The sequence below is a fragment of the Halobacillus litoralis genome (genome assembly GCF_004101865.1).
Classification (GTDB): Bacteria; Bacillota; Bacilli; order Bacillales; family Halobacillaceae; genus Halobacillus; species Halobacillus litoralis_A.
On the sequence record NZ_CP026118.1, the window covers coordinates 3963236 to 4019063 of the forward strand.

66 protein-coding genes, 2 pseudogenes and 1 other annotated feature (2 of these 69 cut by a window edge) are annotated in these 55828 nt (G+C 42.6%); of the genes and pseudogenes, 52 read left to right on the forward strand and 16 right to left on the reverse strand.

The window, feature by feature from the left end; translation table 11 throughout:
• Positions 1-436: the start of an LLM class flavin-dependent oxidoreductase gene (locus HLI_RS19635; protein WP_128526589.1), read on the reverse strand. 563 nt of this gene lie to the left of the window's left edge; only the first 436 of its 999 coding nucleotides appear in the window; its start codon is at positions 434-436; the stop codon falls past the left edge of the window.
• A gap of 142 nt (positions 437-578) precedes the next feature.
• Between HLI_RS19635 and HLI_RS19640 the strand changes: the two genes are divergently transcribed.
• The 5 genes from HLI_RS19640 (at position 579) to HLI_RS19660 (ending at position 4277) form a co-directional block, all read left to right on the forward strand.
• Positions 579-1097, forward strand: a complete 519-nt coding sequence (locus tag HLI_RS19640; RefSeq protein WP_128526590.1) for a hypothetical protein — start codon at positions 579-581, stop codon at positions 1095-1097.
• A 479-nt stretch (positions 1098-1576) separates the two neighbouring features.
• Positions 1577-2269, forward strand: coding sequence for a DUF1538 domain-containing protein (locus HLI_RS19645; RefSeq protein WP_128526591.1), 693 nt, complete (start codon positions 1577-1579; stop codon positions 2267-2269).
• Positions 2266-3036 carry a DUF1538 domain-containing protein gene (locus HLI_RS19650; RefSeq protein WP_128526592.1) on the forward strand — a complete coding sequence of 257 codons (771 nt, stop codon included), beginning with the start codon at positions 2266-2268 and terminating at the stop codon, positions 3034-3036. Before HLI_RS19645 ends, HLI_RS19650 begins: the two co-directional genes overlap by 4 nt.
• Positions 2990-3718, forward strand: coding sequence for a P-II family nitrogen regulator (locus tag HLI_RS19655; RefSeq protein WP_128526593.1), 729 nt, complete (start codon positions 2990-2992; stop codon positions 3716-3718). Before HLI_RS19650 ends, HLI_RS19655 begins: the two co-directional genes overlap by 47 nt.
• Positions 3719-3749: 31 nt before the next feature.
• On the forward strand, positions 3750-4277 hold the full coding sequence (locus HLI_RS19660; RefSeq protein WP_128526594.1) for a GNAT family N-acetyltransferase: 528 nt from the start codon (positions 3750-3752) through the stop codon (positions 4275-4277).
• Positions 4278-4388: 111 nt separating this feature from the next.
• On the opposite strand, the gene HLI_RS19665 is transcribed toward HLI_RS19660, so the two are convergent.
• Positions 4389-4574 carry a hypothetical protein gene (locus HLI_RS19665; RefSeq protein WP_128526595.1) on the reverse strand — a complete coding sequence of 62 codons (186 nt, stop codon included), beginning with the start codon at positions 4572-4574 and terminating at the stop codon, positions 4389-4391.
• A gap of 214 nt (positions 4575-4788) precedes the next feature.
• Here HLI_RS19665 and HLI_RS19670 point away from each other — a divergent pair, with 214 nt between their 5' ends.
• The 8 genes from HLI_RS19670 to HLI_RS19705 all read left to right on the forward strand — a co-directional run bounded on the left by HLI_RS19670 (position 4789) and on the right by HLI_RS19705 (position 11142).
• Positions 4789-5037 carry a hypothetical protein gene (locus HLI_RS19670; RefSeq protein WP_241655894.1) on the forward strand — a complete coding sequence of 83 codons (249 nt, stop codon included), beginning with the start codon at positions 4789-4791 and terminating at the stop codon, positions 5035-5037.
• Between the two features lie 214 nt (positions 5038-5251).
• Entirely contained in the window at positions 5252-6196 is a 945-nt protein-coding gene (locus HLI_RS19675; protein ID WP_128526597.1) for a ribose-phosphate diphosphokinase, read from the forward strand.
• A gap of 279 nt (positions 6197-6475) precedes the next feature.
• Positions 6476-6826, forward strand: coding sequence for a hypothetical protein (locus HLI_RS19680; protein ID WP_128526598.1), 351 nt, complete (start codon positions 6476-6478; stop codon positions 6824-6826).
• A 128-nt stretch (positions 6827-6954) separates the two neighbouring features.
• Positions 6955-7815, forward strand: a complete 861-nt coding sequence (locus HLI_RS19685; RefSeq protein ID WP_128526599.1) for an AraC family transcriptional regulator — start codon at positions 6955-6957, stop codon at positions 7813-7815.
• 287 nt (positions 7816-8102) lie between these two features.
• Positions 8103-8594 carry an NUDIX hydrolase gene (locus HLI_RS19690; protein WP_128526600.1) on the forward strand — a complete coding sequence of 164 codons (492 nt, stop codon included), beginning with the start codon at positions 8103-8105 and terminating at the stop codon, positions 8592-8594.
• Positions 8591-9031 (forward strand): NUDIX hydrolase, encoded by a 441-nt coding sequence (locus tag HLI_RS19695; protein ID WP_128526601.1) that lies wholly within the window; start codon positions 8591-8593, stop codon positions 9029-9031. Before HLI_RS19690 ends, HLI_RS19695 begins: the two co-directional genes overlap by 4 nt.
• 52 nt (positions 9032-9083) lie before the next feature.
• Positions 9084-9309 (forward strand) — a binding site (T-box leader).
• Positions 9310-9370: 61 nt separating this feature from the next.
• Positions 9371-10615 carry a tyrosine--tRNA ligase gene (tyrS, locus tag HLI_RS19700; protein ID WP_128526602.1) on the forward strand — a complete coding sequence of 415 codons (1245 nt, stop codon included), beginning with the start codon at positions 9371-9373 and terminating at the stop codon, positions 10613-10615.
• A 173-nt stretch (positions 10616-10788) separates the two neighbouring features.
• Positions 10789-11142, forward strand: coding sequence for a VOC family protein (locus HLI_RS19705; RefSeq protein WP_128526603.1), 354 nt, complete (start codon positions 10789-10791; stop codon positions 11140-11142).
• Between the two features lie 215 nt (positions 11143-11357).
• On the opposite strand, the gene HLI_RS19710 is transcribed toward HLI_RS19705, so the two are convergent.
• A complete protein-coding gene (locus tag HLI_RS19710; RefSeq protein WP_128526604.1) occupies positions 11358-12914 on the reverse strand; it encodes an ABC-F family ATP-binding cassette domain-containing protein in 1557 nt (518 codons plus the stop codon).
• Between the two features lie 231 nt (positions 12915-13145).
• On the opposite strand from HLI_RS19710, the gene HLI_RS19715 reads away from it, so the two are divergent.
• Positions 13146-14051: an NAD(P)/FAD-dependent oxidoreductase gene (locus tag HLI_RS19715; RefSeq protein WP_128526605.1), complete on the forward strand. Its 906-nt coding sequence runs from the start codon at positions 13146-13148 to the stop codon at positions 14049-14051.
• Between the two features lie 139 nt (positions 14052-14190).
• Complete coding sequence (locus HLI_RS19720) at positions 14191-15705, forward strand: potassium/proton antiporter (protein ID WP_128526606.1); 1515 nt, start codon at positions 14191-14193, stop codon at positions 15703-15705.
• 29 nt (positions 15706-15734) lie between these two features.
• Here the strand turns inward: HLI_RS19720 and HLI_RS19725 are convergent, their stop codons facing one another.
• The gene (locus HLI_RS19725; protein ID WP_128526607.1) at positions 15735-16025 is read right to left on the reverse strand and encodes a hypothetical protein; all 291 of its coding nucleotides are present in this window, start codon (positions 16023-16025) and stop codon (positions 15735-15737) included.
• Positions 16026-16235: 210 nt separating this feature from the next.
• On the opposite strand from HLI_RS19725, the gene HLI_RS19730 reads away from it, so the two are divergent.
• Genes HLI_RS19730 through HLI_RS19740 form a run of 3 tightly spaced genes read left to right on the forward strand, consistent with a single transcriptional unit; the run spans position 16236 to position 17845 of the window.
• A complete protein-coding gene (locus HLI_RS19730) occupies positions 16236-16661 on the forward strand; it encodes a DMT family transporter (RefSeq protein WP_128526608.1) in 426 nt (141 codons plus the stop codon).
• Between the two features lie 17 nt (positions 16662-16678).
• Positions 16679-17359, forward strand: a complete 681-nt coding sequence (locus HLI_RS19735) for a Crp/Fnr family transcriptional regulator (RefSeq protein ID WP_128526609.1) — start codon at positions 16679-16681, stop codon at positions 17357-17359.
• 12 nt (positions 17360-17371) lie between these two features.
• Complete coding sequence (locus HLI_RS19740) at positions 17372-17845, forward strand: DMT family transporter (protein WP_128526610.1); 474 nt, start codon at positions 17372-17374, stop codon at positions 17843-17845.
• Positions 17846-17966: 121 nt separating this feature from the next.
• Here the strand turns inward: HLI_RS19740 and HLI_RS19745 are convergent, their stop codons facing one another.
• From HLI_RS19745 to HLI_RS19750, 3 genes are all read right to left on the reverse strand, one after another.
• Entirely contained in the window at positions 17967-18188 is a 222-nt protein-coding gene (locus HLI_RS19745) for a YuzF family protein (RefSeq protein ID WP_128526611.1), read from the reverse strand.
• Between the two features lie 252 nt (positions 18189-18440).
• Positions 18441-18593 (reverse strand): hypothetical protein, encoded by a 153-nt coding sequence (locus HLI_RS21820; protein ID WP_164908432.1) that lies wholly within the window; start codon positions 18591-18593, stop codon positions 18441-18443.
• 754 nt (positions 18594-19347) lie between these two features.
• A complete protein-coding gene (locus HLI_RS19750; protein WP_128526612.1) occupies positions 19348-19854 on the reverse strand; it encodes a peroxiredoxin family protein in 507 nt (168 codons plus the stop codon).
• Positions 19855-19996: 142 nt separating this feature from the next.
• On the opposite strand from HLI_RS19750, the gene HLI_RS19755 reads away from it, so the two are divergent.
• The 5 genes from HLI_RS19755 to HLI_RS19775 all read left to right on the forward strand — a co-directional run bounded on the left by HLI_RS19755 (position 19997) and on the right by HLI_RS19775 (position 22808).
• The gene (locus HLI_RS19755) at positions 19997-20626 is read left to right on the forward strand and encodes a flavodoxin family protein (protein ID WP_128526613.1); all 630 of its coding nucleotides are present in this window, start codon (positions 19997-19999) and stop codon (positions 20624-20626) included.
• A 453-nt stretch (positions 20627-21079) separates the two neighbouring features.
• A complete protein-coding gene (locus HLI_RS19760) occupies positions 21080-21637 on the forward strand; it encodes a DUF7010 family protein (protein WP_128526614.1) in 558 nt (185 codons plus the stop codon).
• A gap of 10 nt (positions 21638-21647) precedes the next feature.
• Positions 21648-22073 carry a DUF4871 domain-containing protein gene (locus HLI_RS19765; protein WP_128526615.1) on the forward strand — a complete coding sequence of 142 codons (426 nt, stop codon included), beginning with the start codon at positions 21648-21650 and terminating at the stop codon, positions 22071-22073.
• 14 nt (positions 22074-22087) lie between these two features.
• Positions 22088-22267, forward strand: a complete 180-nt coding sequence (locus HLI_RS19770) for a hypothetical protein (protein ID WP_128526616.1) — start codon at positions 22088-22090, stop codon at positions 22265-22267.
• Positions 22268-22367: 100 nt separating this feature from the next.
• A complete protein-coding gene (locus HLI_RS19775; protein WP_241655895.1) occupies positions 22368-22808 on the forward strand; it encodes a GNAT family N-acetyltransferase in 441 nt (146 codons plus the stop codon).
• Between the two features lie 185 nt (positions 22809-22993).
• Here HLI_RS19775 and HLI_RS19780 read toward each other — a convergent pair whose 3' ends face one another.
• Complete coding sequence (locus HLI_RS19780) at positions 22994-23356, reverse strand: VOC family protein (RefSeq protein WP_128526617.1); 363 nt, start codon at positions 23354-23356, stop codon at positions 22994-22996.
• A gap of 345 nt (positions 23357-23701) precedes the next feature.
• Here HLI_RS19780 and HLI_RS19785 point away from each other — a divergent pair, with 345 nt between their 5' ends.
• From HLI_RS19785 to HLI_RS19795, 3 genes are all read left to right on the forward strand, one after another.
• The gene (locus tag HLI_RS19785) at positions 23702-24046 is read left to right on the forward strand and encodes a MerR family transcriptional regulator (RefSeq protein ID WP_128526618.1); all 345 of its coding nucleotides are present in this window, start codon (positions 23702-23704) and stop codon (positions 24044-24046) included.
• A complete protein-coding gene (locus tag HLI_RS19790; RefSeq protein WP_128526619.1) occupies positions 24043-24492 on the forward strand; it encodes an SRPBCC family protein in 450 nt (149 codons plus the stop codon). Before HLI_RS19785 ends, HLI_RS19790 begins: the two co-directional genes overlap by 4 nt.
• A gap of 270 nt (positions 24493-24762) precedes the next feature.
• Complete coding sequence (locus tag HLI_RS19795; protein WP_128526620.1) at positions 24763-24954, forward strand: hypothetical protein; 192 nt, start codon at positions 24763-24765, stop codon at positions 24952-24954.
• A gap of 193 nt (positions 24955-25147) precedes the next feature.
• On the opposite strand, the gene guaC is transcribed toward HLI_RS19795, so the two are convergent.
• Positions 25148-26131 carry a GMP reductase gene (guaC, locus tag HLI_RS19800; RefSeq protein WP_128526621.1) on the reverse strand — a complete coding sequence of 328 codons (984 nt, stop codon included), beginning with the start codon at positions 26129-26131 and terminating at the stop codon, positions 25148-25150.
• Positions 26132-26265: 134 nt separating this feature from the next.
• On the opposite strand from guaC, the gene HLI_RS19805 reads away from it, so the two are divergent.
• Positions 26266-26814: a GNAT family N-acetyltransferase gene (locus HLI_RS19805; RefSeq protein ID WP_128526622.1), complete on the forward strand. Its 549-nt coding sequence runs from the start codon at positions 26266-26268 to the stop codon at positions 26812-26814.
• 60 nt (positions 26815-26874) lie between these two features.
• On the opposite strand, the gene HLI_RS19810 is transcribed toward HLI_RS19805, so the two are convergent.
• Complete coding sequence (locus HLI_RS19810; protein WP_128526623.1) at positions 26875-27513, reverse strand: FusB/FusC family EF-G-binding protein; 639 nt, start codon at positions 27511-27513, stop codon at positions 26875-26877.
• A 316-nt stretch (positions 27514-27829) separates the two neighbouring features.
• On the opposite strand from HLI_RS19810, the pseudogene HLI_RS19815 reads away from it, so the two are divergent.
• The 7 genes and pseudogenes from HLI_RS19815 to HLI_RS19845 all read left to right on the forward strand — a co-directional run bounded on the left by HLI_RS19815 (position 27830) and on the right by HLI_RS19845 (position 32282).
• A pseudogene (locus HLI_RS19815) lies at positions 27830-28665 on the forward strand (alpha/beta fold hydrolase).
• Positions 28666-28730: 65 nt separating this feature from the next.
• Positions 28731-29021 (forward strand): hypothetical protein, encoded by a 291-nt coding sequence (locus HLI_RS19820; RefSeq protein WP_128526624.1) that lies wholly within the window; start codon positions 28731-28733, stop codon positions 29019-29021.
• A 137-nt stretch (positions 29022-29158) separates the two neighbouring features.
• Positions 29159-29617 carry an NUDIX hydrolase gene (locus HLI_RS19825; RefSeq protein WP_128526625.1) on the forward strand — a complete coding sequence of 153 codons (459 nt, stop codon included), beginning with the start codon at positions 29159-29161 and terminating at the stop codon, positions 29615-29617.
• A 118-nt stretch (positions 29618-29735) separates the two neighbouring features.
• Positions 29736-30005, forward strand: a complete 270-nt coding sequence (locus tag HLI_RS19830; RefSeq protein WP_128526626.1) for a hypothetical protein — start codon at positions 29736-29738, stop codon at positions 30003-30005.
• A 123-nt stretch (positions 30006-30128) separates the two neighbouring features.
• Positions 30129-30833, forward strand: coding sequence for a DUF421 domain-containing protein (locus HLI_RS19835; protein WP_128526627.1), 705 nt, complete (start codon positions 30129-30131; stop codon positions 30831-30833).
• A 75-nt stretch (positions 30834-30908) separates the two neighbouring features.
• A complete protein-coding gene (locus HLI_RS19840; RefSeq protein WP_128526948.1) occupies positions 30909-31757 on the forward strand; it encodes a manganese catalase in 849 nt (282 codons plus the stop codon).
• 18 nt (positions 31758-31775) lie between these two features.
• A complete protein-coding gene (locus HLI_RS19845) occupies positions 31776-32282 on the forward strand; it encodes a DUF3231 family protein (RefSeq protein ID WP_128526628.1) in 507 nt (168 codons plus the stop codon).
• A 65-nt stretch (positions 32283-32347) separates the two neighbouring features.
• Here HLI_RS19845 and HLI_RS19850 read toward each other — a convergent pair whose 3' ends face one another.
• Positions 32348-32656: a DUF3243 domain-containing protein gene (locus tag HLI_RS19850; RefSeq protein WP_128526629.1), complete on the reverse strand. Its 309-nt coding sequence runs from the start codon at positions 32654-32656 to the stop codon at positions 32348-32350.
• Positions 32657-32905: 249 nt separating this feature from the next.
• On the opposite strand from HLI_RS19850, the gene HLI_RS19855 reads away from it, so the two are divergent.
• Positions 32906-33643 (forward strand): DUF5694 domain-containing protein, encoded by a 738-nt coding sequence (locus HLI_RS19855; protein WP_128526949.1) that lies wholly within the window; start codon positions 32906-32908, stop codon positions 33641-33643.
• 107 nt (positions 33644-33750) lie between these two features.
• Positions 33751-34688, forward strand: a pseudogene (gene uvsE / locus HLI_RS19860) (UV DNA damage repair endonuclease UvsE).
• A 65-nt stretch (positions 34689-34753) separates the two neighbouring features.
• Here uvsE and HLI_RS21825 read toward each other — a convergent pair.
• The 3 genes from HLI_RS21825 to HLI_RS19870 form a co-directional block, all read right to left on the reverse strand.
• Positions 34754-34906 (reverse strand): hypothetical protein, encoded by a 153-nt coding sequence (locus HLI_RS21825; RefSeq protein ID WP_164908609.1) that lies wholly within the window; start codon positions 34904-34906, stop codon positions 34754-34756.
• 227 nt (positions 34907-35133) lie between these two features.
• Positions 35134-36327 (reverse strand): acyl-CoA dehydrogenase family protein, encoded by a 1194-nt coding sequence (locus HLI_RS19865; protein WP_128526630.1) that lies wholly within the window; start codon positions 36325-36327, stop codon positions 35134-35136.
• A gap of 11 nt (positions 36328-36338) precedes the next feature.
• Positions 36339-37526, reverse strand: a complete 1188-nt coding sequence (locus tag HLI_RS19870) for a CaiB/BaiF CoA transferase family protein (RefSeq protein ID WP_128526950.1) — start codon at positions 37524-37526, stop codon at positions 36339-36341.
• A gap of 257 nt (positions 37527-37783) precedes the next feature.
• Here HLI_RS19870 and HLI_RS19875 point away from each other — a divergent pair, with 257 nt between their 5' ends.
• The 14 genes from HLI_RS19875 (at position 37784) to HLI_RS19940 (ending at position 53123) form a co-directional block, all read left to right on the forward strand.
• Positions 37784-38959, forward strand: coding sequence for an aminotransferase class I/II-fold pyridoxal phosphate-dependent enzyme (locus tag HLI_RS19875; protein ID WP_128526631.1), 1176 nt, complete (start codon positions 37784-37786; stop codon positions 38957-38959).
• Positions 38959-40602: a thiamine pyrophosphate-dependent enzyme gene (locus HLI_RS19880; RefSeq protein WP_128526632.1), complete on the forward strand. Its 1644-nt coding sequence runs from the start codon at positions 38959-38961 to the stop codon at positions 40600-40602. The genes HLI_RS19875 and HLI_RS19880 overlap by 1 nt, the downstream gene beginning before the upstream one ends.
• Before the next feature lie 14 nt (positions 40603-40616).
• The gene (locus tag HLI_RS19885) at positions 40617-42113 is read left to right on the forward strand and encodes an aldehyde dehydrogenase family protein (RefSeq protein ID WP_128526633.1); all 1497 of its coding nucleotides are present in this window, start codon (positions 40617-40619) and stop codon (positions 42111-42113) included.
• A gap of 49 nt (positions 42114-42162) precedes the next feature.
• Complete coding sequence (locus HLI_RS19890; RefSeq protein WP_128526634.1) at positions 42163-43314, forward strand: saccharopine dehydrogenase family protein; 1152 nt, start codon at positions 42163-42165, stop codon at positions 43312-43314.
• A 272-nt stretch (positions 43315-43586) separates the two neighbouring features.
• Positions 43587-43871, forward strand: a complete 285-nt coding sequence (locus tag HLI_RS19895; protein ID WP_241655896.1) for a hypothetical protein — start codon at positions 43587-43589, stop codon at positions 43869-43871.
• Between the two features lie 611 nt (positions 43872-44482).
• A complete protein-coding gene (locus tag HLI_RS19900) occupies positions 44483-44965 on the forward strand; it encodes a DUF2975 domain-containing protein (protein ID WP_128526635.1) in 483 nt (160 codons plus the stop codon).
• Between the two features lie 9 nt (positions 44966-44974).
• Complete coding sequence (locus tag HLI_RS19905; protein WP_128526636.1) at positions 44975-45190, forward strand: helix-turn-helix domain-containing protein; 216 nt, start codon at positions 44975-44977, stop codon at positions 45188-45190.
• Positions 45191-45223: 33 nt separating this feature from the next.
• Entirely contained in the window at positions 45224-45994 is a 771-nt protein-coding gene (locus HLI_RS19910) for a DUF817 domain-containing protein (protein ID WP_128526952.1), read from the forward strand.
• A 154-nt stretch (positions 45995-46148) separates the two neighbouring features.
• A complete protein-coding gene (gene dcuS / locus HLI_RS19915; protein WP_128526637.1) occupies positions 46149-47753 on the forward strand; it encodes a DcuS/MalK family sensor histidine kinase in 1605 nt (534 codons plus the stop codon).
• Complete coding sequence (locus HLI_RS19920; protein WP_128526638.1) at positions 47750-48460, forward strand: response regulator; 711 nt, start codon at positions 47750-47752, stop codon at positions 48458-48460. Before dcuS ends, HLI_RS19920 begins: the two co-directional genes overlap by 4 nt.
• Positions 48461-48935: 475 nt before the next feature.
• Positions 48936-50117: an NAD(P)-dependent malic enzyme gene (locus HLI_RS19925; RefSeq protein ID WP_128526639.1), complete on the forward strand. Its 1182-nt coding sequence runs from the start codon at positions 48936-48938 to the stop codon at positions 50115-50117.
• 40 nt (positions 50118-50157) lie between these two features.
• Positions 50158-51486 (forward strand): 2-hydroxycarboxylate transporter family protein, encoded by a 1329-nt coding sequence (locus tag HLI_RS19930; protein WP_128526640.1) that lies wholly within the window; start codon positions 50158-50160, stop codon positions 51484-51486.
• Between the two features lie 211 nt (positions 51487-51697).
• Positions 51698-52135 carry a cell wall hydrolase gene (locus tag HLI_RS19935; protein ID WP_128526641.1) on the forward strand — a complete coding sequence of 146 codons (438 nt, stop codon included), beginning with the start codon at positions 51698-51700 and terminating at the stop codon, positions 52133-52135.
• Between the two features lie 283 nt (positions 52136-52418).
• The gene (locus HLI_RS19940; RefSeq protein WP_128526642.1) at positions 52419-53123 is read left to right on the forward strand and encodes a DUF459 domain-containing protein; all 705 of its coding nucleotides are present in this window, start codon (positions 52419-52421) and stop codon (positions 53121-53123) included.
• Positions 53124-53315: 192 nt separating this feature from the next.
• Here HLI_RS19940 and crcB (HLI_RS19945) read toward each other — a convergent pair whose 3' ends face one another.
• Together crcB (HLI_RS19945) and crcB (HLI_RS19950) are read right to left on the reverse strand one after the other, a co-directional pair.
• Entirely contained in the window at positions 53316-53687 is a 372-nt protein-coding gene (gene crcB, locus HLI_RS19945) for a fluoride efflux transporter CrcB (protein WP_128526643.1), read from the reverse strand.
• Complete coding sequence (crcB, locus tag HLI_RS19950) at positions 53681-54061, reverse strand: fluoride efflux transporter CrcB (protein ID WP_128526644.1); 381 nt, start codon at positions 54059-54061, stop codon at positions 53681-53683. The genes crcB (HLI_RS19945) and crcB (HLI_RS19950) overlap by 7 nt, the downstream gene beginning before the upstream one ends.
• 130 nt (positions 54062-54191) lie before the next feature.
• On the opposite strand from crcB (HLI_RS19950), the gene HLI_RS19955 reads away from it, so the two are divergent.
• On the forward strand, positions 54192-55331 hold the full coding sequence (locus tag HLI_RS19955; RefSeq protein WP_128526645.1) for an FtsW/RodA/SpoVE family cell cycle protein: 1140 nt from the start codon (positions 54192-54194) through the stop codon (positions 55329-55331).
• A gap of 490 nt (positions 55332-55821) precedes the next feature.
• A protein-coding gene (locus HLI_RS19960; protein WP_128526646.1) for a hypothetical protein crosses the window boundary here: on the forward strand, positions 55822-55828 show its start. 470 nt of this gene lie beyond the right edge of the window; only the first 7 of its 477 coding nucleotides appear in the window; it begins with the start codon at positions 55822-55824; its stop codon lies off the right edge, out of view.

Below are 55828 nucleotides of genomic sequence, written 5' to 3' on the forward strand. Positions count from 1 at the left end.
GCAGCTCATCAAGCTGTTCTGGAAAATCATCCGGATTGCTGTTTCCATTTCGTCTCAGTGCCTGCGCGGTCAGCTGGTCTGTCCCTGGGGCGCGTCCGAGTCCGAGATCGACCCGGTCGGGGAAAAGTGTTTCTAATGTGCCGAATTGTTCCGCAACTATCAGTGGTGCATGGTTTGGGAGCATCACTCCGCCTGAACCGACGCGAATAGTTGATGTATGATGTAACACGTGACTGATGGCAATCGATGTGGCGGAGCTTGCGATAAATGGCATGTTGTGATGTTCAGCCATCCAGTAGCGCGTAAAACCCCATTCCTCCACATGCTTTGCCAAGTCTATCGTATTACGAAAAGAATCCCCAGGCGTGCCTCCTTCAATGACCGGGGCAAGGTCCAAAACGGAAAACTTCGTATTCTTCAAAGGTATATCTGTCATGATTTCATCCTCATTTCTTTGCAAAATTCATATTTTGTCTATCTTATCAATTTTGTTTCGTGTCTCAAAATATTTTGTTCGTAATGATAGTTTGAAACTTCAGAGGTCTATTTACGTCTAATTTGGTGAGAGGAGCATATCTATGCGACAACTTTTTTCAGTCCTTGTATCTCTTGTATTCTTTTTATCTGCCTTTCTTCTATGGCCGAATGTCACACTGGCTACTTCCTGGGAGTATCCGTTCGTCGTCTGGGATGGGTATATTTATGTGATCACAGATGAGTATGTAGAAGAAGTAAATGAACCAGTCGGCAAAGTAACGCGATATTCAGATATGCACCAAGACACGGGAAACTTTTCAAATTTCTATAAAAAAGGAACCACCTATTTTTCTATCGTAAAAACGGACACGGATGAAGCCATTGCTATTGAAGAGGCAGAGGACCTTTATCGGAAGGCAGTTAGAGAAAAGCCTTATACATATGAAGGGGGAGGAGGGGATAACTCGAATTGGAATAACTTCCTGGGGGACACTCATGAGGAAACCAAGGAAGAAAGGCATCTAATTGGCGGGTCGATCCTGCTAGGCGTTCTTTTAGCAATTATGGGACTTGTTGGATACTACCTGTTCAGCAAAAGAAGGGGAAATTCAGCAAAGTAATCGAAGTGCAGATGCTTACCATGATAAATTGAAAAGAATCATCAAGATGAAAGGAGGAAACGGCCGATTTGTTGGATAAACTGAAATCTCTTTTTTCGAAAAGACAATGCACCATCTGCAGCCAACAAGCAAAAGCTCCTCAACCTTATTATAACGACAAAGGTGAACGGGTATTTGTATGTAAGAAATGTGTACCATATGCGGAGCGACGGGCGATGAGGAAAGAAAAAACATGAAAGGATAGCTTGTGTGAAATCTTCATCCTCATTATTCCATAAGTCAATGATATAATAATAGTATAGTTTCCTACTAAAGCTGTCGCTTATCACAGTCTTTATCATGCCAAAGAAAACCTTCTCTTAAAATCCATCCCGTTCCTTCAAAAATCCTTTGCTCTTGTGCAAACCATCCATTTTTCAGTAGAGGGCTGTTACAGGAAGTCTGGTTACTTATACTTTTCATTTCGAAGGAGGCATGCGATGGACAACATTAAAGAAACGGTCTTAGAGGTGATTTTGTCGATCCTGCCCATAACTGTTGTGATTACGATTTTGCAATTCACCCTGGTCTGGCTCCCTCTCGAGATGTTTCTCCAATTTTTAATTGGAGTACTGATGGTGGGAATCGGTCTGATTCTTTTTTTGTTAGGTGTGAACATCGGTTTACTCCCAGTTGGTGAGATGATCGGTTCGGCTTTATCCAAAACGAAAATGGTCTGGCTGATTGTATTCTTCGGATTTTTATTGGGTCTTGTGGTAACGATAGCAGAGCCGGATGTTAGAGTCCTCGCCTCGCAGGTAGACCAAGTTTCCGGTGGAGCGATCCCCCGTGATATTTTAATTATAGCTGTTGCTTTAGGGGTGGGGATTTTTGTAGCGATCGCTATGCTCAGAATCATTTTCAACATAAATATCATCTATATATTGGCTGTCGGTTACAGCCTTGTGTTTTTACTTGCTGCGTTCACACCTTCCCATTTTGTGCCGATCTCATTTGATTCAGGTGGGGTGACGACAGGTCCGTTGACCGTTCCTTTCATCTTATCTTTAGGAGTAGGGGTAGTCACAGTCATGAAGGGAAAAACCTCAACAAGCGATGGATTCGGTCTTGTCGCCCTTGCCTCCATCGGCCCGATTTTATCTGTGCTCATCTTAGGGGTGATTTACGGGTGAAGATTACAACATTTGAAGGTTTTGGACATGTGTTTCTGGATGTCGCCACCGCTTTGATTCCACTGCTATTTCTATTTCTCATTTTTCAGATCATCTTTCTTAAACTCCCGCTAAAAAAGCTGCAAGACATCGGAGTCGGTTTCCTTTTGACATTCCTTGGTCTTGCTTTTTTCTTACAAGGAGTACACATCGGCTTTCTTCCTATAGGGGAAATGATGGGGCAGAAGCTTGGAGCCATCGATCATATTTGGTTGTTAGTTCCTATTGGTTTCGTGCTCGGATTCGTAGCCATCTACGCAGAACCAGCAGTCAGCGTTTTGACCCATCAGGTTGAAAAAGTGTCCGGGGGTTACATTCCTCAAAAAGTGCTGCTTTACACACTGAGTATAGGAGTGGGGCTATCCATCGCTTTATCAATGGTACGGATCATTCTCGGAATCCCTATTTGGTATTTTGTGGTCCCAGGCTACATTATTGCACTGATTATAGTAAAATATTCTACGAAAACGTTTACTTCTATCGCCTTCGATTCGGGAGGGGTGGCCACAGGGCCGATGACCGCGACTTTCATATTAGCCTTGTTTGTAGGCATTGCATCAGTTACAGATGGACGTGATCCTCTTCTTGATGGCTTCGGTATGGTAGCTCTTGTCGCTTTGTCCCCCATTTTATCAGTCCTCACCTTAGGGATAATTTATAGACGGAAGGAGCAGGAGCAATATGAAAAAGACCAAATCCGGACAAAAGCTCATAGTAACGATCGTTAAAAAAGAAAAAGCGAAAAAAGTTGTTCATGCCTCTACATTAGCTGGCGCGCAAGGCGGAACCACTTTTTTTGGTAAAGGATTTCGCATCAATGAGAAGAAAAGGTTCTTGGGTATTCCAGTTGAACGGGAGAGGGAAGTCATATTGACTCTTGTCTCTGATTCCATCTACCACAAGGTGATGAATGCCATCATTGAATCTGTGAAGCTGAATAAACCACAGCATGGGATCGGGTTTGTCATAGATACGAAAAGAATCAGTGGTATATCTCATATGCTCGGCTTGGGGATTGAAAACGAAGAATATAGTAATGAGAGTGAGATGAAGCAAATGGACATCCAAAAGTTTTCCTATGATTTGATTGTAACGATTGTGAATAAAGGAGATTCTGATAAAGTTGTCGATGCTTCTAAGAGTGCAGGAGCGGAAGGTGGAACGATTATTTCGGGACGGGGGACAGGTATCCACGAGAAAGCTAAGCTGTTCAACATCCTCATTGAACCTGAAAAAGAGGTAATATTGACGCTGATTATAAAAGAAAAAACGGAAGCGGTTTTAAAAGCTATCGAAAGCGGAGCCGGGCTGGATCAACCTGGTAAAGGGATTGCGTTCGTGCTGGATGTCGACCAGACGGTGGGAATCAATCACCTGTTAAATTCACAAGTCAGTGACGAAATGAAATGACCGGAAAAGGGGAAGTTTGGAGTCAATGAAGATGAGGATACAAATCAGACGAGAAAGAATAAACGACTGCCATCAGACAGAATCAGTCATCAAGAGAGCTTTTGCAAATGCTGAAATGACCGATCATAAGGAACATGAGTTGGTGGCAAGGTTAAGATGTTCGGAAGCTTTTGTTCCCGAGCTTTCGTTAGTTGCTGAAAACAATGGTGATGAATTGATCGGACATGTCCTATTGACGAAAGTGACTATTGGCATAGGACATAAAACGGAATCTCTAGCCCTTGCGCCTGTTTCTGTTCTTCCTCAATACCAGAAGCAGGGAATCGGTAAGATCCTTATCGACAAAGCGATAGAAAAGGCGGGGGAGCTCGGCTATACTTCTGTCATCGTGCTTGGACACCCTGAATATTATCATAAGTTCGGTTTCAAGCAAGCTTCTAGTTTCGAAATACAGCCCCCATTTGAAGCACCACCAGAAGCTTTTATGGCCCTAGAGATTTATGAAGGTTCCCTGCATAATGTTTCGGGAATAGTCAAGTACCCACCCGAATTCATGTAGGTGGCGCACCCCGCTTATACTTAAGGTCTCTTCAGAAAAATCAAAAACAGTCACACCATTAGCAATAAAGAAAGATGGAAGTTTGTGAGCTACTTCCATCTTTTTTATGTTCTATAGATTTTTTGTGTGTTTCGGGTCTGCTGATTTAGTACCTGCACCTTCAGAATCATACATCTCCTTCAGAGCGGCCGGGTCTTCTTTCTCTATCTCACCATTTGATTTCCTTCTTCTCTTGCGTTCAAAGAAGATGGAAAGGACGATCAAGCCAGCTGCAATCAAAAGCAATAGCCATATCATGAGGAAGCCCTCCCTAAGATTTATTGGCTTACATTTATACTATTCCCGAAACTCTACCTTTTATCTCTATATGTCAAAAAAAAGACCTTTTGGACCACTTCGTGTAAAAATTGTCATGTCCCTGTTATGCTTGGTCGCTACAAAATAAGCGCCCATACACTCTTTTGGCAGTACACATACCCTATGAGGAATGCATTGAAAGGGGCGACCGATTTTGGATCGAGTTTATCATCACGGTCACGGTACTTACATTCCGGGCTACGGGTATCACCACGGTCACGGTACTTATGTTCCTGGCTATGGATACCATCATGGACAAGGGACATATTCCCCAGGCTACGGGGGATACCATCATGGTCAAAGTGGTTATTATCCAGGATATGGGGGATATCACCAGGGGCACAGTGGTTACTCTCCTGTGTATGGCGGTTTTCACCATGGACATGGGGGGTATTACGGTTAAGATTAACCGAAAAGGGAACTTCTATAATCGGGAGTTCTCTTTTCTGTTGACGCTACTTTCTCTGGAAAAGGCCTGAATATGTTACGATTATGATATCGAATCATACTAAAATAATTGCAATTTTAGAGTATGGGTCTAATAATAGATATAGATGGTACATAATAAAACAGAATTTTGATGAAACAAATAACTAATCAGTACAGGAGAGATACATATGGCTTCCCAATCAGAAATGAAACTTTTTACATTAAACTCCCATGAACCCCTTGCCCAGGAAATCTCTGATATTTTAGATGTTCCTCTAGGGGAAAGTTCTGTAGTCCGATTCAGTGATGGTGAAATACAAATCAATATTGAGGAAAGTGTGAGAGGTGATGACATTTACGTTGTTCAATCGACTTCCCAGCCTGTGAATGAACACGTGATGGAGTTGTTGATCATGGTGGATGCACTGAAAAGAGCATCTCCTAAAACCATCAATGTCGTCATTCCATATTATGGATACGCACGTCAAGATCGTAAAGCTCGTTCGCGAGAGCCAATCACTGCCAAATTGATCGCTAACTTACTTGAAAAGGCGGGGGCTGCCAGGGTGATCACTTTGGATTTACATGCACCGCAAATACAGGGCTTCTTTGACATTCCTGTCGATCAGTTGATGGGGATTCCTATTCTAGGTCAACATTATAAAGAGAAAAACATGGAAAACCTGGTCGTCGTAGCCCCTGATACCAGTGGTCTTACCCGTGTAAGGAAAATGGCCAACATTTTAAATGTTCCGATCGCGTTTATCGACAAACGCAGACCTGAACCGAATGTGCCTGAGGTTAAAAATGTAGTAGGGTCAGTTAAAGGTAAAAACGTCATAATCGTTGATGACATGATCGATACAGCAGAAACCGTAACCCAGGCAGCTGATATCCTTAAGGAAAACGGTGTGAATGATATCTATGCTTGCGGCACGCATGCAGTTTTATCCGACCCTGCTATCAACAAAATCGATCGTTCTCCTATTAAAGAGTTAGTGATAACAAACTCAATTTTCCAACCTGAAAATAAACAGCTGGATAAAATTACAACGCTTTCAGTTGCGCCTCTGCTGGCGGATGCTTTAGTTAGAGTTCAAAATGAGCATTCCGTAAGTGAATTGTTTGATTAAAATCCTCAGTTAATCATTCCGAAATTGATTAGCATGGGATGAAATATTGAAAAACCCATAGAAACAAACGTTTCTTACAGGGATAAGTAAGCATCTCTTTCTTAAGGGGTGCTTTTTTATTGTTAATAAAACTTTTGTCCAGTGGTCCCTTTGCTGTGACAAAAAGATGATCTGTTCAGTATTGGACGCCAAAATTGTTTAATTGGATACTTGTAGTGTTTTTAAAAAACGGCTATAGGGAAAAGGGTGGTAATAATGTTTTAAATGGAGGGAAAGACAATGAACAAAGAACCAAAGGTTAATTATCACATTACTGACTTTAAAGATTTTAATCGAGTTTGTTTGGAAAACAAGGGCCTTGCCTTTCCAGAGCTGGAGAAAGTCATGGAGGATTATATATTAAGTCAGCCAAGGGAAACGATGGAATTCAAGGAGTGCTGGATAGAGGATGAACAGGTGGAAGAAGGTGAGATAAGAAAAGTTCAAGTGAACTTCTTTGATCATAATATGGGAAGTTACATACGCCTCTGGGGATCCAAAAATAATGATAATGATCAAGTTTTAAATATGAAAGTGGATGCAATTGATTTAGAAACCAAGGAAATTGTATATGAACGTCAATTAACCTGACGTTTCAAAAGAGGAACCTCCCGATATGGGAGGTTCTTTTTTGGGGGATAACCTGACAGGGAATAGCAAACGAAGACAGGTTTTTATGGTAAAGTGTTGGTACAATGATAGGCAAGGGAGTGAACGAGATGAATTGGGTACAGACGATGCAGCAAGCGGTCGATTATATGGAAAATCATTTATTAGATGAGATTACTATTGATGAAATTGCTGCTTCAGGTTGTACTTCTCCTTTTCATTTCCAAAGGATATTCAGCCTTCTTACTGATACGACAGTTGCAGAATATCTCAGAAGAAGAAGACTGACACTTGCCGCCTCGGAGCTGAATACGACGAAATGTAAAATCATCGATCTTGCGTGCAAGTATGGATACGAGACTCCCGAGTCTTTTTCACGAGCGTTCAGGAACCAGCACGGAATTTCACCACGAGAAGCAAGAAACAACCAGGGAAAAGTGACAGCTTATAACAGACTGGTCATTCAGGTGAACTTGAAAGGAGCGGAACCGATGCAATATGAAATTATCGAGAGAGAAGCATTTGAAACGGTCGGAATAAAGAAAGAACTTTCATGTGTAAATGGAGAAAATTTAACAGCCATCCCTCAAATGTGGAAAGAAGTGAATACTGATGGTACAGATCAGGTTCTGATTGAACAAAACAATGGGCAGGTAAATGGCATCTTAGGTATTTGTATCGATAAAAGTCATCTTAAGCCCAATTACATTGATTATTGGATTGCAGTCGCCCACGAAGGAAAGTACCCGGTACAGCTGGAAAAATTAGAAATCCCTGCAGCAAAATGGGCGGTTTTTGCTGTCAATGGGGCAATGCCCGATGCCATTCAAAAGGTTTGGAAAGAAATCTATTCGGAATGGTTTCCATCCAGTGGCTATGAAAATGCAGGAGGGCCAGAGTTGGAAGTCTATAAGGAGGGTGATCCCGAAAGTGACGACTATTATTGTGAAATCTGGATCCCCGTTAAGTAAAGAGAATGATAGGTATGGCGTTTTTTTAGACAGAGGGGAAGCACAATTCAAAAAGGGTTGTGCTTTCCTTCTGAGTATTAACAATTTTCACGACATAAGTAAGATAATAGTAATCAATAAATGCTATTACGTATAAGTCTCCTATTTCATTTACAACAGTTCCCCAAGGGATTAGGCTTATCATGTAAACCTTAGACAGGGCAGACGGATAGCGCAAAGGACACTTTAAAAACTATTACAAGTCTATAAAGAAGAGAGTATTATCGATTATTTGCGGGGTAGTGGCAATGTACCAACAGACATTATGTTTTATAAAAAGAAATAATGAAATACTCATGCTGAATAGGAATTCCTCCCCTTTAAAAGGTCTTTGGAACGGAATAGGGGGTAAAGTGGAAAGGGATGAAACTCCGATACAATGTGTTCAGCGAGAAGTGAAAGAAGAAACAACTCTTGATATTCCAGCAGGGCAATTTCAGTATAAAGGAATAATATATTGGAAGGTCGATGATCTGTACGAAGGGGGATTACATGCATTTTTAGTTGATTTTCCAGAAGGCATTTCGTTTCCTACACCGAGGAGGGCAGAAGAAGGTATTCTAGAGTGGAAGAGAATTGAATGGTTGTTCGAAAAGGATAACCTGGGGGTAGGAGAGATGATTCCTTATTATTTGCCTGAACTATTATGGCAGGAAGAGCCATTAGTACATAAATGTTATATCCGTAACAAGGTACTTTTCAATTATACCTATTCCCTATTGAAAGGAGTGGAAGAATGAACAGGTGGTGTGGTGCTTCCGGTGTTTGTTTCAATGACCGAAATGAACTGTTGATGGTCCTTCAAGGGAAACCAAAAGAAGAAAAAAAGTGGACAATTCCTTCTGGTGGAATGGAGGGATTTGAATCCTTTGAAGAATGTTGTAAGCGTGAAGTTTCAGAAGAGACAGGGTATATCGTCGAAGTCATTGAGAAAATAAAAGTGAAAGAAGGTACATATGTAGAAGCAGGTATCGAATACGAGGTTCACTATTTTTCTGTGCGTGCAATAGGAGGGGAGATGAGAATCCAGGACCCTGATGAACTGATTCATGAAATTAAATGGGTTTCAAAAGATGAGTTAGAAGAGTTGAATTTATCTTTCCCTGAGGATCTGGATTTTTTGGCTTTACTGATGAGGGACAGGTTATCTGATTCGAAGGTTTTACAGAAGGAATAGAAATAAGGATTGACAGAACAATCTGATAGCAGTAATATATTCTTAATTTAATAAAAAGGCATGGATAGAAGCGAGTAGTGTGGATTTCCCTGTTTCAGAGAGTCGGTGGATGCTGTGAACCGATACAAAAATCCAGATGAATTACTTTCTTGAGCTTCTTCTGCGAAAACGGTCAGTGATTAGCAGAAGACGGTAAATCCGTTATCTTTTTGAGTGGAGAGTGAGCCTTGCTTACTTTTAACTTGGGTGGTAACGCGTGAGAAAGACACGTCCCAACGATGGGATGTGTCTTTTTTATTTGTTCAAAAGAAAACAGGAAAGTAATCAGGGGGTAGAAAAATGGTGGATTGGAATCAATTGAGCAAACAAGAGCAGACAGAAGTGGAACGTCAGTACAAAGTGTTATCATATGGAGTCGATACAATTCTTCCACAAGATGAATTCAAGAAAAAGCTTGCCACATCCATAAAGGAAAAACGCCCGTTGAAAGTGAAGCTTGGTCTTGACCCGACAGCACCGGATGTCCATATAGGTCATACGGTTGTTTTGAATAAATTAAAACAGTTCCAGGAGTTTGGGCACACCATCCAATTGATCATTGGAAACTTTACAGGAAAGATCGGGGATCCGACTGGAAAAGATGCAGCTAGAAAAGCATTGACAGATGAAGAAGTGAAGCATAATGCCCAAACCTACTTCGAGCAGTTCGGAAAAATCATCGACATGGATGCGGTTGAACTTCATTATAATGCTGAATGGCTCTCAAAAATCGATTTTGCAGAAGTCCTCCGACTTGCAAGTCATGTAACAGTTGCACGCATGCTTGAAAGGAATGATTTTCACAATCGATACACAGATAACAAACCAATCTACTTGCATGAGTTTTTTTACCCTGTCATGCAGGGATACGATTCTTACGCACTTGAGTCAGATATCGAGCTTGGGGGAACAGATCAAGAATTCAATGTGTTATTCGGCCGCCAAATACAAGAACAATTCGGGAAAGAGAAGCAGGTCGTGCTGCTTCTTCCATTGATTGAGGGGCTTGATGGAGTAGAGAAAATGTCCAAATCCAAAGGGAACTATATCGGTATTGATGAAAGTCCTGGTGATATCTTTGGAAAAACGATGTCTATCCCTGATGAGCTTATCGTCAAATATTTCCGTCTTGCCTCTAACTTGAAAATCGAAGAAGTGGCAAAGATTCAAGCAGACTTAGAAGAAGGGGGACTTCATCCGAAAGATGCCAAGATGCGTCTTGCTTATTCTTTTGTGGAGATGCTATACGACCAAGAGACAGCGGATTTAAGCAAGGAGAACTTTTTGAATGTTTTCCAGAAAAATAAGATGCCTGGTGAACTTCCTGAAGTATGGTGGGAGAAGCAAAAAGAAGTGCTAGTCATAGATTTGGTAAAAGATCTTGGCTTACTGCCATCCAAAGGTGAGGTCAGGAGGATGATCAAAAACGGAGGTATTCGTATCGATCAAGAGAAGATCGATGATCCTTCCCTTATAGTTTCGGTCGTGGATGGACTGGTCATTCAAGTAGGAAAAAGAAAGTTTGTGAAGCTGAGAATTCAATGAAATCAGCTGTTCACTTCCTCTTGAACTTAAATCTGTAAACTCAATAGGAGGAAATTGGACATCATCTATTTTCACATCCCTTATTCTCTTTCTCTTCTTCTAACCATTCAAACTTAAGAGGAGGAAATCAATGAAAAAAAGAGAAAAAAGTATGTGGAAGGGGGAGGATTTCAATGGAAGGTCCAATTTTGAATCAAGTCGGCGCTATTTTCATCCCAGTAAGCAATATTGAAAAAGCGCGGGATTGGTATGAGGAATTGCTCGGGGTATCGGTTAAAGGCGAAATCCAGTTCGGACATTTGTACGCTCTGCCTATGGAAGGGACGGGCGTTGTATTGGACAGCAAAATATATTCGGATGAAAAGGTTTTTCAAACACCAGCTTTTCATTTCAATACAGAAGACATTAGGGAAGCTCATCAATTTATGAAAGAAAAAGGGGTGGAACTGGTGTCAGAAATTCAACACAATCACTTTTTCAATTTCAAGGACCCTGATGGAAATCTGTTGATGATTTGTCAGTGTTAATAGATAGGTTGTGCTTTTTTAAGCAAGGAATTAAATATTAAAAAAAGATGAAGGGGCAAAACTATAATGGCCACAGGAAAAGACAAACAATAGTGTAGAATAAATCAAATGTTGTCGGAGCGGCCTAGCCTTTAATTTTTTTCATGAAGAAAACCCGAACATATATCGTTCGGGTTTTCTAGTGGGGAAATTCTTTTATCCAGCCTCTTCAACATTTAAAATACTTTCGTTGTCCAGTCCTCACAGTTCCAAACATCCGTAACAATCCCTTCGTAGAACTCAGGTTCGTGGGAAATGAGGAGGACGCTGCCTTTATATTCTTTCAATGCGCGTTTCAGCTCTGCTTTTGCATCAACATCCAAGTGGTTTGTCGGTTCATCCAATACGAGTAAGTTGGTTTCCCTGTTGATCAGCTTACATAGGCGTACCTTTGCTTTTTCTCCACCGCTCAGCACTTGTACTTTACTCTCGATGTGTTTACGGGTCAAACCACAGCGAGCAAGAGCTGCACGCACTTCATACTGAGTGAAATGCCGGAACTCTTCCCACACTTCCTCAATACAGGTGTGATTGCTGATTTCTTTCAATTCCTGCTCGAAATAACCGATATGAAGGTGATCACCTAGTTCGACGGAACCTGAAACAGGCTGGATTTCACCAAGGATACTCTTCAGTAATGTCGTTTTTCCGATTCCATTGGCACCTGATAAAGCAATCTTCTGTCCCCGTTCCATCGACAAATTGAGGGGTCTGGATAATGGTTCGTCATAACCGATGACTAAGTCCTTCGTCTCAAACAAATACTTCCCTGGGGTACGCGCCTGTTTGAAGTTGAATTGAGGTTTAGGTTTTTCAGCATCAAGCTCGATGACATCCATTTTGTCGAGTTTTTTCTGACGGCTCATCGCCATTTTGCTTGTTGCTGCGTTCGCTTTGTTACGGGCAACAAAATCTTTCAAATTAGCGATTTCTTTTTGCTGTTTTTTATAAGCGGCTTCCAGTTGTTGTTTCTTCATATCATAAACGCGCAGGAACTCGTCATAATCACCAGGGTAACGAGTCAGTTCCTGATTTTCCATATGATAAATCAAATTGACGACACTATTCAGGAACGGTATGTCGTGGGAGATGAGAATAAAAGCATTTTCATAATCAAGAAGGTAGGCTCTCAACCATTCAATATGCTCTACGTCAAGATAGTTAGTCGGCTCATCCAAAAGCAGAATATCCGGCTTTTCTAAGAGCAGTTTAGCAAGCAGTACTTTTGTACGCTGCCCGCCGCTTAAATCATGGACGTCGCGATCGAGACCGATTTCATCCAGTCCCAGGCCATTTGCGACTTCTTCGACTTTTGCATCTATGGTATAGAAGTCATTGTTTGTAAGAGCATCCTGCAGAACTCCTGTTTCTTCAAGCAATCTTTCCAACTCATCTGGCTCAACGCTTCCCATTGCAGCAAAAAGATCGTTCATTTCCTGCTCCATATCAAACAAATATTGAAAAGCGGTACGTAAAACATCGCGGATCGTCATGCCTTGTTTCAAATCTGCATGTTGATCCAAATATCCGATCCGGACACGTTTAGACCAAGTGAGACTGCCGGCATCGGGCTCCAATTTTCCTGTGATGATATTCATGAACGTCGACTTACCCTCGCCATTAGCTCCGATAAGTCCGATGTGTTCACCCTTTAACAAACGAAAAGACACGTCATCGAAAATCGCGCGATCTCCGAAACCGTGGCTCAAGTTCTTTACTGTAAGTAAGCTCATTTATTTAACACCTTTTCTTTCTGTATATTCATCTTCATTCATTATATAGGTCTTAAGCGTTAAGTGATAGGGATATACATAAAAAAGATGTGGCTTGTCCGGGGGAAGATATTTCATAGCACAATTCTCCCTGTGTTCATACCAGGTACCAGGTCATTTTCACAAAAGCAGGAGAAATGAGGGGTAAAACACCACAGAACAGGAGAAGGTAAGAGAAAAGGGGCGGTGGGAATGACCATAGACTGTATCATTATCGGAGGCGGAATAGCTGGAATACAAGCCAGCATCCAGTTAGCGCGTTACCATCGGGAAGTTTTGGTGATCGATGCAGGAGAAGGCAGATCCTCGTTATGTCGCCAGTATAACAATATACTCGGTTTTCCTGAGGGAGTAAGTGGTGAAGAATTGCGTAAGAAAGGTTTCCAGCATGCAGAGAAGTTCGGTGTGAACAGAATTACTCAAACAGTAATGCGGGTCCATAAAAGTAGAGATGTGTTCGTCGTAGAAACGGATCACGGGCAAATATATAAAAGCCTGACTCTCCTGGTAGCTACTGGGGTGAAGGATCATCTCCCTGATATTCCTGGTATTAAACCGTGTCTCGGCCTCTCGCTGTATATTTGTCCTGATTGCGATGGATACGAAATTACTAATAAAAAAACCTTCGTGCTCGGCTCAGGGGATGCAGGTGCTCATATGGCGATCACCTTACTTTATTGGAGTGAAGATTTGACTTTTATCAATCATGGCAGAGGGGAAATATCACTTGAAATGCAAGGACAATTGCAGGAAAACCACATATCTGTGCAACAAATTGACGTCCAAGAAGTGCTTCATAATGATGGGGTTTTTCAAGGCATCAAAACAGATAGTGGTCAGGTCCTCCAGGCTGAAAAAGGGTTCTTGGCCTTTGGCGGGAATCACGTACGGTCAGAGCTGGCTGATTCCTTAGGGGCCGAAACAAATGATAAAAACCATTTATTGACCGATTCTCGGAGCAAGATGACCAATATTGATGGGTTGTGGGCGGCCGGGGATGCCGCAGTGCATTCTGAACTGGTAACCGCTGCCATGGGAGAGGGAGCACAAGCGGCGATTTGGATTCATAAGTGGCTGATGAGAAAAGTACAAAAGTGACACACCCTAACAGAGGTGCCAGCGAAGACGTCTGCTTTGATTTTATAGTTTTTTTACTATAATCTTAATGGTAGTAGTAATTTTCCTTCATCTTCCTCGTAAGGACTTATACAGAACTTTAAGGAGCATCCATATATCCATGTTTTCTGACGCTTTTGGTACAGATTCATTCTTATTACTTACAGCTTTGTTATTATTCAGTGGCGTTTTTGTAGCCAAATTCTCAAGTCGCTGGGGCATCCCGGCGTTGATTCTATTTATTTTGGTTGGAATGCTTTTTGGTAGTGACGGGTTAGGGATCGTTTATTTCAGTGATGCCGGAACAGCTCAAACGATCGGGATATTCGCCCTTGTCATCATCTTATTTGAAGGTGGTTTACATACCAAATGGGATACCGTGCGTGCAGTAGCTGTCCCTTCCCTTTCATTAGCTACCTTTGGCGTTTTACTCACATCCCTGATGGTAGGTTTAGCTTCCTACCTTTTATTTGATTTCACCCTTTTAGAAAGTCTTCTCTTTGGTGCAATCGTAGGTTCTACAGATGCAGCAGCAGTTTTTGCTGCATTGAAAGAGAGGAACATCAAAGCAAAAATGGGAGCGACTTTAGAGGCAGAGTCCGGAACCAATGATCCAATGGCTGTCTTTTTGACATTATCATTGATCGAACTGATCACTACAGAGGGTACTTCTGTCTGGTTTCTCATCCCCACTTTTTTCCTGCAAATGGGATTGGGAATCATAATAGGAATTATTTTAGGTAAAATCGCTTCCTTCTCAATTAACCGCATCAAGTTGGATTCAAGTGCTCTTTATCCTCTCTTATCTGTGGCCTTTGCTCTTGCAACCTATGGAGTCACGGCTTTTGTAGGAGGTAGTGGTTTCCTTGGTGTGTATGTCGCCGCCCTTGTGATTGGAAATAGTGAATTGACTTATCGCTATTCCATTTTCCAATTTAATGAAGGTTTTGCCTGGATGGCGCAAATCCTCATGTTCGTCATTCTAGGTTTACTTGTTTTCCCTGGGGAGTTATTTTCCGCTCCTATCATGCTCAATGGTTTGCTCTTATCGATTGTTCTCATCGTTATTGCAAGGCCGATAGCCGTTTTCCTGTCGTTGATCAAAATGAATTACTCTGTGAAAGAAAAGTTATTCATATCCTGGGCTGGACTCCGGGGGGCTGTGCCGATCGTGTTAGCAACGTTTCCCATCGTTGAAGGTTTGGAAAACAGTCAGGCATTGTTCAACCTTGTATTCTTTGTCGTGCTGACATCCGCTTTAGTACAAGGTTCTACAATATCCTTAGTAGCTAAGAAAATGAAACTTGTGGGTCCGAAAAAAGACGTCCCGCACCATTCGATTGAATTGATATCAATGGGAAATGCCAAGGCAGAAATGATTCAGTATCAAACCAACCAGGAATCAGCTGTCGTCGGGCAAAAATTACGTGATGTAAGCTTCCCGAACCGAGCTAACATCAGCGCTATCATCCGGGATAATGAAGTCATCACTCCGTATGGTGAAACTGAAATCCATGCAGGAGACTTCTTGTACATTCTTGTAGAAGATAAACATAAAGAAGATTTGAAAAAGACATTAGAAAAACGTGTAAAACGCAGTAAAGCAAAAAATAAGGAAAAAGGCGCTTATTTCTAAGAGGCTACTGAAGAACTTCAACATTAGAGTTATGTATCAAATAAAGAAGCCGAATGGACGATTTTATCGTCCTTTTCGGCTTCTTTTATCATTTTGATGAAACATTCGGGCCTTACTCCTCCATGAGCTTCTCTGGGAACTTCTCTTTCATGCCTCCCTGTACTGTGTAAACAGTCTTGCTTGAGAGTTTGCGCAATACTTCTTCCACGAATCGCTTGTCGGTGGGTGCTTGCCGCGGGCACGGCCTCAGCTAACTTGGTCAAGAAGATCACTTGACCAAGTGGATCTTCGGCTCGCGCTGTTTCCGCAGGCGTCACCACCGAACGCTCATCGTGGAATCAACAGTGGCCCATCTGAAAATAGTGATTTTCTTTGACTTATAAAAGAAAATCACTATAATCTGTCTTCTCTTAAAGTACAAACGTGCCCTGACGCACTACGGAAAAGAATTGAAGTAGGTTAGGACATATGTCCTTTCGTGGCCGGCGCTTATCCTTTTTAATAAGAGAAGGAGAATAGGAGGATAAGAGATGAAAGGTGCTTTATTTTCACTGCTTGGAGGACTGTGTATCACGATGCAGGGAATCTTCAATGCCAGAATGAGTGATGAAATCGGAGGCTGGCATACGACATCAATCGTCCACTTGGTCGCTTTTTCGATCTCATTTCTTATTTATATGAAAGTCAGAGACAAGAAAGGGAAAAGCTTTAAAACAGTACCTTTTCTTTATTTAATCGGGGGCACATTCGGAGTAGTCGTTGTATTCTCTGAATTGACAGCCATTCACATGATCGGGCCTGCCTCGGCAATAGCAGTATTACTGGTTGCTCAAATCGGAACGGCTTTCGTAATTGAATCCAAAGGATTATTCGGCGAAAAGAAAGTACCGGTGACTTTTCAGCAAGGACTTGGTATTACAATGATGCTTCTTGGAGTCATTCTTTTCCAATTGTAACGAAGGAGTAAGTAAAAATGAAAGAAATACGGCAATACTTGCAAGAATATGAACTGGAATATCTATTTCCGCCCAAATTCAAAGACCGGTTGAAGATGTATCGGTTTAGCAAAGGGGAGACTATTTGTACAATCGGGGATCAACTGGATGAGATGTTCTTTCTTGTTGAAGGTAAAATTAAAATTTATACGACATCTCCTGAAGGGAAGTCATTGATCAATCGCTTCAAACGTCCCCTCGCAGTAATCGGTGATGTCGAGTATGTGAAAGGGAGTGCCGTGCTCAACTCTGTTGAAGCCGTCGCGGATGGGGTGATGCTTGCAATTTCTTTTGAAGAATTGCAAGAGATTGAAAAAATACATCCCCCGTACATCCGTTTTTTGCTTGAAACAGTAGCTCAGAAGTTTTATGCCGAATCCCATATCACGAGCATGCATATGCTTTATCCAGTGGAAGTCCGTTTAGCAAGCTATCTTCTCTCGATCTCCTCTGACGGGAAAGGGACCGTTTTTCATGAAGAGATGCGGACAGAGAATTTAACAGAACTTGCCGAATGGATCGGAACAAGCTATCGGCATTTGAATCGAGTACTGAAGAAAATGGCTGCAGATGGAATCATAGTCAGAGCGAATGGTTCAATAAAAATCAAACATTTAGGAGATTTGCGTGTATTGGCTAATGGAAACATTTATGAATGAGGAGGTAGCTACATGACCGGTGCTTTATTTTCTATCGTGGCAGGGATTTTAATCAGTCTGCAAAACGTTTTTAACGCGAGGGTAAGTGAAAAGACAGGCGCATGGGCGACGACAACTCTTGTGCTGGGTCTCGGACTGATTTGTTCTTTGCCCATTTTTTATTCAGTTGAACAAACAAGCTTGTTTCAGTTCGGAGATGTAAACAAGATCTTTTTATTCAGCGGGGTGTTCGGTGTCGGCATCGTATTCTGCTTAATGCGGGGAGTAACTTTGATAGGCCCGGCTTATGCCATATCCATTGCTCTCATTTCTCAAATAGTGATCGCCTTCGTTATTAATACAATCGGGTTGTTCGGCTTTGAGTCTGCTCCTCTTTCTCTGAGCAAACTCCTCGGGATTGCCCTCTTGATTGCCGGGGTACTCGTGTATAAATTAGAAAAATACCCGTCCGAAGAAAAGAAGAATGAACTTGCCAAAGAAGCGTGACCTCAATAAGGAGGTCACGCTTCTTTTGATGAATGGAGTAATGAAGAAGAGGAGAAACCGCGTGCACGATAGCTTTTCCTCCAATTAATGAGAACTCTGCCATAATCATCTTTGAACCATACTATCTTTGATCAGGAAACGCCCAGATGATCTGATCAGTCCGTACAAAAAAAGGAGTGCCCGTCACTTCGACTACTATATGGTCCGGCATCACCGTTTTTAATAATCCTCTCACAGAACCTTGTGTCGTTTGCACGACAGCAGAGCTTCCGTGGATCGAGATGAGTGTTTGGTACACATACGGATCGATAGCTGAGTTCTTCCAAGTGTTATGAGAGTTCATTCGTTCAGCTCCTCCACTGGTAATCTACTAAATATATATGTATATAATTCGAAATAATGATGATTCGATTCTATTAATTAAAGAAAAGGCTCTGTTAAATTTCAGAGTTGATTTTTGATATAGCTCCCTTATCTGGAAGACTCAGTTCCGAGCTATCTGGGAGTGCGAATGGGGTTTTGGAAGCTACTCGCTTTCCGCGGGGAAGATGGCGAGCATCCTCGGGCTAACGCCGAAGCTACTGAAAAACCCTTTTCACTCTAGAGGAGCTGTTAATGTTTGCTGTTGCTTCTCACGAATCGCTTGTCGGTGGATGCTTGCCGCGGGCACGGCCTCAGCTAACTTGGTCAAGAAGATCACTTGACCAAGTGGATCTTCGGCTCGCGCTGTTCCCGCAGGCGTCACCACCGAACGCTCATCGTGGAATCAACGAGGCATATCTAAAAAGAGTGATTTTCTTTGATTTATTAAAGAATATCGCTATAATCATTCTTCTCCTGAAGAAGTGTTTCGCTACCGATCTAAATCTGTACGCAAGATGATTCACACAGTAAATGAAGGCATTCAAGGAATAAGAGCACAAATGTCTCATCGAAATAATAAAAGAAGCCAAGTTGAACGGTAAAAACGTCTAACTCGGCTTTTTTATTTGTTGCATAACTCAAAAAGTTGCAGTTCTTCAGTGGCCTCCTTGCGCCCTGTGGGGTCTCGCCAGTCTATCCTTTCCCGCAGGAGTCTCGCAGCTTCCCATCCCCCATTACTTCAATGAGTATGTGAAATTGCCGGACGAACAGCACAGGGATCTATAATGAAAAGGCTCTACAGAAGGTTTTCTCACCTCTTCTTTCATTAAACAGTCGGATAGCGTACAATTCGATTTCGAGATGCTTAATACGGCTAAGGGGCGGAGGGAAACGGTGAGACTCCTATGGGATGTGCCGGGACAGCTGAGACCCCACAGGACGAAGTCCGAGGAGGCTCAGCGCCCGCCCCATGGAACGCGAACCTTTTCCCGCAGCCCCTAGAATCTCACAAACATCTCGAAATCGTGTATTCAAGAATCCTGCCATATAATTGAATAACTAATATGAAAAATCAACAACAACCTTTAACAAACCCAAAAAAAAGAGCGAGTTTCCAATGAAGGAAACCCGCTGGGCAGCTATTTCAGGTTCTTTTTGATATATTGTATGATTTTGCGTATTTCATTTGGATGAGGACGACCGAACGGGCTTGTCTGCCTTTGTTGATAAAGAAGTTTTCCTTTCTCATCTGTCAAAAAGTAAGCAGGTTCCGCATGTGTGCCGTGGTCCTCATAAGGCGCTTGCTGATCATGGTAATGGACACCATAGCTGGAGGCGAATTCAAGCTGATCATCCAGCAGTACAGGAAAGGTGAAATCATGCTTCTCCACCATTTTTTCTAAATCTTCTTTGTTCTCATGTGTCACGGTGATCAAGCGAACGTTTTGTTTCTCAAAATAACTCATACTTTCATTGAATTCATCCAGTTCGCTCATACAAGCGGGACACCAGGAGCCTCGGAAGTAAACGATCAAATTCCATTCATCCCCGCCTTCTTCCAGGATGTCACTAAAGCTGAATATCTCATCAGCTACAGTCGGCAGTTTGAAATCTGGAGCATCTTGATTCAATTTGAATGTCGTCATAAATCAACACTTCCTTTTTTTGTTTATGACATCCCATACCCTCTTTCTCGACAAATTAAATATTTTTCTAAGCAGACTTCCTTTTAAGTGAGATTGAAAGCAAGAGAAAATGGGAATTGTTTTCATCAAAGGAGGTACAAACATGTCAGCAGTGAAAGCATTAGTTTTGAACGCATCCCTGAAGAATTCCGGGGAAACATCCAATACAGAAGGACTTGCAGAAAAAGTTGTGGAGATTTTGCAAAAAGAGGGTGCTGAAACGGAAATCATCCGTCTCTCCGATTATCATATCCCATATGGAATTAGTGCAGACCTTGGAGAAGGGGATGAATGGCCGGGGATCTTTGAAAAGGTGAAAGCAGCGGATATTGTGCTTATTGGTACTCCTCTCTGGTTAGGAGAAAAGAGTAGTCTCTCATCGATCGCAATTGAACGGTTATACGGAAGCAGCAGTGAAACAAATGAGAAAGGGCAGTCGATTTTTTATAATAAAGTAGGCGGCGTCATTATCACAGGAAATGAAGATGGGGCGAAACATGCCGCAGCCTCTGTCCTGTACGGCATGTCCAATATTGGTTTCGTCATTCCGCCAAACGCAGATGCCTACTGGGTTGGAGAGGCTGGCCCCGGCCCTTCCTATTTGGAGCAAGAAGGAGAAGAAAATGAATTTACTCAGAAGCATATCAAAATGCTTGCCTATAATACTTTGCATTTAGCCAGGTTTTTCAAAGAGAATCCTATTCCGGCAGTCGGAAATACGATAAATGAATAAAAATTTTAAAAAGCGGGTCAATGTTGGCCCGCTTTTTAAATTTCTTCTGGCAAAATCAGCCTGGAGAACAATAGACGAGTTACAGTTCATGCGTAATAAAAATTGTCTTCTTTTTGGAAGATTACCAGAATGATCAACCAAATTTTGGTATAGTGGTAGGAAGAAGTAAGCAATCCATCAAAAGGAAAGCATGGGATTGGAGGATGTCTGGAGTCAAGATTTTTTGCTATAGATATCACTCACCCAGTATGGCAGAAGAAGTTGGTCGAACATACATATATACGGCGGAAATTTTATTCCATTCAAGCCTTAAACGTGAAATTGGAGCGGGTGATGAAGGAAGGGCAGAGGGACTTATCGAATTTATGTAAAGAAGCAGAAAGTTTTTAACAAATTGCTTTGGTAAGAGTGGTTGCTATCATTAATAATCAAATGAAAGAAAGCAGGGAAGATATGGACGTCAATCAAGCAAGACAGGAATTAGCAGAGCATAATAGAAAAGGGACTCCGGTTTTATGCAGTGCCACCATCTATTGGAGTGTCATGTTCGGATTAAGTTTCTTCATAGAAAGTGCAAGCTTACTTGCTCTTATTTATTTGTACGGAACAGGTCTTTTACTGCCTCTAGGTCTGCTCATTGCTAAAGTCATGAAAATTGAAATGTACAGAAAAATCAATCCTTTGTCTGGACTCTCAGGGCTCATCGCATCTACACCTGCTTTCATGGCTCCTTTGACCGCCTATATCTACCTGACAGATCCAGCTGCCATGCCTTTTGCGATGGCTATTATTACAGGTGCACACTTCTTTCCTTTTGCCTGGTTATACCAATCGAAATCCTTTGTGTTTTCACCCCTAATCATGATGGCTGCTAGTCTCGTCAGTATTTTTACTTTTCCTGACATGCAGTTTTTAATTATACCGATTTTGATGATTGTGTCGCTTGTTGGGATGGTCGTGTGGGCGTTGTCAGAGCAAAAGGAGCGATCAGAATTGAAACGAATGGCTTAGGAGAAATTCTATGAAGAAGTTCAGCTTACTTTGGCTGCTTATTTTTCTGGTTGCATGTCAAAACGCCCCCCTGAATCAAGAGGATAAGGGAACAGTAGATGGAACTTTTAAGGCAGGTTCTTACAAGATGCTTGGAGACAAAGGGCGAATCGGGTTTATAGAATCCACCTTCTACGCAGGAGAGGACCAAAAATATATGTGGCATTTTTGGGGCGAATCAAGTGAACTGGATGGTTCGTTATTGGTGAAAGCCACCCACGAAAAAACAGGGCAGGAAAAAAAGGTTCTTCAGGTCGATGCATTAAGCGGTCCGAACAATACAGCGGATGCTCACATACCATCATTAATGAGTCTGCCTGAGAGTGGCATCTGGCTGTTGGATGCCTACATTGGCGGCGATTACTTTGGGACAGTGACTGTGAAAGTGTACGAGTGAATAGGAGGAATCATATGAATCCATTGATTATCCTTATCATCATCCTTATCAGTGTAACCCTTGATTACCTTTGGTTCGATGTCGACCGGAAGCGTTGGGGTTGGATGAAGAAATGGCCCCGCTTTCAGAAGGGGCTGTTCCTGGCTAGCTTCGTTATCGCAGCAGTGGTGATTTATATTGGTCTCGCTCTTTAATGTTTTTATAGAGGAAAGCTGTGATTCAACTCGAAATGCACTTAACTTATTTGTCCGATTGAATGGCTGAAAAAAATGTATGAGGAAGCGGGTGAAGTAAATGAAGATGGAAGTGAAAGAATTAACCACAGAAGAAGATGTTCGTTCTGCGTTTCCAATTATGAATGAATTGCGGACGCATTTGACGGAAGAGGATTATGAATGTCTGGTGCTGGAAGCCATGACTAAAGATCGCTATCAAATGTTCGCCCTGTTTGTAGAGGACGAAATTGTAGCAGTTACAGGTTTTAAACCGATGATCACCTTATATTACGGACGTTACGTTTGGATTTGTGACCTTGTCACAAGTTCTGATCAGCGTTCGAAAGGTTATGGAGAAAAGTTGATCAGTCATGTAGAAAGGTGGGCGGCGGACCAGGGCTATGGAAGTGTAGCACTTTCTTCAGGGTTGTCCCGTACGGAGGCCCATCGTTTCTATGAAGAAAAAATGGATTATGACAAAGTAAGTTATGTATTCCGAAAGACTTGGGGCAGCACATGATACAATATTGGAGTGATAGAAAAGAAGGAAAAGAGGGGGCGCGCCTCCCCTCCCTCAAGGTCTTGGTCCCGGTACGGTAGGGCAGTTCGTCGTTGCAATCGGTTGCTTGTCCCTTTTCTTTAAAAGTTACGGTGAGTGGGGTCTTAAGCTTGCAGGGGTGAACAAGATGTTTGCGCTTTTATGCTTTAACCATTGCAGACCATCACGATATTACCATCCGGATCTTTGATATTGAAAAAAGCGATGTCGTCATATTTTTCCATATCTCTTACAATCTCGTAACCGAGGTCATGCACGTAACGGTAAGCTTCATCGATGTCTTCAGCATGAAAGTTGAATAGTGGATTCGGTGATGGTATGACATATTCAAGGCCGCTATCAAGGAGTACACCGGTATGTTGATTCATAGGCAGGTTGTAGATGGGTGGGGTGACTTTCTCCAAATCATACTCTTTTCCTAACAACTTTGAATACCATTTTACAGCTCTTTTTAAATCACTCACTGGTACGAATGTCGTGTTCAACTCATTCAGGATCGGGCTATGCAACAGAATTCACTCCTTTGTAATGTTCCCTGTATCTACCATACCATGGAAAAGTGGTCATTGTGTGAAAATTCATGCTTTTACGACGGGAAGTATATAAAATGCATGGTTATGTGTATAGATGGCGAGATTACATAAGCCAAATACGAAAAGTATGTCAGGGGTAACCAGAGAGCTGAGGATTGTACGAATAAAGATATATGTTTACGTTGGACTTCCGGAGCCCATTTCTTTTTATCCTAAATTATGAGGGGCCGACTGAAAGCGAATGTTCTGCTTTTAAGAGCAATATCCAGGTTGACTCTGTGGTGCACCCAAAGGTTTATTATAGAACTGGGAGGAAGGGCCATGTACAAAATCAGCGAATTTGCAGAACTGACCGGGTTGAGTAAAGAAACTCTGCGTTACTATGCGGAAGTAGGATTACTGGAGCCGGCCTATATTAATCCGGATAATCATTACCGCTATTATGATGATGGGAGCTTCTTCCTGGCACTTTTGTTAGGGAAACTGCGGGAATTCGGTTTCACAATCCAAGAGATGATCTCGGTAATGGAAGACGAATCCTTCGAACATTTGGAAGATCTGCTGCTTGAAAAAAAGAAAAAGATTCAAGAAGAAATTGATAGTCTTAATTTACGAATGGGAGAAATTGATGAGTTTTTGAAATCAGGGAAGGAGGACGCAGAATGATTCATTGGGAAGAGGAAAAAATCATAGAAACGAATATTGAACAGGTTTGGGAACTTTTTGCAGACCGGAACATTCAACGGATCATGCCGAAAGTTGAGGAACATGTACTGGTTGAAAAGAGTGAGACCGAAGTCGGTGCATTACACAGACAAACGTACCGGGAGGGAAAACGGCTTGAAACGTATACAGTGGAAACACTTGCCTATGAAGACTCACCCGAAAAGAAACAAAAAACAATCGCCTTCATCATTGGGAAATCTTTCCAAGTCACAGCTTCATTCACTTTAGAAAAAGTAGATGAAAACCGCACGAAGTTGATTTATTCCGGTCAAAACAAAGGTGTGAATTTTGTAGGGAAAGCGATGATGAAGCTTGCGAATAAAAAAGGCAATGAAAAAGTGGTCCAGGAATTTCTGGATCGTGTCGATCAGGAAGCTAAAATATAAAAAGCATCTGACTACAAGTTTTTATGAAACGTTGCTTGTCTAAACTTAATGACTTGCCGTACTATTTCTTATCAGGTTACTTATTGGGAAAAGTCTGATCTTACAACGGGGGCTCCAATGAAAAAATGGTTATGGCTTATAGCCTTCATGTTTTTGTGTGCGTGCGCGAGCAGTAAAGATGACGTGGCGAAATATTATCCAGAGCTTATACCAGAGGAAACGGGGCATTATACGCTCGTATCCATAGGCGATAATGTGGTGTGAGAGGATTTGGAAGAAAAGGGAGCTCGCAATGTTAATCCAATCATTAATAGGGATTCAGTGGAAGGTTTCAATAAATCCTACCCACAAATAGAAGTGAAATCGGCCCCTGCTTATTTACTGTTCAATCAAGATGGGCTTGCTCTTAAAACAACCTCTTTTGAGGAGGTCGTCAAGTTACTGAATAATGAAGAAAGGTGAAGGCACTCAAGCTTCACCTTATACTCACTTCTATAAAGAACCAGCTCTTTCACAGACCGTGCTGCATATGAAGTGGATCAGGATAATACTTCAAATATATTCTTCTTTACCTGATACAAAAAAGGGAGCCACCCGGTTATTACGAGGTCGGCTCCTTTTTTTCAATAAAACAAGGCGTTTGCGTGGTTGTTCATTAGTAAACTTTGTCCCCATTGAATATGGAATTCTTTACGACTACATAGTCTACGTGACGAATGGCATCAAGCTCAGCGCCGCCTGCATAACTGATAGCTGACTGCAAATCTTGCTCCATTTCGCTCAAGGTATCTTTCAAGGAGCCTTTGTGTTCGACATACATTTTCTTACCTTCTACATTCTTCTTTTCACCTTTTTGAAATTCAGAAGCAGAGCCGAAATATTCTTTAACTAACTTACCTTCTTTTTCAACGGTTTCCCCTGGGGATTCTTCGTGACCGGCAAAGAGGGATCCAATCATAACCATTGATGCGCCGAAACGAATCGATTTCGCTACATCACCATGGGTTCGGATGCCACCATCGGCAATTATCGGCTTGGTTGCTGCCTTCGCACACCAGCGTAGAGCGGCTAGCTGCCAGCCCCCCGTCCCGAAACCTGTTTTGATTTTCGTGATGCATACTTTACCTGGACCGATTCCTACTTTCGTAGCGTCTGCTCCGGCATTTTCCAATTCACGTACAGCTTCAGGTGTGCCGACATTTCCAGCGATAACGAATGTTTCCGGCAGGGATTTTTTGATATGCTGGACCATTTCAATTACCGCCTGCGAGTGTCCGTGAGCAATATCTATTGTGATGAATTCAGGCTTTAAATCTTTCTCGGCAAGCTGATGAATGAAATCGTATTCTTCCGTTTTGACCCCGACACTGATCGAGGATATTAATTGACGTGCTTTCATTTTCTCAATAAATTGCTGGCGTGTTTCCGGGTGAAAACGATGCATTACATAGAAATAACCGTTTTCGGCAAGGTCTATGGCAATTGACTCATCAATAATGGTTTGCATATTAGCTGGAACAACTGGAAGTTTAAATGTGTGCCCACCTAAAGTGACAGACGGATCACACTGAGACCGGCTGCTAACGACACATTTTGCAGGAATTAACTGTATATCTTCGTAATCAAATACATTTTCCATATGATACACCCCTAAATACGAATGATTTATTTATGTTTTGTTTTAAATGTTCGTACATTAGTAATCTACACTAAATTTACCCAAGTGTCAAAATAAGATGGTAAAATGAAAGGTGAATAGAAGGGGGAGGTACGATGTTTCTACATAAAATTGATGAGGATTTGTCTTTGAAGCTGCCAGAAGAAAAAGATGCTGCAACTCTTTTTACATTGACAGACAACTCACGATTAACCTTAAGGGAATGGCTGCCATGGGTGGATGGTACGAAAACTCTGGAGGATACAAAGTCTTTCATTAATTTTGGCAGGAAGGGATTTTCCGAAAACAAAAGTTTGACTGCATTGATTCTTTTTAAGGAAGAAATAGCAGGGACCGCAGGCTTTAACGAACTTGATCATACGAACAATGTTGCTAAAATCGGCTATTGGCTGGGGGCGGAATTTCAAGGGAAAGGGATTATGACACGTACAGTTACAGCGTTAGTGGAGTATGCTATTTCAGAGATGGAGATGAACCGTGTGGAAATACGAGCTGCAGAGGAGAACGAAAAAAGTCGTGCTATTCCAGAACGTCTCGGTTTCACAGAGGAAGGGCGGATTAGACAAGGTGAATGGTTGTACGATCATTATGTCGATCATATCGTGTACGGAATGTTAGCTTCTGAATGGAAAGAACAAAAGTGAAGCGTTGCTTTTATATAATCAATTAAAAAACCATCCGCTCTGGTAAGCGGATGGTTTAATTTATCCCTGCATGTGCTGGACGAATTTTTTAAGGTTGTTTTTTGACTTCAGGTTCTGATTACACTTATTGCTGTCATGGCATATATAGTTACCTCGAGAGATAGTTCCTTCGTTTAAGCTGCCACCAATGGTAGAAGTGAACAAACCGACTTTTTCGTAATCATGACAAATCGTGCAAATGCTTTTCTGCCGCGATGGGTGATAGTGACCGATGATACCTTCAAGTTTACCATCGATATAAGTCACAATGTATTTACGATTGGCACCAGGGTCATTCCAGCTGATGTAAGAGGTTTCAGACCAAGCTATGTCAACAAGGGAAGGGACGTTGAGTTTTTTTATTTTGGGGAAAAGTTCTTTTATATGGTCTTCAGTTAATTCAGGAAATGGAACTACATATTGTTTTAATCGTGAAAAATAGAGGATAGCGTCTGTTTCATCATGCACTTGTTGAACCTGGGAGATGAGCTGATCTTGTTCATTAGTAAGCTCTGTGAAAAGGGCGAGAACTTTTTCGTAGGTAATCGACTTCAAAGCTTGCGTCACGGAAGAGTCGTTTGACGTCATGTGTCCATTCAACAGGTTATGAGCTTGATCTTTTATAAAATGATATTGATCCACACGGATGAATGCATTCATTTGTATACCTCCGTTCTTGTAGTTTGTAATTCTATTATTCCAGAGCTTCTGATACCTATCAACTCTTTAGAATCCAACCTCAGTCACTACTGCTTTTTCACATGGACCATCAGCTTTAGGATTATCTTCAACCAATTTTGGAAGCATATAAATAAACCATAGTTACAGAAGAATTGGAATGAGCGAAACGGGTATATTCCGTTATCATTATGGAGGCTTGATGAAACGTTTGGATGAACTCAGACGTAAAGAAGTCATGGAAAATCCTGATTCGCTTTATTATGACTGGTTAGATGCAAAGGAAGGAGTAGGTTGGATGGCGTGGACACAGCAGTTTATTCATACAGAACGTGGGAAATTTGAAGTGTTCGTCAAAGGGCAGGGGCCGCCTCTCGCAGCCACTCATCTTTATTCAGAGTTTAACGAGACAGGTGATTATTTCGCTGATAGTTTTACAAGTACATACAAGGTTTATTTAATCAACTTGAGAGAATGTGGCGAATCTGAACCAGCGCATTCCCCCCATCAATTAAGCCTTCTTGAAACAGTTTTAGACCTTGAGGCGATCCGTCAAACGACCGGTTTAGAGCGGTGGAGTTTTGCTGGCCATTCGACTGGTGGAATATTGGGAGTGGTTTACTCGATTTACTTCTCGGAAAGCATAGATGCTCAGTTCATCGTCAGTGCTGCAGGAAGGGAATATATGACTTTCTCACCGCAATGTATATATAATGAAAATCACCCCGATTTCAAAACCATGCAGGATTTAATAGAAAAATTGAAAAAATCGGATTTATCACATGAAAAAAGGAAAGCACTGACTATAGAAAGGACGAAGCTTTCTTTATATAGACCTGATCTCTACAAAGAAATATTCAACAAAAATATTGAAAAACTATGTCAGCCACTCGCATGAGTTTCTTTGCGCGTGAATTGCATTTATTCGATGTAACGAGGAAGCTGCAGTTGATTGATGTTCCGACAAGAATTGTATGTGGACAGCATGATGTCCAATGTCCACTTCCATACTCGATAGAAATGGCAGAATATATTCCACATGCTGAGTTGATCGTATTCGAGCACAGCAATCATTATCCTCACTTGGAAGAGCCTGCTCATTTCAAAGCCATAATATCCCGTGCTTTTGACTAGTATTATATGGAAGTGGTAAAGTAACGTTGATATGCAAGCGTTTTATTTTGAAAGGGGTCAAAGACATGCATCAAGATTCAAAGCAGCCAGGACCAAAGAGTAATTTCTCGAAATTCAAGGAACTGTGGTTCCTCCTTTTTATGCTTTTATTTACAGTGATCCATAATGTAATGGACCATTTGTTGGGAGATAGTTGGAATTACCTGGGTTATGGGGTTGTTTTTCTCGTCACATACATCCTGTTCCGTTATATGAGGTTATCGCTTCCTATTTTGAGAAAACAACTTTCATGGGGTTCCTTGGTAGGATTTTATGTAGCGGGTGTTTTTTTACTTGGCTTCATCATGCTTCCTTGATTGAGGAGGGAGGAGGCATGGGCAAGCTTGAATGTTTTCTCTTCTTAAAGAGCAAAATCAGTTTTCATGGCAAGAGATCGCTTTTCATCGATAGGCGAAGGTGAACATGACACAAAGAGAATGAGAGAAGGCTAAACATGGATTATGTTAGTGAATTAAGAAGGCTCGTTGGCCACCGTCCTTTAATATTGCCTGGCGCTGTCGTTATCATAGTCAATGAAAACGGTGAAATTCTATTGCAACATCGTACTGATGGCGGGTGGGGACTGCCGGGTGGTCTTATGGAGCTTGGTGAGAGTCTGGAACAAACGGCAAGAAGAGAAGTATCAGAAGAAACAGGTCTCAGGATAGGTTCTTTGCAGCTGCTTGATATATTTTCGGGCGAAGATTACCACTTAAAAGTGGATAATGGTGATGAATTATACTCTGTTACAGCGGTATATATGACAAAAGAAATTGACGGGGAGCTTTCCCCAGACCCCAAAGAATCTATTGGACTATCATTTTTCCCTGCTGACCGGCTCCCTTCCAATTTGAAGAAGGAGTATCAAGATTACATAGCCCCTTACCTTGACCTTCAGAGGTCGGAACAATGAAGATGGCTAGATGTGTAAATCAGCTTTCGCTTTACGGATGTCTGCTCCTAAACGTCAGTTTGTATATGAAAAGTGATAATTGGATATCGATCATATTTTTTCAAAAGGTGGGAGGGCATTGCTTGAAGTGTTAATGATTATCACAACTGTTGCTCTAGTTGGAGGTTATTTTTATATTCTGATGAAGAGAAGGAAGCATCAGGATAATCCCCATGGATGGAAAGGTTATGTGACACCAACCGTATTTTTGCTTGCGCCTGTTTTGGCGTTAGCTTCATATTTATTTGAGTTCGGGGGCATGGTCACCTGGTTCATCCTGGGCTTCGCATTTTTGTCAGGTGCTTACTTTACAAAATATTTACCTCAACCAGAAGAAAGCCATTCATGAGCTTTCTTCTTTTTTGTGGTGCCAGAAATTCTTATGAATATTCTGCATGAACAAGACTCTAATGGATAATCCCACATGTCAGGCAAAAGATAAGTTCACCTGACTTTAGTGGAGGAGAATCCTATGAGTTACTTAGAAGTTTTAAGCCGAGGCTTAGTTTTATTCAGTACGTTATATTTTTTGGCGCGAGTATTAAATAAGAAATTGATTTCCCAAATGACGTTTTTTGATTTTGTGGCTGGAATCACTCTTGGTTCGATGACGGCTACCCTGACATTTTCAGTGAATGTATCTCTGGGAAAAGGAGTTTTCGGGCTTATTCTTTTTGCCCTTCTTGTGCTCATCATAGATGTTTTGTGTTTGAAAAATTTTCATCTGAGAAAGGTCTTCAATAGTGAGCCGACCGTTTTAATGGACAATGGAAAAGTTTTAGAAAACGGCATGAAAAAAGTGCGGTTTACTGTCGATGAATTGCTGATTCAATTGAGGAAGAAAAATGTCTTTCATTTTTCTGATGTGGAGAGTGCAGTGTTGGAGACGGATGGTTCGGTGAGTGTCCTGAAGAAGGCGGGCCGACAGACTATCACTCAACAGGACTTGAATATAATCAAAAAAACCGCGGGTCTACCTCAAATTGTGATGATAGAAGGGAACGTTCTCCCGTATAGTCTCAAGTCTATGGGAAAAGATGAGTCATGGCTGAAGAATCAATTGAAGCAGCGCGGGATAAGTGATTTGACAGACGTCATTGTAGCACAATTGTCTGCGACTGATGAATTATACATCGATACCAAAAAGGATAGGATTGATTTTTCGTCTGACGAATAAAGTGTTAAATAATTTTCTTTCATTTGGTCACAATAATTCATGTGCTTAAAAATGATGAAAAGGGAGGTTATAACACTGTTCTTCCATGTAAAAGAACTTCAGTACAATGCGAAGCCTTCAAAACCCGATCCTGTGTATGCAAAGAAACTACAAGAAATCCTCGGGGGACAGTATGGGGAAATGTCAGTTATGATGCAGTACCTTTTTCAGGGCTGGAACTGTCGTGGAAATGAAAAATATCGCGATATGCTGTTGGACATTGGGACCGAAGAGATTGCCCATGTTGAAATGATTGCGACAATGATTGCGCAATTATTAGATGGTGCCCCTGTAAATGATCAGGAAGATGCGGCCATGGACCCTGCAATCGGTGCTGTTCTAGGGGGGATGAACCCACAGCATGCCATTGTTAATGGACTGGGTGCGCAGCCTAATGATAGTGCTGGCTACCCGTGGAATGCCCGTTACACAATTGCGAGTGGCAACTTACTTGCTGATTTCCGAGCGAATTTGAATGCAGAAACTCAAGGCAGGCTCCAGGTTGTCCGTCTATATGAAATGACCACAGATCCCGGCGTGAGAGATATGCTTTCTTTTCTTATTGCAAGAGATAAGATGCATCAGAATCAATGGATGGCAGCAATCGAGGAACTTGAAGAGAGTCAAGGTGCAGTTGTCCCTTCAAGCTTTAGTCCTGAACATGAAATTTCAGATGTAGCCTACTCGTTTATGAATTTCTCTCAGGGAGAAGAAAGCAAGACAGGTAGATGGGCACGTGGATCTTCTATGGATGGGAAAGCGCATTTCAATTATGTCCAGCAGCCTGAAGCTAACGGGCAGAAACCACAGCTGAATCCATCACCACCATATATGCATGGCACGCCGCCCATCAGTGACGGTGGACCTGCTGAAATGAATCACTAAAAACAGGAGATGATAAAAATGGGTATTATGTCTGGAAGTCAACAAAAAGAACCATTACACTACGGTGAAGTCTTTAGCTTATGGAGTTATTTAAGTGTTTCCAAAGGCGCACATGCACGTTACCAAACGTTTTATAATCATGCTGGGGATCAGGAGTTGAAACGTCTCCTTGAAGAATTAGCTCGTGGGATTGAACAGGAAACAAAAGAAGTAGCAGAAATCCTAAAAGCTAATGGTGTGGTATTACCGCCTTCTCCTCCAGAGCGTTCTGTAGCTGATGTAGAGGATATTCCTGTAGGAGCTCGTTTGAATGATCCGGAGATCAGTGCCATTATTTCCAGTGATATAGCTCAAGGCTTAGTCGCCTGCAGCCAGGCAATGGGCGGAGCGCTCCGTGAAGATATCGCTATCCTATTCGGGCAGTTCCATATGAACAAAGCTCAAGCAGGGGCCAAAGTTTTGCGTCTGAATAAGGAAAAAGGCTGGGTTGTTTTACCTCCAATGCACAAATCCAAAAAAGATTGAATACTGGCCAAAAATAGGAATAAAAACAGGGTCCATGCATTTTTTAAAAGCAGGACCCTGGATTATTATTTATTGGTTTCGTCTGTCAATTTAACCAGAACATGAGCAATGTGCTTGCGCTCTTCTTCATTAGCAACGTTCCACAGTTCATTGAGAACTTTTTCCTCACGGTTTCGAGGTTCCTCATGATCGGCCAGATAGTCGCCGACTCGCTTGGCGCCTTTAGTTAAACCTTCTTCTCCTAAACCGAGTTTTTCCCCTTTATGGACTTTGTCACCCAGATAATCTTTGAATGATGAAAAACTGTTAAGAATATCGTCTTTTTTATCTTCGCTCAATTGAGCGGCAAAGTTCTTTGGATCGTGAGTACTCATTATTTTCCTCCTATATCTTTATTGATGATGATTGCCATATAATACATGTATCACTTGATGTAAGTTATCAAACGTTTTCAATACATGTTTTTGAATGATTGGTCTTATTTCACTAAAATCCCCTCTACATGTCCTGCTCTATTTCGAATGAAAAATAGATGTGATATGCTTGTAATGTAAAAATTTCCAAAAAAGTTCGGGAAGTACCCTTTCAATGGAAATAAAAAAAGGAGCATTTGTGTGGATTCAATGCCAAAGCCGCAAGTAATGATTGTAGGGACATTTCATATGAGGCACACCACGGATTTAGTAGCTCCGGATGCAGGAAGTGTATTTTCGGCTGCAAAACAAAGAGAAATCAAAAAGGTCATCGATTCGCTCGAACAATTCAAACCGAATCGTATCGCTGTTGAAGTCATCAAAGAAGATAATCAAATACTGAATGAAGAATATCAAAAGTACATACATGAGGATCTGGAAGCTGAAGTTAATGAAGTGCATCAGATCGGTTTTCCATTGGCTAAGCTGCTTGGGCACTCTGAAGTTTATGCTGTGGATTGGATGGGCACAGTAGGAAATAGAGGAATAGGAAATGTACTTAAATGGGCTGAATTCAATCAACCGGATTTATATGAATACATAGAAGAAGCCTATCTATCAAAGGAGAAAACTGAACTAAAGGATAAGAGAATCGATCGTCACGTATATGATTGTAATAGAGAGGAGAGTGTGAAAAAGGAACATGAGTTGAATTTGGCTATCGCCAGAATCGGTAAGGACAAAGAATATATAGGGATCGACTGGGTAAGATGGTGGTATCAAAGGAATTTAATCATATATTCGAATATAGCAGAGATAACAAAACAACCAACAGATCGTACATTGATGATTGTCGGCCATGCGCATGTTCATATATTATCGCAACTTTTGAAGGAAAGCGGATGCTTTGATGTTTTCCCAGCTACCGATTATTTACAAAAAACATAAATCCAGCTTCGAGATGTTAGTACATAACTCTCGGCGTATCGCCAACACTAAGAAAAAATGTACGAGGGGATGAGAACATGACGTTGTTTCGGCTTGGGTATGTAGCAATGAGTGTCAACCTGCAAAACGCTTCCCCATCTCAAACATTGACGTATAAGAAATTCGAACAAATTCAGGATCGAGAGGCAGCCCTTAGAAAGCTGGAAAGAATCGCTAAATCCAATATTCAGAACTGTGTGCGTTTACTGAAGCATAATAAAGCTTATGATATCAATTTTTTTCGATTGAGTTCGCGTTTAATTCCCCTTGCTACCCACGAAGAGCTGGAGGACTGGAACTATCTTGCTGCTATTAAAGAGGATTTGCGGGAATTAGGTACCTTTGCAAGGGAAAATGAGATGCGACTTGATTTTCACCCTGATCATTTTGTCGTCCTCAATTCTCCAAATAAAAATATATTCAAAACATCAATGGCTGTATTGAAATACCATTACCTTCTGCTCCATCATATGGGAATCGACCCGACCCATCGCTGTGTGTTTCATTTGGGGGGCGCTATCAAAATACAGAGAAATCACTCGAACGATTCATAGATAATTGGTCGCTCGTCCCTCAAGGCATTCAAAAAATGGTGATGATTGAAAATGATGATACCTCTTACACTTTGGGAAATGGTCTGTACGTATGTGAAAAACTGAATATTCCGCTCGTATTCGATCTTCATCACCATCTAGCGAACGATGGCGGGGAAAACTGGACCACTTCCTGGAGTCGCGTCGTCTCTACATGGTCACACTCACCTTTGCCGCTGAAAATGCACATATCAAGTCCGAAGAATGAAAGTGAATTTAAAAGCCATGCAGACTATATTGACCTTGAAATGTTTTTGGATTTTGTAAGAAATGCCAATGGATCGACAGAGCAAATCGATTGTATGATTGAAGCGAAGAAAAAGGATGGAGCCTTATTTCAGTTAGTCGGAAAGCTGCGAGAGCACCCAAACATAGAAATGCGCTCTGACAGCTCATTTATCTGGAAGGATTAATTTAGAGATGTTGGATGAGTGGACCGGGTCGTCGGAGAATGAGTGTGGCCACTGAAAAACCCTTCTCAATCCAGCGGAGCTGTTGATGTTTGTTGTTGCTTCTCACGAATCGCTTGTCGGTGGATGCTTGCCGCGCGCACGGCCACAGCTAACCCAGTCAAGAAGATCCCTTGACCACGTGGATCTTCGGCTCGTGCTGTTCCCGCTGGCGTCACCACCGAACGCTCATCGTGGAATCAAAAGTGGTCCATTAAAAAAAGCCGAGTTGGACGATAAAAGCGTCCAACTCGGCTTCTTTATTTGATGCCTAACCCAAAAAGATGCAGTTCTTCAGTGGCCTCGGAAGGAGACGCTTTCCGCGGAAACTCACTACGCTCCCGCGAAAAGCGAGTTATTCCCTGCAGCCCCGGTTCTCTTTTAAGACTCGAAACTAAGTCTCCCTCAATTAAGGGCTCGATTTCCATGCAGGAAGCATCCGGTCCAAGGGCTTATCTTTTCTGTAACCAAGCACATATTCCGCTTGCATGATCGTATGGATTTCTCTTGTACCTTCATAGATGACAGGGGCTTTCGAATTTCGTAAATAACGCTCGACGGGATATTCATTCGAATAACCATAGGCTCCATGAATTTGGACAGCATCGTCGGCAGCCTGGTTTGCGAAGTCACAGGCCTGCCATTTTGCGAGTGAAGTTTCCCTGGTGTTGCGTATGCCTTTATTTTTTAAATCCCCAGCACGATAAACGAGGAGCCGACTCATCTGTAAACCTGCTTCCATTTTTGCAATCATCTGCTGGACAAGCTGATGTCTGCCTATTTCTTTGCCGAAGGTTTTTCGCTCATGGCAATACTCGATGCTTGCTTCCAAACAAGCCATAATTTGTCCGCATGCGCCGGCGGCCACGGTGAAGCGGCCGTTATCCAGAGCAGCCATGGCAATTTTGAATCCATCTCCTTCATTCCCCAGCAGGTTCTCTTTAGGCACTCTCACATGGTCGAAGAACAATTCTCCGGTATTTCCCGCGCGGATACCGAGTTTCCCCTTAGTCGCTTTTGAAGAAAAGCCTTCCCACGTCCGTTCAACAATGAATGCGGAGATACCATGGTGTTTCTTGCTTTTATCGGTATAGGCGAAGACCAGAAAATGATCAGCAGTGTCACATAAGGAAATCCACGTTTTCTGCCCGTTCAATATATAATGATTCCCGTCAGGTTTTGCGGTCGACTGTAAGGCAGCTACGTCAGAACCTGCTCCTGGTTCGGTCAGCCCGAATGCTCCGGTTTTTTCTCCTTTGGCCTGGGGAACAAGGTATTTTTGCTTTTGTGCCTCTGTGCCCCATTGAAGTATGCTCATACTGTTCAGACCTGTGTGGACAGAAACTGCGGTGCGAAAGGCTGTATCTCCGCGCTCGAGTTCTTCACAAACAATCGCTAATGAATTGTAATCCATTCCGCTCCCGCCGTATCTTTCCGGTATACAAACCCCCATTAATCCTAACTGTGCAAGCTTTTGTAAGGTCGCTTTATCAAAATGGCCGTTGGCATCCCAGCTACCGATATTTGGCATCACTTCTTTGTCCACAAAATCCCGAACTGTCTTTCTAAGCATGTTTTGTTCATCGCTCAACTCGAAATTCATCGTATCACTCCTCAAATCGTGTTCGCTTTCCTTAAACGATCAATCTCTGTTCGTGAATAACCTAAAGCCAGCAAAATTTCATCTGTATGTTCACTCGGCTCAGGAGGATGAGTTTTCATTTGTACTGGGGTTCGGGATAATTTTAACGGGCTCCCGATCATGCCTATTTCGCCTGCTTTCGGATGGTGGGCAGTGACAAACATGTCTCGTGCCTGTAACTGTTCGTCCGATCTTAATTCATCTAAATGCTGAATCGGTCCGAAGGGTATGCTCCTCTTCTGGCATTTCTTCTTCCACATCGCCGTTGTCTCTTTAGTGAAAGCTTCTTGCAAAAGAGAAGAAAGTTCCTTGCGGTTCGCCACTCGTCCTGAATTTGATTGAAATCGGGGCTCATGGGCTAACTCAGGCTGGCCTATGATCTCACACAGAGAAGCAAACTGTTTGTCATTGCCGACTGCGATGACCATCTCGCCATCTTTTGTGTGGAATGTTTGATAGGGAACGATGTTGGCGTGATGGTTTCCGAGACGTTCTGGCACTTTACCTGTCATCAAATAATTGCTGCCGATATTGATCAGTGAACTCACAGCTGAGTCATACAGAGACAAATCGATTTTCTGTCCGGTTCCGGAAAAGGATCTCTCAAGCAATGCCGCTTGAACTCCTATGCAGGCATATAATCCAGTTAACACGTCCGTAATCGCGATTCCTGATTTCTGCGGACCTGATTTTTCATCACCGGTTATGCTCATCAAACCGCTCATTGCCTGGATGATGAAGTCATAACCCGGAAGGTGGCGGTAAGGGCCTGTCTCACCAAAGCCGGTAATGGAACAATAGACGATACCGGGATTGATCTTTTTCAGTTCAGGATAAGCTAATCCGAGTCGTTCCATAGTGCCGGTTTTAAAGTTGTGAAGGACAACATCACTCTGTCTGATTAGTTTTTTAATGATTTCTTTGCCTGCTTCGGATTTCAAATTCACGGTAAGGCTTTTTTTATTGCGGTTAGCGCACAAGTAATAGGCGCTCACTTTTTCTTGAAATGGTGGCCCCCAGTTCCTCGTTTCGTCACTTCCGCCAGGAGCTTCCACTTTAATTACTTCAGCACCAAGATCCCCCAAGATCATCGAACAATAAGGACCGGCAAGTACACGGGTCAAATCTAGCACACGGATTCCTTTTAATGCGACCGTCAACATCGCTCACATCCTTCCTCTATATAAAAAGCCAGAAGAACCCATACGATGTATGAATCCGACTGGCTTGGGAACAACGATCATAATCAGGTGCAGGAGAGGGATGTCCTCTTTGGGCTACATCACATCTTATGCGGCATCAGGAGGAGATATGATCCTGAAAATCCTCTATCATAGATTCATTTTTCCAGGAATAGGATAGATCAGTGGGACAATCTAGCGAGTAAGCGATCATGTTATGGCTGGGGGTTTGTAGAATGTCTAAAGGTTCGAAGCAGGTCAGTAGTTTACCCGCCTATCTGTTTTCGATTTTTCATAAAAAGAAAGTTGCATTAGAAGCGCAAGGAGTAGATGTCATAGATTTAGGAATCGGTGCCCCGGACTTGCCAACACCATCTTTCATCATCGATCGGTTGGCAAAGGAAGCTAGGGATCCTGAAAATCATAGATATTCGCCATATGGAGGTTGCCGGGAATTCAAACTGGCTGTCGTTGATTTTTATCAAAAGCATTATCGAGTGGAGTTGGATGCAGATTCCGAGGTTCTCGCTCTGATTGGATCTAAAGAGGGGATCGCCCATTTGATCAGTGCTGTTATAGACCCTGGTGATGGTGTTCTCACTCCGGACCCGGGATATCCTGTCTATCAATCAGCAATCCATCTCGCTCATGGTACAGGCGTGAAGTTTCCTTTAGATGAGGCGAATGGGTACACCCCTCGGTTAGAAAAGATTTCGGAAAGAGACATAAGACGATCGAAACTGATGTTATTGAATTACCCGAACAATCCGACAGGGGCCACTGTAGATCTGGATACCTTTGAAAAGGCGGTCTTATTTTCGAAGACTCACCACCTTTCTCTTGTCCACGACGCCGCCTACGACCTTGTGACATTCAGAGATTATCAAGCTCCGAGTCTATTGCAAGTACAGGGAGCGAAAGATGTGGCCGTCGAGTTCGGGTCTTTATCCAAAAGTTTCAACATGACCGGCTGGCGCATTGGATATGTTGTCGGTAATAGAGACTTGATCAAAGCGTTATCGATTGTGAAAAGCAATATGGACACAAGTCAGTTTCTACCAATTCAAAAAGCAGCTGCAACAGCTTTGAACAGCGATTTCGTGGCTGTGAAAGAAAACAACCGTGTCTACGAAGATCGGTTGGATATGATGATGAAGGCTCTACAGGAAATGAATATTGAAGCGGACAAGCCGCGAGGTACATTCTTCATCTGGGCGAAGGTCCCGGGTGGCCATACATCACAAGCATTCGCTGAAAAGATGCTTAGCGAAGCTGGTGTGATCATCACTCCCGGCAATGCATTTGGATCGAAGGGAGAAGGGTATTTCAGAATCAGTTTATCTGTACCGAAAGAGCGATTACATGAAGCAGTGAGTCGTATGAAAAAAGTGATGAAGGGAGGGACAATGTAATGGAAGGAAAAATGATGACAAGTGCACAGGCGATTGTGGAGTGCATAAGGCGGGAGGGGATTCCGAACGTATTCTGTGTGCCGGGCGAAAGCTATTTGCCGGTGATGGATGCAATTTCAGATGAACCGACAATCGAATTGATCTCTGCTCGTCATGAAGGCGGTGCAGCATTTATGGCTGAGGGGTATGCAAAAGCGAGTGGAAAAACTGGGGTAGTCATGGGCACACGAGGCGTAGGAGCATCGAATTTAACGATTGGTGTACACACAGCTTATCAAGATTCCACCCCTCTCGTTGTTTTGCTGGGACAAGTCCATTCGAGCTTCAGTGGACGCGAAGGATTCCAAGAGGTGGACCTTGAAGCATTTTTCCGTCCGATTGCTAAATGGGTAGCTGAGATTCGCGAGCCACCGCGCGTCCCGGAAATCCTCCAACGGGCATTCCGTATTGCGCAAACTGGACGTCCGGGCCCTGTGGTCCTTTCCTTACCAGAGGATTTATTGAAAAAACAAGCCCCTATGACGTTCGGACCTGCCTTCACCAAGCCAGCTCCCCGGCCTAATCTCAGGGAATTGGAAGGTTTGGAAAAGTTTCTTCAACATTCGGACCGGCCCTTAATCATTGCCGGTGGAGGTGTGAAGGGGGCAGGTGCGGAAGAAGCGCTTCAAGTTTTTGCGGAGAAATTCGAAATCCCGGTAATGTGCGCGTTCCGCCGTCACGATGTGTTTCCTAATGATGATGCACGTTATGTCGGCCATCTAGGCCTCGGAGTGCATCCGAACATTATAGAAACAGTAAGAGAAGCAGATACAATTCTTGCGATTGGAACACGCCTGTCCGAAGTGACCACACAGGACTACACCCTTTTGCAAGCCAATCAGAATTTGATTCATATCGATGTCGATTACGGAACACTCGGGAAAGTGTATGCCCCGAATATCGGAATCATCGCTGATGCAAATGAAACTCTGCGGTCCATGATGGATTTTGAGATGCCTTTGAGATGGAAAGAGTGGGGAGCAACTCGAAGACGAGCGTATGAAGCAACTCTTCAAGTTCCTGGGAAAGCGACGGTGAACGGAAGGATCATAAGTATGATGCAGAAGCACTTGCCCTCAGATACGGTCTTCACGAATGATGCCGGGAATTTTGCAGGGTGGCTTCATTCATTTTTTCAATTCAGACAAAAGCATACCTATGTCGGTCCAACATCCGGTGCCATGGGCTACGGTATGCCGGCAGCATTGGGTGTGAAACTGGCTCACCCTGATAAAACGGTAGTTTCATTGTCTGGTGACGGTGGTTTCATGATGACTATGCAAGAATTCGAAACGGCGGTCCGTTATCAAATCCCGGTCATCAGCATCGTTTTTAACAACCGGATGTATGGAACGATCCGTATGCATCAGGAAATCCATTATCCTTACAAAAAGATCGGAACGGACTTAGGAGAGGTTCCTTTTTCCAAATTAGCTGAAGATTTAGGGGCGGCTGGTTTTCATGTGAAGACCCCCGAGCAATTTGAAGAAGCACTTACTGCTGCTCTAAAAGAAAAAAAACCTGTCTTGATCGAAGTGGAAAGTGAAAGGGATCAGATATCCGTCTCTTCCACGATTCAACAAATGAGACAACGTACCAAATGAAGGAGGAATACTAGGTGAGTTTAATTCAGGAAAAAGCACTGCGGAATTTCATAAATGGGGAATGGGTGGAGCCAACGACAGGGAAGACGACAGCGGTCGTCAATCCAGCCACCTCTGAGACGATTGTACAGGTACCTTTATCAGGCAGTGAAGACGTGGTGGAAGCGACAGAAGCAGCAAAAGTGGCGCAAAAAAGCTGGGCGCTTGTACCAGCTCCGCAGCGGGCGGAAGTGCTTTATAGTGTCGGGATGATCATGAAGGAAAGAAAAGAAAAGCTTTCCCAGCTGCTGACAATGGAAAATGGGAAAGTGATCGAAGAAGCGCGCGGAGAGGTGCAAGAAGGTATTGATATGGCTTTTTACATGGCTGGAGAAGGAAGGCGGCTTTTCGGTCAGACGACACCTTCAGAGCTGAAAGATAAATTCGCGATGAGCGTCCGCGCCCCCGTTGGAGTTGTCGGGATTATCACGCCCTGGAATTTTCCGATCGCCATCGCAACGTGGAAGTCATTTCCTGCAATCGTAGCCGGCAATGCGGTGGTATGGAAACCGGCGACAGAAACTCCGATCATGGCGTATGAACTAGCGAAAATATTTGAAGAAGCAGGTCTCCCACGAGGGGTCATCAATGTAGTGTTCGGATCTGGTTCGACGGTCGGTGAAGCGATGATCGATCAAGATGACATCCGTGTCATTTCATTTACAGGTTCCAATGAAGTTGGCCGTAGGATCGCGGGTAAGTGTGGCCAAAGGTTGAAAAAAGTTTCGCTTGAGATGGGCGGAAAGAATGCCGTAATCGTGATGGACGATGCGGATCTTTCCTTAGCCGTCGAAGGGATCTTATGGAGTGCATATGGAACGAGCGGTCAACGCTGTACGGCATGCAGCCGTGTAATGGTCCATGAAAGTGTCAAAGATGAACTCGAAGAACGCCTGCAAAAAGAAATCGCAAAGCTGTCGATCGGAAATGGATTGGATGAGTCAATCAAAGTCGGCCCGATTATTAATCGAGCTGGTTTAGAGAAAGTCAAAAGCTATATGAGCGTTGGAAAAGACGAAGGAGCAAGACTTTTGACCGGTGGATACGTTATGGAAAACGGAGAGCACAAGAAGGGGAATTACTTTGCCCCGACGTTGTTCACAGATGTGAAACCGGATATGCGAATTGCACAAGAAGAAATCTTCGGCCCTGTGGTGTCCCTCATCCCTGTGAAAAGTTTTGAGGAAGCCATCGAGATTAACAACAGTGTTGAATTCGGCTTGTCGAGTTCCATTTTCACTAGAGATGTAAACAAAGTTTTCGCTGCCCAGCGTGATTTGGACACCGGGATCGTCTATGTGAATGCAGGTACGACGGGTGCAGAAATCCACTTGCCATTCGGTGGTACAAAAGGGACAGGGAACGGCCATCGTGATTCGGGTGTCGCTGCTCTTGACGTATTCACCGAATGGAAAGCCGTGTATGTTGATTTCAGTGGCAAACTGCAACGTGCTCAAATAGATGTGGAGTAGGTGGGGGAAGAATGATGAAAGATAAATAGAGAAAAAGGGAGTGCAGACGATGAAAGTAGCTGTATTAGGGTCTGGACTAATGGGGAAAGAAGCGGCACGAGATTTAGTGCAAAGCGGCGGAGTTGAGAAGGTCGGTCTCGCAGACATCGATGTGAAACGAGCAGCTGAGGTTTGTGATTCACTGGGTTCATCGAAAATCGAAGCTTTCAAGATCGATGCTGGAAACACTGAAGAGCTTGCGAATTTCTTGAAAAATTATGATGTCATTATCAATGCCTTGTTCTATTCGTTTAATGAGATTGTAGCCAGGACAGCCATCGAAGTCGGTGTCCACTCTGTCGATTTAGGTGGTCACATCGGTCATATCACCGATAAAGTATTGGAGCTTGATGACAAAGCGAAAAATTCAGGTGTGACGGTGATTCCGGATTTAGGGGTCGCTCCAGGTATGATCAATATATTAGCGGGCTTCGGCGCGAGTAAACTGGACCAGCTTGAATCGATTCGTCTCTTTGTAGGAGGCATCCCTGTCCAGCCGGAACCCCCGCTTGAATACAACCATGTTTTTTCCATGGAAGGATTGTTGGATCACTACTCAGATCCATCTACAATCATTCGTGGAGGGAAACTGCAGGAAGTAGAATCCCTGACAGAACTGGAGAAAATCTACTTTGAACGGTTCGGGCCGTTAGAGGCCTTCCACACCTCTGGCGGAACGTCGACGTTGTTAAAATCCTTTCCGACGATTGAGACGTTAGAATATAAAACCATCCGCTATCCAGGGCACGCAGAAAAAATGAAACTGCTTGTAGACTTGAACTTGACCGGCAGCAGTCATGTCGTCGATGTGGGCGGGGTCAAAGTGAAAACGCGTGATGTTTTATTAAAATCGATCGATCCGATTTTGGATCTGAAAGATAAAGACGATGCTGTGTTACTGCGAGTGATGGTCGGCGGCAGGAAAGCAGAAAAAGAGAAGCACTACCAATACGAGATGGTCACATATAAAGATCGGACGAGTAAGGTAACAGCAATGGCGCGCGCGACAGCCAATACGATATCGGTCGTCGCGCAAATGATCGGTAATGATAAAATCAGCAAGCGCGGAGTTTGTCCTCCAGAGACGATCGTACCAGGCGATTTATACATTAAAGAAATGTCTGAACGAGGCGTTGTGATTCAGGAGAAAACCGAAGGCTGAGATAAAATATTTTAAAAGTTTTATCCGGAAACCCCCTTGCTCCATGGGCAAGGGGGTTTTCCACTTCGTTCAGATTTGGCTGATCCGTGGAGATATTATACAATTTATATAAACTTTACATATTCAAGCATTGCACATCAAAGAAACTATGTATGTTAGTGGGAGGGCATGGCAGTTTTTCATGAGGGTATGAAATGAGAGCCCAGGTTTGATTCACCGTAAGGAAAGGTACCTATAGGTATTTAATAGAAATGAAGTGAGGAGTGCATAATTTGTATTTGAAAGAAGTGAACAATCTCCAATTCCATAGTCAGCTATCTTTGAAGCAAGTAGAAGATCGCCTTCTCATTACGGCGGAGTTCCCTGACGAATTTTTAAAAGAAGTCGAAATGAAAGACCCATTCCTTTATGTCACTTTGTTAGTGAGAGGTGGAGCAAGAATAAAGATCATTGATGAAGACAGTGCAAAGCTCCACATTCCTGCCAAAAAAGATTTTGAACAGAAAACCTACCACAAGATCATTGAATTTGCGAAAGAGCATGCAAAACAGTTCTGATAAGCGGAAGCTTACTTTAGCGTTAGGACACTTATGGGTAGATTCTTGATTTTAACAGACAAAACCGCAAAATGATTTGTCTATATATTTTTATCAAACGCATGCATAACGATTTTGAGCTACATGATTGGCAGAGGGGCGGGCTCAGTGCACCCCCCACGGAAAGCGATCCGTTTGAGACCAATGGAAGAACTGCATCTTTTTGAGTTATGTATCAAATAAAGAAGCCGAGTGGGACGATTTTATCGTTCCACTCGGCTTCTTTCAGTGGACAGGAAAATCACTCTTTTAGATAGGTCACACTGTTGATTCCACGATAAGCTGAGGCTGTTCCCCGCGGCAAGCATCCACCGACAAGCGATTCGTTAGAAGCAACAACTAACATTAACAGCTCCTCCAGATTGAGAAGGGTTTTTCAGGGGCAACATCCGTTTCCTGTAGCCCCTAACTTTCACGAACATCTCGGAATCGTGTCTTCAAGATTAAGCATTTCTTTTAAAGATATGTTCTTTTTTACACCTAATATAATATCTTTAACAATAATAATTTATTGATAAACGATAAATTATGTGTTAGATTAAATTTACATAAACTAAAGTGAGGTGCTTTTTGTGAAAGATGGAACAACATTATTTTTGAAATTGGCTGTCATTCTTATCGGGACGCCCGTTCTTGCTTTGTGTATATTTTTTGTACCTGGCATTGCGGATTATGCAGGAGAAGTCTTCCCTGATATTGCATTTATGAAATATCTTGTTTTCGTATATTTATATGTGACAGCGATCCCTTTTTATTTTGCTCTTTATCAAGCTTTCAAACTATTGAACTATATCGATAACAATAAAGCTTTCTCGGATTTATCAGTAAAAGCTTTGAAGGTCATCAAACACTGTGCGATTACGATAAGTGTTTTATACGTCATCTTTATGCCGCTCTTATATATTATAGCGGAGGCCGATGATGCCCCGGGTCTCATAGTAATTGGTATGGTCATCATCTTTGCTTCAACGGTGATTTCAGTCTTTGCGGCCGTCCTCCAAAGACTTTTGCAAGATGCGATTCATATAAAATCAGAAAATGATTTAACGGTCTGAGGTGAAAAAATGACAATAATAATCAATATTGATGTGATGTTGGCGAAGAGGAAAATGAGCGTAACAGAGCTTTCGGAGAAGGTTGGAATTACGATGGCGAATCTATCTATATTGAAAAATGGAAAAGCGAAGGCCGTCCGTTTCTCAACATTAGAGGGGATATGTAAGGCATTGGATTGTCAGCCTGGAGATATATTGGAATACAAGAGTGAAAATGATCATTAGTTCCAGTGATAAAGGCTGTGGGAGGTATAAATGATGAGACCGTTAAAACAGCTCATTCGTTTCGGCCGGGAACAAGCCCTGTCCTGTTTGTTTCCTGTCGTTATCTTTGCTTCTCTGGCTATTACAAAAATAGTTCCACTCCCCATTCTGCCTAGATATGACTGGCTCCTGATCATCAGTCTCCTCATGCAGTGGATGATGGTGCGTTCAGGACTTGAAACACGAGATGAACTGAAGGTGATTTCGTTATTTCACCTCATAGGTCTTGCACTTGAGTTATTTAAAGTGCATATGGGCTCATGGTCTTATCCAGAAGAAGGATATTCCAAGGTATTTGGAGTGCCATTGTACAGTGGGTTCATGTATGCAAGTGTAGCGAGTTATCTTTGCCAGGCATGGAGACGGTTGAAAGTCGATCTTATTAAATGGCCGCCATTTTGGATGGTCGTCCCTCTTGCAGCAGCAATCTATTTGAATTTTTTCACCCACCATTATTGGATAGACATTCGCTGGTGGTTATCCGGCCTTGTCGTCGTTGTTTTTTGGCAGTCTTGGGTCATATACGAGGTTGGCGGGGCTCGCTACCGTATGCCAATCGCCCTGTCTTTTGTTCTCATCGGATTCTTCATATGGATAGCTGAAAATATCGCTACATACTTCGGTGCCTGGGAATATCCAAACCAGGCTGATGCATGGAGTCTTGTCCATATAGGGAAGATGAGTTCATGGCTTTTATTAGTGATCGTCAGCTTTTTGATCGTTGCCACGTTAAAGCGGGTAAAAGCGAAGGATCGGATAGTATAGCCAATTGATTTTGTATGAATGGACGTTAAGACATTCATTGGTACGCCGTTAGGGATAGCCACGTGGTCTCAGGTTCTGAAATGAAAAAATACTCCTCTGGTCAAATCTACATTGTGATAAACTTGAGAAAACAATCTCAATGAGGAGAAATACCATGAACAAAGCGCGATTTAAACTGAGTACCATGATAATTTTCTATGTACTTTTGGTGGTCTTGTTTTCATTATTGATCACAGATCTTCTAATCACGGAGAGTACAAGCAATAATATACGGGAGCAGCTTGAAGAGAAGGCACTGATCGTTTCCCGGATGGTAGCGGAATCAGAAATCGTTCAAGATGAATTGCAAAGCTCTTCAGAGAATCAAAACGTTCAGGATTATGCTATGAGAATACAAGAAGCATCAGATGTTATGTTTGTAGTCATTATGAATATGGAAGGAGTTCGTCAGTCTCACCCCAATCCAGAATTGATCGGCAAGCAATTTGTCGGAGGTGACGAGGCGAGAGTCTTAAACGGAGAAGAGTACATATCTGTATCTGAAGGAACGTTAGGGCAATCCGTTCGGGCCTTTACACCAATTATCGCAGACAACGGGGAACAGGTCGGGGCAGTGTCAATAGGGATCTCACTTGATGCACTTGAAGCATCGCAGCAAAGCAGCCATCGGAATATCCTGATCGGCTCCTTAGTCGGGGCGCTTGTAGGTGTGATCGGGGCATATCTGTTGGCGCGGTATATTAAGAAAAACATGTTCGGACTTGAACCTGTAGCGATTGCGCGAATCCATGAGGAGCGAAACCGTATGCTTCACTCTGTCCGGGAGGGGATAATTGCCGTAGATGCCGATGCCAAAATCACCCTTGTCAATAAATCAGCACGGGACATTTTTAAAAAAGCAGGACTTGAAGGTGAAGACCCGATCGGGCTTGAGGTTTCCGAGTACCTGCCACATTCTATGCTCCAGAGAGTACTGCACACAGGCGAGGCAGAAACCGATGAAGAGCAGATCATTAACGGATCATCCATTATCGTGAACCGGGTTCCTCTGGTCGTAAACGATGAAGTGGTCGGTGCGATCTCAACATTCCGAGATAAAACCGAAGTCAACCAACTGGCTGAGCAGCTGACAGGTGTAAGATTATATGCCGAATCGCTTCGTGCTCAATCCCATGAATTTAAGAATAAGCTGCATGTCCTGCTGGGTATGGCTGAATTGGAATCATTTGATGAGGTGAAGTCCTATATCAAACGGCTGGTTAATCACCAAATCCATGAAGCGGATATCATGACGAATAAAATGAAGGATCCTGTTCTCGCTGGATTTATGATTGGCAAGCTCAGCTATGCTCGTGAACAAAACATCCGATTATCTGTGAATTGTGAAACCGTTATTCCAGCAGCAAGTGATGAATCGGTGACCCATGAATTAGTCACGATTATAGGAAACCTGCTGGATAATGCAATTGAAAGTCTGGAAGGAAAGGAAGAGAAGCGCATTTCTCTTGTCTTATCTTATGTAGATGAATTGCTGGAAATTGATGTGAGTGACACAGGAAGCGGAATTCAAGAAGTGCCCCAGCAGGAGATCTTTCAAAAAGGAGTGTCGACGAAAGGAAATGACAGGGGTTATGGGCTGTATCTTGTAAAATCGAGTGTAGAATCCCTCGGCGGCTCCCTGGAGATTGAGTCCGAAGCAAATAAAGGAACGGATTTCAGCGTCATCATTCCCTATGAAGCGGAGGTGGAACAGGCATGATTCATGTGCTGATTGTAGAAGATGATCCGATGGTCGCTGACTTGAATAAAAAATATGTGGAGCAAGTAGATGGGTTTCACCTTGCAGCTATGGCAGCCAATGTTGAAGAAGCTCTCAGATATTTAGATGAATATGATGTAGATTTAATCCTTCTTGACGTTTATATGCCTGGAAGGAACGGATTACAATTGCTTAAAGATCTTCGGGAAAAAGATGAACGAGTCGATGTTATTCTCATCACGGCTGCTTCGGAAAAAGAACAAATCCAAAAATCGCTGAGACTTGGCGCGGTTGATTATTTAATCAAACCTTTTGAGTTCGAGCGTCTTCAAGGAGCATTGATCAAATATAAAGAGAATTATGCCGTTTTTCAAGATAAAGAAAACGTAGGTCAGGATGAGATTGATCGAATTTTCATCGCACAGGAGAATCGTCAAGAGAAAAACCGTATTCAGGTGCCGAAAGGTTTGACGCAAAATACACTGGAACTGATCTTACGTATCATCCGAAAGAAAGAGAATAGGGCGTTTTCAACCGATGAAATTGCGCAGGATACAGAGGTTTCACGAGTCTCTATACGGAAATATTTAAAGTTTTTAAAAGAGATAGACTTTCTGGAGGAGACACTGGTCTATGGAGTAGGTAGACCTGTTTATCAATATCAAATTAAAAATACGGATGATTTGGACCTCGAGTTCTATCATTAAAAAAGCGGCTGTTCCAGAGGCCAATGATGTAATGCAACTTTTTGAGTTATGTAACAAATATAGAAGCCGAGTCGGACGGTTTTATCGTCCAACTCGGCTTCTTTTATTATTTCAATGAGACATTTGTATTTTATGACCTCGCCAAAGCTATGTGAATAGTCCAATTCAGCCTCGAGAGTATCTTCCATGTATTTATCCATCGTGCCTTCATTTACTGTTTAAAACATCTTGCGTAAAGATTCTGACCGGTTGCGCGGCCCTTCTTCACACCCACCGACAAGCGAATCGCGAGAAGCGGCAACAAACATTAACAGCTCATCTAGATTGGAAGGGTTTTTTCAGCAAATTCCCTTACCAGGCTGCTTTTTTTAATTACAATAAAATCTTTACTTTCATATGATGGGCGGTTAAAGCGTTTTCATTTATGGTGAAGTTATTACAGATGATTGAATTTTCTGGATTGGAGGTTCAGCAAATGAGCAGAGAAAATCTTAGTGAAGAAACCATCAATTTACATCGTGCGTTTAGAGGTAAAATCGAGGTGGCTAGTAAAGTACCTGTCAATACAGCAACAGATTTGAGTTTGATCTATACTCCAGGGGTTGCGGATATTTGTAAGGCAATTGCCGAGAACCCAAATGAAGCAGATGAGCTTACATCCAAAGGGAATATGGTAGCCATAGTGACCGATGGGACAGCCGTATTAGGATTAGGAGATATCGGTCCGAAAGCAGCAATCCCAGTTATGGAAGGAAAAAGTCTTCTTTTTAAGAAATTCGCCGGAATTGATGCTTTCCCTTTATGCCTGGATACCCAAAATACAGAAGAAATAATTTCTACTATAAAAGCATTAGCACCGACGTTTTCAGGTATAAACCTTGAGGACATCTCCGCTCCAAGATGCTTTGAAATTGAAGAAAGACTAAAAAAGGAACTCGATATCCCTGTCTTTCACGACGATCAACATGGAACAGCTATTGTCGTTTTAGCTGCTCTAATGAACGCATTAAAAATCGTCAACAAACAAAAGAGTGATACAAAGGTTGTGATCAATGGCGCAGGTGCTGCTGGAATCGCAATTGCAGATTTGCTATTGTACGCAGGTTTCGTGGATGTGAACCTTGTAAGTCTGGAAGGCGTGTTGAGAAAGGGAGAAACCTGGATGAATCCAAGACAAGCATCTATGGCGGAAAAGACCAATTTGAACGGGATCCGCGGTGGATTGGAAGAGGTCATTACTGGAGCAGATATTTTTATCGGCGTGTCCGCACCAGGTGTGCTGAGTAAAGAGCAGGTGAAAATGATGAGAAAAGATGCGATTATTTTCGCTATGGCGAACCCGGTGCCGGAAATTTATCCGGAAGAGGCATTGGAGGCAGGAGCGGTAGTAGTCGGGACAGGGCGTTCGGATTATCCTAACCAGATTAATAATCTGCTGGCTTTTCCCGGAATTTTTAAGGGGGCCATTCATAGTAGAGTGAGAGACATTACGATTGATATGAAGATAGCAGCAGCTGAAGGAATCGCCAAAGTCATCTCTGAGGAAGAGTTATCTCCAGAGTACGTAATACCTAGTGCGCTTAATCAAAAGGTTGCACAGACAGTAGCCGAGGCTATTGAACAAACAGTCAATGAAAAAGAAGAGTGCTTAGTTTAACGCTGAGCATTCTCTATTTAATATAAAAAGGAGAGATTATATGTCCAGTTCAGCAGAGAGAGTTCATACAGAACAGCCCGCAGAGCAAAATATCACATTAATTTCCAACAAAAAGAAAGCGATTACAATATTTGGTCTTCCTCTTATGTGGTTTTTAGGGATTACAGTTCTTACATTAGTGAGTATGTACACAGGAAACTTACCTGGTGGCATGCTTGGAAGTCTTCTCATTATGATGGTTCTCGGTGAGCTCTTTGGATGGATCGGAGATCACACACCTGTATTAAAGACCTATCTGGGAGGTGGTGCCATTCTCGCCATCTTTGGAGCTGCGTATATGGTGTACGCTGGTTTAATTCCGGGTGAAACGGTTACAATGGTCAATGATTTCATGAAAGATGGGGCATTTTTGAATTTCTATATTGCCGCTTTAATTACAGGAAGCATTTTAGGAATGAATAAAAAGATTTTAGTTAAAGTCGGTCTCAAATACTTCTTACCGATTTTCGGTGCGGTAATTGGTGCTATGGCTGTTGCTGCCTTATTTGGTGCGATCGTCGGGTTTTCTCTAAGAGACGCCGTCCTGGTTATTACCATGCCTATTATGGGCGGCGGAATGGGGGCAGGTGCCGTACCTATGAGCCAGATTTATAGTGAGTTAATGGGGAATGAACCGAGTTACTATATTTCAATGCTCGTTCCAGCGTTAGCCCTGGGTAATGTTTTTGCAATTATTATTGCAAGCATGCTCAATATCCTCGGAAAAAAAGTACCTTCCTTAACTGGGAATGGTCAACTACTGAAAGGTTTTGAATACAAAGAAGAGAAACCATCCTTCGACATTGGAAAGATGGGAATCGGTTTAATGGTTGCAATTCTGTTCTTTACCATCGGAACATTATTAGCTGGGTTTATCCCGCTTCATGCTTATGCTCTGATGATCATAATCGTAGCTGCTGCTAAAATTGCTGGTGTTATACCTGAAAGTGTCTTAGATGGAGCGAATCAGTGGTATAAATTTGTAGCAAAAAACTGGACACTCGCTCTCCTGTTCGGAATCGGGATTGCTTACACTGACTTAGGTACAGTCCTTGAAGCCTTAACAGTTCAATACATTGTAACTGTTCTCGGTGTAGTGGTGGGAGCGGTGCTCGGAGCGGGGCTGCTCGGTAAGCTGGTCGGCTTTTACCCAATCGAATCAGCCATTACAGCCGGATTGTGTATGGCCAACATGGGTGGTACAGGAGATGTAGCTGTGCTATCATCCTCAAGAAGAATGGAGCTTATGCCGTTTGCTCAGATTTCCTCACGCTTAGGAGGGGCTATCATCCTACTCCTGGCAGGGTTGCTTATCCCGTTCCTGATATAAAGAAACAAAAGGTCCATCTTCAATGTTTGAAGATGGACCTTTTGCTTATGTACACTCGGTAAATTCAGTTACTGTTCCTCCTTCGCTATTGCCTCAGTGACGGGAAACCAAGTATGGTGAAAGCCAAAACAGACATTAAGGAATCAAAAGAATGGTCAAATCATGACATCAAAGCAGGCTTTTTTCATACAATATTTTTGGGGTGAAAAATATGCCAAGAGTAAAGTACACAGATTCAGATGTTGCCTTGATGGCAAGGATGATGAGAGCAGAAGCCGAGGGTGAAGGAAAACTGGGCATGTTATTTGTAGGGAATGTGATTGTTAACCGCGCTAGCGCAGATTGTTTAGACTTTAGAGATATAAGGACCATTTCTGATGTTATTTATCAAGTGCAGGGAGGAAATTATTCCTTTGAAGCAGTTCAGAAAGGGAATCTTTTCTATAACAGAGCGAGATCTGTTGAAAAAAGATTAGCAGAGAAAAATTTAAAATATTGGAGACAGCACCCGGCTAAATATGGTTTATGGTATTTTAATCCATCTGGTTCATGTCCTCCGACTTGGTATGGGCAGACATTCTCTGGTCAATATAAGAATCATTGTTATTATGAACCAGCTGCTGGCACATGTGCCAGTGTTTACACCTGAGGTCGATTTTTCGAGTTTGAGTGGGGGATTCCGGCAGCGGAATGGCCCTTTTACATATTTGAAATCTAGTTAAAATACAGAGATGATTAAGCATATAGAAAAAGGACTCCGCATCCAAAAAATGAATTATTGTCTGGATGCGGAGGTCTTCATATATTTCATAAGAATATATCAACATTCTATCATGTCATAAACAGGTGTTTCTTCCTTATTTGACCCCACTGAAAAAGGTTTGATTAAGGGAGTGGCAGGGAAAGGAAGCTCATAGTCGGAGGTGCAACTTATGAGAAAACAGAAAAAGTGGTCGATCGCTGCAATCATCATCATAACCATCGCCATCGGTCTTTTCAGTTTCCAATCCACGATGTTCAGTCAAAAAGAAGAACGGATCGTGGCATTAGGTGACTCGCTTACGTTTGGAGTAGGTGACCAAAGTGGCAATGGCTATGTCGAGAATCTCGATCAATGGCTGGACGAGCATCATGAAAGGAAAGTAACAGTAGATAATTACGCCATCCCTGATCAACAAACAGATGGTATGTTAGGTCAAATGAATGAGGCAGCCGTTTTGAAATCTATTGAAAAAGCGGACTATATATTATTATTTATAGGGACCAATGATGTAATAAAGAGCAATGGTGGAGATTTGACGGAAATTCGTAAAGACCAGATCGCCAAAGGAGAGAAGGATTATGAGAAGAATCTGAAAAAAATCATGGATACCGTACGGGAAGAGAATCCTGATGCCCCGATATTGTTCCTGGGACTATACAGCCCTTATCCAGATCATGAAAAAATCAATACGATCATCAACAATTGGAACGAGAACAGTCGTAAATTGATCGATGGGTACGACAATGTCCACTATATAAAAACAAAGGACCTTTTCGAAGAAAAATCAAGGAAGCACTTCAGTGATGCGCTTCACTTGAATGAGCAAGGTTATGAGCGATTGACGAAAAGGATTCTTGATGAATATGACTTTTAGTGACTCATGGTTCGATATTCCGGAAGCCCACGAAGCAGTTCAGCAGGTGTGTGGGATGAAGTAATAAAACTTTCATGTGGAGAGGCGGGTGGAAAGCGGAATAACTTCCTCCCCCCTCTCCTTTATTGATGGATCAGGAAAATGGTGGAGGCTTCAAATATTATTCATTGAAGATATAAAAAACCGGGCTGTTCATAGCATGAACCAGCGCCCGAGTTTAAATCCTGTATAAGCAAGACAGATCCCAAAGAAATAGCTTGCCAGAACATAATAGATAAAGCCTTTCCAACGTTTGTTAATATGTAGTTGAATAGCTTCAAGTTTGAATGTGGAAAATGTCGTGAAAGCACCGAGAATTCCGGTCCCACATAGGAGAAACCACGTTTTGGTGAGGTCCAACCCGATAAGTATACCTAATAAAAACGAACCTGCTATATTGACGATTAAAGTGGCGGTCGGGAGTGTGGAGGATTTGCGATTTTCTATCCACCGACTGACGGCATACCGAAGAATGGCCCCACAGAAACCGCCCAGGCCGACGAGCAGCAGTTTGAAGATCAGCATGCAGCATTCCTCCTTTTACCGAAATGGAAGCCGAGCAAAGATAGTACTAAGCCGCCGCCAATACTTATGAATACATATAGCGAGCTGAGGAAGAGGTCACCTCTTTCATAAAGTAAAACAGCATCCATGCTGAGGGTAGAAAAAGTGGTATAAGATCCCACAAGTCCTGTTCCAAGAGCTGCTTTCCATTCAGCTGAAAGTGCATATCTCTCTACCAGACCAATGGTGAACCAGGCAAGAATGAAGCTGCCGCTCAAGTTTACGGCAAGAGTGGAATAGGGAAACCATTGATCTGGACCAGTCAATAAGACACCCACCAAATACCTAAGTGATGCCCCGATGAATCCACCGATTCCGACATACAGATAAATCATTCCAAAAACCTCCTACGTATCTAATCGATATTATAATGACTTTTGAAGTAATTTGAAAGGAATGCTTTTTTTACGTGGCAAGAAGCCTTATAATTTACATAACAAGCAACATAATGAAAGAGGGTTACGAATGGTTGTCAAGATTTTAAAAAACATGGATTTCTCAATTTTATTCGCGGTTTTGGCCCTGTCCGCTTTCGGTACTGTCATGGTGTACAGTGCAAGTATGGTCAGTGGCGTCATGGTCTATGACGTAACCCCTGAATACTTTTTCAAAAAGCAACTCTTTTCTTGGGCACTCGGACTAGTGGCGTTGTTTGCCGGGATTATCATACCTTACAAAAATTATCGGAAATTATTCAAACTGATTTTGCTCGTAACCGTCATTTTATTGATTCTTGTATTTGTCATTGGACAAACATCAAACAATGCCCAATCATGGATCACCCTCCCATTGATCGGTCAATTTCAGCCGGCTGAAGTGGCGAAGATGGCGTTGATCATTTATTTGGCTGCCATCTATACAAAAAAGAAATCCTATATCGAGGATTTCACGCGTGGGCTGTTACCTCCGATCATCATTACAATGGCGATAGTAGCCATGATTTTCAAACAACCGGATTTAGGGACGGCTGTCATCGCTCTTGCGGTATCCGGACTGATTATTATGTCCAGCGGCTTGAAGCGCACCCATTTGTTTTTCATGATCAGCTTAGCTGTGATCACTTCCTTTGTTTTGTATAACTTCGGGTTGAGTGAAGAACAATTGTCACGATTCGATGGAGCTTATCAGCCGTTTCAATATGCCGATGACTCCGGATATCAGCTGATCAATTCTTACCTTGCTATACATAATGGAGGATTGATCGGGACAGGCCTCGGAGCAGGTGTGCAGAAACTTGGTTATCTGCCTGAAGCGCACACCGACTTCATCATGGCTGTCATCGCAGAGGAACTTGGTTTCATTGGAGTGGCCGTGGTTCTTGGATTGCTGGCCTTGATTGTGTTGCGTGGCTTCGTAGTCAGTATGCACAGTCATGACAACTTCGGTCGCTTACTATGTATCGGTGTTGCAGGTTTGATCGGTATTCAAGCAATCATCAACCTCGGCGGTCTGACTGGCCTGATTCCGCTGACTGGTGTCCCTTTGCCTTTCGTCAGCTTTGGTGGAACGTCCCTACTCATGATGATGTTTTCGGCAGGGATATTAATCAACGTTCATGCCGTATCACGCATAAGAAAAGTGCAGCAGGAACAACAGGCTGCCTAGAAACGTCCCTCCTCCGGGAAGGTCACTTAAAAACCCTTCCCACCCTAGAGGAACTGTCAATGTTTTTTTGTTACAGAACCCATCTGAAAAGAGTGATTTTCTTTGATTTAAAAACAAAGAAAATCACTCTTTTTTCTTGTACACTGAAAGAAGCCGTTTTGGACGATATATCGTTCAAAACGGCTTCTTTATTTGATACATAACCCAAATGTTGTCTTCCCACGGGGGTGGCTTTTTTTCTTTTTATAGAAACCCATCATTCAATTTATGAGCAAGCAGATTTTCCAACTTAAACAGTACTGTTCATATTTTTCTTCATCAAGTGAAACCTGAAGCTTATTGATTCGTAAAGGAAAGGAAGAAGATTCTGACAAAAGGAGGGGAAGGATGAATTTACTAATCGCTATATTGATGATTGTCGCCCCTGCAATGTTTCTGATTTACTGGGGACAGTCCGGTTATGATCATGGAGGAAAGAAAGATACGCATGATGATGA

Bases quoted from the DNA above. Each gene is read 5' to 3' on its own strand.
- tyrS (WP_128526602.1), top strand. From the start codon at position 9,371: ATGGTGGATTGGAATCAATTGAGCAAACAAGAGCAGACAGAAGTGGAA.
- dcuS (WP_128526637.1), top strand. From the start codon at position 46,149: ATGAACAAAGCGCGATTTAAACTGAGTACCATGATAATTTTCTATGTA.
- HLI_RS19760 (WP_128526614.1), top strand. From the start codon at position 21,080: ATGGACGTCAATCAAGCAAGACAGGAATTAGCAGAGCATAATAGAAAA.
- HLI_RS19850 (WP_128526629.1), bottom strand. From the start codon at position 32,656: ATGAGTACTCACGATCCAAAGAACTTTGCCGCTCAATTGAGCGAAGAT.
- HLI_RS19910 (WP_128526952.1), top strand. From the start codon at position 45,224: ATGAGACCGTTAAAACAGCTCATTCGTTTCGGCCGGGAACAAGCCCTG.
- guaC (WP_128526621.1), bottom strand. From the start codon at position 26,131: ATGGAAAATGTATTTGATTACGAAGATATACAGTTAATTCCTGCAAAA.
- HLI_RS19890 (WP_128526634.1), top strand. From the start codon at position 42,163: ATGAAAGTAGCTGTATTAGGGTCTGGACTAATGGGGAAAGAAGCGGCA.
- HLI_RS19880 (WP_128526632.1), top strand. From the start codon at position 38,959: ATGGAAGGAAAAATGATGACAAGTGCACAGGCGATTGTGGAGTGCATA.
- HLI_RS19955 (WP_128526645.1), top strand. From the start codon at position 54,192: ATGGTTGTCAAGATTTTAAAAAACATGGATTTCTCAATTTTATTCGCG.
- HLI_RS19825 (WP_128526625.1), top strand. From the start codon at position 29,159: ATGGATTATGTTAGTGAATTAAGAAGGCTCGTTGGCCACCGTCCTTTA.
- HLI_RS19685 (WP_128526599.1), top strand. From the start codon at position 6,955: ATGAATTGGGTACAGACGATGCAGCAAGCGGTCGATTATATGGAAAAT.
- HLI_RS19785 (WP_128526618.1), top strand. From the start codon at position 23,702: ATGTACAAAATCAGCGAATTTGCAGAACTGACCGGGTTGAGTAAAGAA.
- HLI_RS19775 (WP_241655895.1), top strand. From the start codon at position 22,368: ATGAAGATGGAAGTGAAAGAATTAACCACAGAAGAAGATGTTCGTTCT.
- crcB (WP_128526643.1), bottom strand. From the start codon at position 53,687: ATGCTGATCTTCAAACTGCTGCTCGTCGGCCTGGGCGGTTTCTGTGGG.
- HLI_RS19750 (WP_128526612.1), bottom strand. From the start codon at position 19,854: ATGACGACATTCAAATTGAATCAAGATGCTCCAGATTTCAAACTGCCG.
- HLI_RS19660 (WP_128526594.1), top strand. From the start codon at position 3,750: ATGAGGATACAAATCAGACGAGAAAGAATAAACGACTGCCATCAGACA.
- HLI_RS19875 (WP_128526631.1), top strand. From the start codon at position 37,784: ATGTCTAAAGGTTCGAAGCAGGTCAGTAGTTTACCCGCCTATCTGTTT.
- HLI_RS19925 (WP_128526639.1), top strand. From the start codon at position 48,936: ATGAGCAGAGAAAATCTTAGTGAAGAAACCATCAATTTACATCGTGCG.
- HLI_RS19655 (WP_128526593.1), top strand. From the start codon at position 2,990: ATGAAAAAGACCAAATCCGGACAAAAGCTCATAGTAACGATCGTTAAA.
- HLI_RS19645 (WP_128526591.1), top strand. From the start codon at position 1,577: ATGGACAACATTAAAGAAACGGTCTTAGAGGTGATTTTGTCGATCCTG.
- HLI_RS19705 (WP_128526603.1), top strand. From the start codon at position 10,789: ATGGAAGGTCCAATTTTGAATCAAGTCGGCGCTATTTTCATCCCAGTA.
- HLI_RS19740 (WP_128526610.1), top strand. From the start codon at position 17,372: ATGACCGGTGCTTTATTTTCTATCGTGGCAGGGATTTTAATCAGTCTG.
- HLI_RS19720 (WP_128526606.1), top strand. From the start codon at position 14,191: ATGTTTTCTGACGCTTTTGGTACAGATTCATTCTTATTACTTACAGCT.
- HLI_RS19845 (WP_128526628.1), top strand. From the start codon at position 31,776: ATGGGTATTATGTCTGGAAGTCAACAAAAAGAACCATTACACTACGGT.
- HLI_RS19695 (WP_128526601.1), top strand. From the start codon at position 8,591: ATGAACAGGTGGTGTGGTGCTTCCGGTGTTTGTTTCAATGACCGAAAT.
- HLI_RS19710 (WP_128526604.1), bottom strand. From the start codon at position 12,914: ATGAGCTTACTTACAGTAAAGAACTTGAGCCACGGTTTCGGAGATCGC.
- HLI_RS19820 (WP_128526624.1), top strand. From the start codon at position 28,731: ATGCATCAAGATTCAAAGCAGCCAGGACCAAAGAGTAATTTCTCGAAA.
- HLI_RS19810 (WP_128526623.1), bottom strand. From the start codon at position 27,513: ATGAATGCATTCATCCGTGTGGATCAATATCATTTTATAAAAGATCAA.
- HLI_RS19715 (WP_128526605.1), top strand. From the start codon at position 13,146: ATGACCATAGACTGTATCATTATCGGAGGCGGAATAGCTGGAATACAA.
- HLI_RS19665 (WP_128526595.1), bottom strand. From the start codon at position 4,574: ATGATATGGCTATTGCTTTTGATTGCAGCTGGCTTGATCGTCCTTTCC.
- HLI_RS19640 (WP_128526590.1), top strand. From the start codon at position 579: ATGCGACAACTTTTTTCAGTCCTTGTATCTCTTGTATTCTTTTTATCT.
- HLI_RS19920 (WP_128526638.1), top strand. From the start codon at position 47,750: ATGATTCATGTGCTGATTGTAGAAGATGATCCGATGGTCGCTGACTTG.
- HLI_RS19930 (WP_128526640.1), top strand. From the start codon at position 50,158: ATGTCCAGTTCAGCAGAGAGAGTTCATACAGAACAGCCCGCAGAGCAA.
- HLI_RS19770 (WP_128526616.1), top strand. From the start codon at position 22,088: ATGAATCCATTGATTATCCTTATCATCATCCTTATCAGTGTAACCCTT.
- HLI_RS19730 (WP_128526608.1), top strand. From the start codon at position 16,236: ATGAAAGGTGCTTTATTTTCACTGCTTGGAGGACTGTGTATCACGATG.
- HLI_RS19675 (WP_128526597.1), top strand. From the start codon at position 5,252: ATGGCTTCCCAATCAGAAATGAAACTTTTTACATTAAACTCCCATGAA.
- HLI_RS19805 (WP_128526622.1), top strand. From the start codon at position 26,266: ATGTTTCTACATAAAATTGATGAGGATTTGTCTTTGAAGCTGCCAGAA.
- HLI_RS19865 (WP_128526630.1), bottom strand. From the start codon at position 36,327: ATGAATTTCGAGTTGAGCGATGAACAAAACATGCTTAGAAAGACAGTT.
- HLI_RS19735 (WP_128526609.1), top strand. From the start codon at position 16,679: ATGAAAGAAATACGGCAATACTTGCAAGAATATGAACTGGAATATCTA.
- HLI_RS19905 (WP_128526636.1), top strand. From the start codon at position 44,975: ATGACAATAATAATCAATATTGATGTGATGTTGGCGAAGAGGAAAATG.
- HLI_RS19935 (WP_128526641.1), top strand. From the start codon at position 51,698: ATGCCAAGAGTAAAGTACACAGATTCAGATGTTGCCTTGATGGCAAGG.
- crcB (WP_128526644.1), bottom strand. From the start codon at position 54,061: ATGATTTATCTGTATGTCGGAATCGGTGGATTCATCGGGGCATCACTT.
- HLI_RS19755 (WP_128526613.1), top strand. From the start codon at position 19,997: ATGTCAGCAGTGAAAGCATTAGTTTTGAACGCATCCCTGAAGAATTCC.
- HLI_RS19765 (WP_128526615.1), top strand. From the start codon at position 21,648: ATGAAGAAGTTCAGCTTACTTTGGCTGCTTATTTTTCTGGTTGCATGT.
- HLI_RS19745 (WP_128526611.1), bottom strand. From the start codon at position 18,188: ATGAACTCTCATAACACTTGGAAGAACTCAGCTATCGATCCGTATGTG.
- HLI_RS19855 (WP_128526949.1), top strand. From the start codon at position 32,906: ATGCCAAAGCCGCAAGTAATGATTGTAGGGACATTTCATATGAGGCAC.
- HLI_RS19940 (WP_128526642.1), top strand. From the start codon at position 52,419: ATGAGAAAACAGAAAAAGTGGTCGATCGCTGCAATCATCATCATAACC.
- HLI_RS19690 (WP_128526600.1), top strand. From the start codon at position 8,103: ATGTACCAACAGACATTATGTTTTATAAAAAGAAATAATGAAATACTC.
- HLI_RS19835 (WP_128526627.1), top strand. From the start codon at position 30,129: ATGAGTTACTTAGAAGTTTTAAGCCGAGGCTTAGTTTTATTCAGTACG.
- HLI_RS19790 (WP_128526619.1), top strand. From the start codon at position 24,043: ATGATTCATTGGGAAGAGGAAAAAATCATAGAAACGAATATTGAACAG.
- HLI_RS19680 (WP_128526598.1), top strand. From the start codon at position 6,476: ATGAACAAAGAACCAAAGGTTAATTATCACATTACTGACTTTAAAGAT.